The 57,671-nt window shown below is 47.2% G+C and carries 42 protein-coding genes and 2 tRNA genes (2 of these 44 cut by a window edge); 17 read left to right on the plus strand and 27 right to left on the minus strand.

The features are described 5' to 3' along the window. Positions 1-121: the 5' portion of a replicative DNA helicase gene (dnaB, locus tag MWL85_RS02015; RefSeq protein ID WP_018028605.1), read on the minus strand. The gene continues 1,430 nt to the left of window position 1, outside the view; the window shows 121 of its 1,551 coding nt (coding positions 1-121); it begins with the start codon at positions 119-121; the stop codon falls past the left edge of the window. Between the two features lie 11 nt (positions 122-132). Further along, positions 133-1,920: a translation elongation factor 4 gene (lepA, locus tag MWL85_RS02020; protein ID WP_244401224.1), complete on the minus strand. Its 1,788-nt coding sequence runs from the start codon at positions 1,918-1,920 to the stop codon at positions 133-135. A 493-nt stretch (positions 1,921-2,413) separates the two neighbouring features. Here lepA and MWL85_RS02025 point away from each other — a divergent pair, with 493 nt between their 5' ends. Continuing rightward, positions 2,414-3,784: an alpha/beta hydrolase gene (locus tag MWL85_RS02025; protein WP_244401225.1), complete on the plus strand. Its 1,371-nt coding sequence runs from the start codon at positions 2,414-2,416 to the stop codon at positions 3,782-3,784. Between the two features lie 242 nt (positions 3,785-4,026). On the opposite strand, the gene MWL85_RS02030 is transcribed toward MWL85_RS02025, so the two are convergent. The 13 genes from MWL85_RS02030 to MWL85_RS02090 all read right to left on the minus strand — a co-directional run bounded on the left by MWL85_RS02030 (position 4,027) and on the right by MWL85_RS02090 (position 19,501). Next, the gene (locus tag MWL85_RS02030; protein WP_244401226.1) at positions 4,027-6,780 is read right to left on the minus strand and encodes an AAA domain-containing protein; all 2,754 of its coding nucleotides are present in this window, start codon (positions 6,778-6,780) and stop codon (positions 4,027-4,029) included. 459 nt (positions 6,781-7,239) lie between these two features. After that, complete coding sequence (locus MWL85_RS02035) at positions 7,240-8,454, minus strand: ISL3 family transposase (protein ID WP_244400646.1); 1,215 nt, start codon at positions 8,452-8,454, stop codon at positions 7,240-7,242. Between the two features lie 840 nt (positions 8,455-9,294). Further along, positions 9,295-9,762, minus strand: coding sequence for a hypothetical protein (locus MWL85_RS02040; RefSeq protein WP_018028600.1), 468 nt, complete (start codon positions 9,760-9,762; stop codon positions 9,295-9,297). A gap of 212 nt (positions 9,763-9,974) precedes the next feature. Then, on the minus strand, positions 9,975-10,442 hold the full coding sequence (locus MWL85_RS02045) for an ExbD/TolR family protein (RefSeq protein WP_070707853.1): 468 nt from the start codon (positions 10,440-10,442) through the stop codon (positions 9,975-9,977). A gap of 12 nt (positions 10,443-10,454) precedes the next feature. After that, positions 10,455-11,048 (minus strand): ExbD/TolR family protein, encoded by a 594-nt coding sequence (locus MWL85_RS02050; protein WP_021902948.1) that lies wholly within the window; start codon positions 11,046-11,048, stop codon positions 10,455-10,457. A gap of 29 nt (positions 11,049-11,077) precedes the next feature. Further along, positions 11,078-11,560 (minus strand): hypothetical protein, encoded by a 483-nt coding sequence (locus tag MWL85_RS02055; RefSeq protein WP_070707854.1) that lies wholly within the window; start codon positions 11,558-11,560, stop codon positions 11,078-11,080. Positions 11,561-11,581: 21 nt separating this feature from the next. After that, on the minus strand, positions 11,582-12,415 hold the full coding sequence (locus MWL85_RS02060) for a MotA/TolQ/ExbB proton channel family protein (protein ID WP_244401227.1): 834 nt from the start codon (positions 12,413-12,415) through the stop codon (positions 11,582-11,584). A gap of 59 nt (positions 12,416-12,474) precedes the next feature. Further along, positions 12,475-12,562, minus strand: a tRNA-Ser gene (locus MWL85_RS02065). A 173-nt stretch (positions 12,563-12,735) separates the two neighbouring features. Continuing rightward, a complete protein-coding gene (locus tag MWL85_RS02070) occupies positions 12,736-13,542 on the minus strand; it encodes a TatD family hydrolase (RefSeq protein ID WP_244401228.1) in 807 nt (268 codons plus the stop codon). Further along, positions 13,542-14,510 carry a polyprenyl synthetase family protein gene (locus MWL85_RS02075; protein ID WP_244401229.1) on the minus strand — a complete coding sequence of 323 codons (969 nt, stop codon included), beginning with the start codon at positions 14,508-14,510 and terminating at the stop codon, positions 13,542-13,544. The genes MWL85_RS02070 and MWL85_RS02075 overlap by 1 nt, the downstream gene beginning before the upstream one ends. 12 nt (positions 14,511-14,522) lie before the next feature. Further along, a complete protein-coding gene (locus tag MWL85_RS02080; RefSeq protein WP_244401230.1) occupies positions 14,523-16,526 on the minus strand; it encodes an OPT family oligopeptide transporter in 2,004 nt (667 codons plus the stop codon). Positions 16,527-16,547: 21 nt separating this feature from the next. Then, positions 16,548-17,741 (minus strand): nicotinate phosphoribosyltransferase, encoded by a 1,194-nt coding sequence (pncB, locus tag MWL85_RS02085; protein WP_021902943.1) that lies wholly within the window; start codon positions 17,739-17,741, stop codon positions 16,548-16,550. 710 nt (positions 17,742-18,451) lie between these two features. Continuing rightward, complete coding sequence (locus MWL85_RS02090; protein ID WP_244400173.1) at positions 18,452-19,501, minus strand: IS110 family RNA-guided transposase; 1,050 nt, start codon at positions 19,499-19,501, stop codon at positions 18,452-18,454. Between the two features lie 493 nt (positions 19,502-19,994). On the opposite strand from MWL85_RS02090, the gene MWL85_RS02095 reads away from it, so the two are divergent. After that, entirely contained in the window at positions 19,995-21,143 is a 1,149-nt protein-coding gene (locus MWL85_RS02095) for an IS256 family transposase (RefSeq protein WP_244400406.1), read from the plus strand. Positions 21,144-21,361: 218 nt separating this feature from the next. Here the strand turns inward: MWL85_RS02095 and rfbC are convergent, their stop codons facing one another. The 8 genes from rfbC to MWL85_RS02135 all read right to left on the minus strand — a co-directional run bounded on the left by rfbC (position 21,362) and on the right by MWL85_RS02135 (position 32,079). Beyond that, positions 21,362-21,904, minus strand: a complete 543-nt coding sequence (gene rfbC / locus MWL85_RS02100) for a dTDP-4-dehydrorhamnose 3,5-epimerase (protein ID WP_244401231.1) — start codon at positions 21,902-21,904, stop codon at positions 21,362-21,364. Positions 21,905-21,925: 21 nt separating this feature from the next. Continuing rightward, entirely contained in the window at positions 21,926-23,566 is a 1,641-nt protein-coding gene (gene ispG / locus MWL85_RS02105; protein ID WP_244401232.1) for a (E)-4-hydroxy-3-methylbut-2-enyl-diphosphate synthase, read from the minus strand. Further along, entirely contained in the window at positions 23,553-24,200 is a 648-nt protein-coding gene (locus tag MWL85_RS02110) for a DUF4230 domain-containing protein (protein WP_244401233.1), read from the minus strand. Before MWL85_RS02110 ends, ispG begins: the two co-directional genes overlap by 14 nt. Beyond that, positions 24,184-24,819, minus strand: a complete 636-nt coding sequence (locus MWL85_RS02115) for a DUF4230 domain-containing protein (RefSeq protein WP_244401234.1) — start codon at positions 24,817-24,819, stop codon at positions 24,184-24,186. Before MWL85_RS02115 ends, MWL85_RS02110 begins: the two co-directional genes overlap by 17 nt. A 104-nt stretch (positions 24,820-24,923) precedes the next feature. Further along, complete coding sequence (gene mfd, locus MWL85_RS02120; RefSeq protein WP_244401235.1) at positions 24,924-28,262, minus strand: transcription-repair coupling factor; 3,339 nt, start codon at positions 28,260-28,262, stop codon at positions 24,924-24,926. Between the two features lie 58 nt (positions 28,263-28,320). After that, positions 28,321-29,040, minus strand: coding sequence for a YebC/PmpR family DNA-binding transcriptional regulator (locus MWL85_RS02125; RefSeq protein WP_018028803.1), 720 nt, complete (start codon positions 29,038-29,040; stop codon positions 28,321-28,323). An 18-nt stretch (positions 29,041-29,058) separates the two neighbouring features. After that, entirely contained in the window at positions 29,059-31,512 is a 2,454-nt protein-coding gene (gene pheT / locus MWL85_RS02130; protein WP_244401236.1) for a phenylalanine--tRNA ligase subunit beta, read from the minus strand. Positions 31,513-31,665: 153 nt separating this feature from the next. Further along, the gene (locus tag MWL85_RS02135) at positions 31,666-32,079 is read right to left on the minus strand and encodes a hypothetical protein (protein WP_021902498.1); all 414 of its coding nucleotides are present in this window, start codon (positions 32,077-32,079) and stop codon (positions 31,666-31,668) included. A 106-nt stretch (positions 32,080-32,185) separates the two neighbouring features. Between MWL85_RS02135 and miaB the strand changes: the two genes are divergently transcribed. The 13 genes from miaB to MWL85_RS02200 all read left to right on the plus strand — a co-directional run bounded on the left by miaB (position 32,186) and on the right by MWL85_RS02200 (position 47,813). Further along, entirely contained in the window at positions 32,186-33,562 is a 1,377-nt protein-coding gene (miaB, locus tag MWL85_RS02140; protein WP_244401237.1) for a tRNA (N6-isopentenyl adenosine(37)-C2)-methylthiotransferase MiaB, read from the plus strand. Between the two features lie 28 nt (positions 33,563-33,590). After that, positions 33,591-34,664, plus strand: coding sequence for a dTDP-glucose 4,6-dehydratase (rfbB, locus tag MWL85_RS02145; protein ID WP_244401238.1), 1,074 nt, complete (start codon positions 33,591-33,593; stop codon positions 34,662-34,664). An 872-nt stretch (positions 34,665-35,536) separates the two neighbouring features. Further along, positions 35,537-38,149, plus strand: coding sequence for a beta-mannosidase (locus MWL85_RS02150; protein WP_262914448.1), 2,613 nt, complete (start codon positions 35,537-35,539; stop codon positions 38,147-38,149). Between the two features lie 78 nt (positions 38,150-38,227). Beyond that, positions 38,228-40,327, plus strand: a complete 2,100-nt coding sequence (locus MWL85_RS02155) for an LptF/LptG family permease (protein ID WP_244401239.1) — start codon at positions 38,228-38,230, stop codon at positions 40,325-40,327. A 19-nt stretch (positions 40,328-40,346) separates the two neighbouring features. After that, entirely contained in the window at positions 40,347-41,558 is a 1,212-nt protein-coding gene (locus tag MWL85_RS02160; RefSeq protein WP_070707532.1) for a bifunctional 3,4-dihydroxy-2-butanone-4-phosphate synthase/GTP cyclohydrolase II, read from the plus strand. Positions 41,559-41,571: 13 nt separating this feature from the next. Continuing rightward, on the plus strand, positions 41,572-42,294 hold the full coding sequence (locus tag MWL85_RS02165) for a pyridoxine 5'-phosphate synthase (RefSeq protein ID WP_244401240.1): 723 nt from the start codon (positions 41,572-41,574) through the stop codon (positions 42,292-42,294). A 17-nt stretch (positions 42,295-42,311) separates the two neighbouring features. Next, the gene (locus MWL85_RS02170) at positions 42,312-43,034 is read left to right on the plus strand and encodes a MotA/TolQ/ExbB proton channel family protein (RefSeq protein WP_394802108.1); all 723 of its coding nucleotides are present in this window, start codon (positions 42,312-42,314) and stop codon (positions 43,032-43,034) included. Next, positions 43,031-43,441: an ExbD/TolR family protein gene (locus MWL85_RS02175; protein WP_244401241.1), complete on the plus strand. Its 411-nt coding sequence runs from the start codon at positions 43,031-43,033 to the stop codon at positions 43,439-43,441. Before MWL85_RS02170 ends, MWL85_RS02175 begins: the two co-directional genes overlap by 4 nt. 3 nt (positions 43,442-43,444) lie before the next feature. Continuing rightward, positions 43,445-44,260, plus strand: coding sequence for a cell envelope integrity protein TolA (locus MWL85_RS02180; protein WP_244401242.1), 816 nt, complete (start codon positions 43,445-43,447; stop codon positions 44,258-44,260). Between the two features lie 24 nt (positions 44,261-44,284). Continuing rightward, positions 44,285-44,851 carry a DJ-1 family glyoxalase III gene (locus MWL85_RS02185; RefSeq protein ID WP_244401243.1) on the plus strand — a complete coding sequence of 189 codons (567 nt, stop codon included), beginning with the start codon at positions 44,285-44,287 and terminating at the stop codon, positions 44,849-44,851. A gap of 105 nt (positions 44,852-44,956) precedes the next feature. Then, a tRNA-Tyr gene (locus MWL85_RS02190) sits at positions 44,957-45,039 on the plus strand. A 125-nt stretch (positions 45,040-45,164) separates the two neighbouring features. Next, positions 45,165-47,126: a transcription termination factor Rho gene (rho, locus tag MWL85_RS02195; RefSeq protein WP_244401244.1), complete on the plus strand. Its 1,962-nt coding sequence runs from the start codon at positions 45,165-45,167 to the stop codon at positions 47,124-47,126. A 3-nt stretch (positions 47,127-47,129) separates the two neighbouring features. Next, a complete protein-coding gene (locus MWL85_RS02200; RefSeq protein WP_244401245.1) occupies positions 47,130-47,813 on the plus strand; it encodes a M15 family metallopeptidase in 684 nt (227 codons plus the stop codon). On the opposite strand, the gene MWL85_RS02205 is transcribed toward MWL85_RS02200, so the two are convergent. After that, the gene (locus MWL85_RS02205) at positions 47,803-48,840 is read right to left on the minus strand and encodes a hypothetical protein (protein ID WP_244401246.1); all 1,038 of its coding nucleotides are present in this window, start codon (positions 48,838-48,840) and stop codon (positions 47,803-47,805) included. The two genes, MWL85_RS02200 and MWL85_RS02205, sit on opposite strands and share 11 nt — an antisense overlap. 431 nt (positions 48,841-49,271) lie before the next feature. Between MWL85_RS02205 and MWL85_RS02210 the strand changes: the two genes are divergently transcribed. After that, a complete protein-coding gene (locus MWL85_RS02210) occupies positions 49,272-50,486 on the plus strand; it encodes an ISL3 family transposase (protein ID WP_244400646.1) in 1,215 nt (404 codons plus the stop codon). Between the two features lie 657 nt (positions 50,487-51,143). Here MWL85_RS02210 and MWL85_RS02215 read toward each other — a convergent pair. After that, positions 51,144-53,492 carry an outer membrane beta-barrel family protein gene (locus tag MWL85_RS02215; RefSeq protein WP_244401247.1) on the minus strand — a complete coding sequence of 783 codons (2,349 nt, stop codon included), beginning with the start codon at positions 53,490-53,492 and terminating at the stop codon, positions 51,144-51,146. A gap of 60 nt (positions 53,493-53,552) precedes the next feature. Further along, positions 53,553-55,907, minus strand: a complete 2,355-nt coding sequence (locus tag MWL85_RS02220; protein ID WP_244401248.1) for an outer membrane beta-barrel family protein — start codon at positions 55,905-55,907, stop codon at positions 53,553-53,555. A 384-nt stretch (positions 55,908-56,291) separates the two neighbouring features. Between MWL85_RS02220 and MWL85_RS02225 the strand changes: the two genes are divergently transcribed. Further along, positions 56,292-57,065, plus strand: a complete 774-nt coding sequence (locus MWL85_RS02225; RefSeq protein WP_244401249.1) for a response regulator transcription factor — start codon at positions 56,292-56,294, stop codon at positions 57,063-57,065. On the opposite strand, the gene MWL85_RS02230 is transcribed toward MWL85_RS02225, so the two are convergent. Continuing rightward, positions 57,057-57,671, minus strand: partial view of a HesA/MoeB/ThiF family protein gene (locus MWL85_RS02230; RefSeq protein WP_018029250.1) — the 3' portion only. The gene runs 150 nt beyond the window's last position; only the last 615 of its 765 coding nucleotides appear in the window; its start codon lies beyond the right edge, outside the window; it ends in the stop codon at positions 57,057-57,059. The genes MWL85_RS02225 and MWL85_RS02230 overlap by 9 nt on opposite strands.

Raw genomic sequence — 57,671 nt, forward strand, 5'->3', positions numbered from 1 at the left:
CAATATTATTGGGAGGGACCCCTTTCCCCAGCTCCTTAGCAATTCCTTTGGTCTTCAGGATCTTGCCCCCCTCCAGATCGCCGTAGTCATACGCGGCAGTTGTGTATTGCTCCACACTCATAGGCACCTCCTTTAGTCTAGTTTCAATACTGCCAAGAAGGCCTTTTGTGGCACCTCCACATTGCCTACCTGCTTCATTCGCTTCTTACCCTCCTTCTGCTTCTCCAGTAGCTTTCGCTTACGCGAAATATCACCACCGTAGCACTTCGCTGTCACATCCTTACGCACCGCCTTTATCGTCTCACGGGCAATGATCTTTGCCCCGATAGCTGCTTGCACAGCGATGTCAAACTGCTGCCGTGGTATCAGCTCCTTCAGCTTTTCACACATCCGCCTACCCATTCCTTGGGCATTATCCACGTGCGTGAGTATCGAGAGGGCATCCACCGACTCCCCATTGAGTAGGATATCCACCTTCACCAATTTAGATTGCTGAAATCCATTCACGTGGTAGTCAAAGGAGGCATACCCACGTGAGACACTCTTCAGACGGTCATAGAAGTCGATCACAATTTCGCCCAAAGGGAGGTCGTAGATCAGCTCCACCCGATTGCCAAAGAGATAATCCTGTCGCACCAGCGTGCCACGCTTGCCTAGGCAAAGGGTCATTATCGGACCAATATAGTCGGTCGTGGTGATCACCGAAGCACGTATCACAGGCTCCTCAATATAGTCAATCTCAGCAATATCTGGCAGACCCGAAGGGTTGTGCACCTCAATATTCTGCCCCTTCTTGGTATGTACGTGATAAGAGACATTGGGCACCGTCGTGATCACACTCATATCATACTCCCTCTCCAGTCGCTCCTGCACAATCTCCATGTGCAACAGCCCTAGGAAACCACAGCGAAAGCCAAAGCCAAGGGCGGCAGAGCTCTCTGGCTGAAAGGTGAGCGAAGCATCATTCAGCTGCAACTTCTCCAGCGATGTGCGGAGGTTTTCAAATTCATCTGTCTCAATCGGATAAACTCCTGCAAAGACCATCGGTTTCACCTCCTCAAAGCCCGCAATCCCCTCCTTAGCTCCTCCCTCCACATGGGTAATGGTATCTCCCACCTTCACCTCGCGAGAGGTCTTAATCCCCGAGATGATATAGCCTACATCGCCCGTCTTGATCTCCTTTCTAGGCACCATATCCAGTCGGAGGATCCCCACCTCATCGGCATCGTACTCCTTGCCGGTAGCTACAAACTTCACATGGTCGCCCGTCTTGATCGAGCCATTCACCACCTTGTAATAGGCAATGATGCCACGGTAAGGGTTAAAGACAGAGTCAAAGATCAAGCATTGCAGAGGCGCCTTTGGATCACCCTTAGGTGGGTCAATACGTTCGATAATCGCTGCCAAAATCTCCTCCACCCCTTCACCCGTCTTGCCACTCGCACGGATAATCTCCTCCTCGTCACACCCCAGTAGATTGACCAGCTCCTCCGTCATCTCCTCAGGCATAGCACTCGGGAGGTCTATCTTATTCAGCACCGGGATAATCGTCAGGTCGTGCTCCATAGCCATATAGAGGTTGGAGATCGTCTGCGCCTGTACCCCTTGCGAAGCATCCACGATCAGCAGAGCCCCCTCGCAGGCAGCAATCGAACGGCTCACCTCATACGAGAAGTCCACGTGCCCCGGAGTATCAATAAGGTTCAGTGTATATTGTTCCCCTTTATAATTATAGTCCATCTGTATCGCATGGCTCTTGATTGTAATACCACGCTCCCGCTCCAAGTCCATGCTGTCCAGCAATTGATCTTGTGCATCCTTGGCCCCCACTGTATTGGTATACTCCAGAAGACGGTCCGCCAAAGTGCTCTTGCCGTGGTCAATATGCGCTATGATACAGAAATTTCGAATATGATTCATATAAATTCTCTTACTAGTATTTACCTACAAAGATAATAAAAAAGAGACGAATCACACTCCACTGTCCCACTGCTACCTAACCATTCCATGGCATTTCACGAGTGACGTATCGTTTCAATCCGTCGCAATGGAAGTAGCAACTCATGCTGACGGACAGACCGATGGACTCGAGTACTCACCATCGCACTAGGAGGCGCTCTATGAATCTCTATGCGAGAGGGAAAAAATCGAGATGCAACTAAGCATTTGCTTTGTTGCATCTCAGCAATTGCTTAGTTGCAACTCGCCGATTGCTTAGTTGCATCTCGGCAAACGATTTTGTATGGCTTTGAATTTCAGTCGGTTGTAAAGGGTCCTTTCTGACCCTATTGTAGCTGGTTTTTTCACTCGTCTTCTTCTAACGCGTAACCTCTGGATATGGTGGTACTACGATGATGGATATCGATTATTCTGTTTATATTTGTTGATAGTTAACTAGTTACATTGTACTATTATGAGATGGACATTATTTTTTACTTTGACGCTTTGGGCTATGACGTGTCATGCCCAAGTGGTCGGTAGTTGGCATGGTGATTTGCGGGTGTCGCCCACTTATGCATTGCCTTTGGTGCTACATGTCTCCGAAACAGCTGAGGGGTATCGGGCGTCATTGGATAGTCCCGACCAAAATGCCGAGGGGATAGTGGTGGATGAGTTTGTTTTTCAGCCCGATTCTCTAATGGTGCGATGGCAGAGTGAGTCGATAGGGGCTAGGTTTCAAGGAACTTTGCAAGGGGATACGATCAATGGACTTTTTGCCCAAAGAGGACTATTCGCTCCGCTTACTCTTGTAAGAGGGGAGTATATAAAGGAGGATGAGAAGCTTCCTTACCATGCGAGTGAGGTGGCGATCCCTTCGGACGAAGTGGTGCTTTCGGGTACGCTTACAGAGCCGATGGAGGGCAGTGCCACCACGGCGATCCTATTGGTGGCTGGTAGTGGACCGAATGACAGAGATAGTAAGATCGGACCTCATAAACCGCTCTTTGACATAGCCGATTACCTTACTCGTGAGGGATATGCCGTACTGAGGTACGATAAGCGAGGGGTGGGGCGCTCTACGGGTGTATTTAATGCCTCGATGCTCTCCGATTTTGAGGTGGATGTGGAGGCCGCTCTCACCTATCTTCATTCGCAAGGGAAGTATCAAAAGGTGGGGGTGATAGGGCATAGCGAAGGAGGCTTACTAGCACAGATGGTGGCTGCTGATTCACCTGAGCTTACTGACTTTATAGTGCTTTTGGCGGCTCCTGGGGTGAATGGTATAGAGACGATTGTCTTTCAGAATCAGGTGATGATGGCGGATCTGATTGAGCCTGATAAATGGGACGCTTTTGGGGAGGTGACGGAGGAGCTATTTGGTAAGATAGCTTACCACTCTACTAGCAGAGCGAGTGATTCACTGCTGATTGCTGAGTACTTTGATAGGGTATTACCACTAGTGAAGGAGGAGCGACGAATAGAGACTGAGCGACTGGTCCAAAGTGAGGAGTACCAACGAAATATGATCGGAGCTATCTCGTCACCATTCTATAAAGGCTTTTTAAGGACTGATCCCTCAATCTATCTCCCGAGAATTACCTGTCCAATCCTAGCCCTCAATGGTAGCAAGGATATGCAGGTGGAGGCGAAACGCAACTTGGCACAGATAAAGAGCCTTGCAACCTCCTCCCCAAGTGTCACCGTAAAAGAGCTTGAGGGACTCAATCACCTCTTTATACCCGCCAATAGTGGGCACCCCAGCGAGTACCTTTTCCTGCCCCCAGGCTTCTCCTCAGAAGCCCTCTCCACCCTCCTCAATTGGCTCCACCAGCAGCACCTCTAACCTCAGTGATAGCTCATTGACGATGGGAGCTGACTGCCCCTCCACCCACCTTCGCAAAATCATTGGAACGGGTCGATCGTTGATAAGCAAGTACCTCTAATATGCGTTATCGTTACACATCTGGTGACTGTTGCATATTTGGAGAATGGCTCTTCGTGCAATATTCTTCAATAATACCCGACTAAAGCAATAAAAACTCAGCCTGCGGAATTGAGGTGAAATCTGATCTTTTAGCTTGTTTGTTACATTCCAGTACTTTGTTGCGATATAGCCTTATTTACCAGATTTTCTTCTAGTTGTTTTTTAATGCTATTTATTGTTATAGTATCTGTTGTAGAAATACGATATAAAGGAAGATCGTACTTGTAGAGAATACTATCTTTAAGTTTGTCTCGCACTTCTTGAACAGAACTTTCCTTGTGAAAGTGCCACCCATCTACCTCAATCACCATCTGTGGCCGCTTGGTGATATTATTATAGATTAGAAAGTCGACATGAGCAAAGGGGCTTTTTGCAAAGGTTTGTTCTTCTTCATTTAGAACTGACCAACTTGAGATTAGTTTTGAAAGAGGATAGTGACATACAACAGATAAATTATGTAAATCTAGCTCTTTCAAGGCTTGTGTTAAAATATTGTACACGAGGTTCTCTGAAAGATATTCTGACACTTTCGGATGGTCTGCCTCATAGGCTAGTCTCTCAGCTGTATATTGTTGGTAGAGAATGTCAAACACCGAATGTAGTTTGCTATCAACTACCTCAAAGTTATTGTACTGAATGTAATCAATAAGTTGATGCAAATTAGTGTCCTCTGGAAAATCGTTACCTGTGCAAACAATACAGAGATGTGTCTTAGCTCGTGAGATGGCCACATTGAGCAAATTAGAGTCATCGGAGAATGCTGATGGGACATTATCTACCATGCTCATAATAATGGTATCGCATTCACGTCCTTGATACTTATGCACTGTGCTTGCAATATCCTGCCCTAGTCTCAGATTGATAGCATCTGCTTGATCACGATATGGAGTGATAATCCCCACACTCCCCTTGTCAGAGTACTTTGGCAACACCTCTTGCACTATGACATCAACTTCTCTTTGATTGAATCGTCCACGTGCATGATTACCTTTTACAGTCCGAACCACCTTTAATACTTCACTTTCGTTAGAATCATTAGTCATAGTAATAAGCTCACCATCGTAGAAACGCTGGTTGCAGAACTCAATAATCTTCGGATGACAACGATAATGCTCTCGTAGCAATGTAGTCGGTGCATCCTTGAATATTTCTGTGCAAGATTGTAAGAAGCTATGTGTCACTTCATTGTAGCAATCAGGCACATTATAACAACTTTGTATTAGATTAAAAGCAATTGCCTCTACTTGACTCACAACATTGGGTAGCTGCTTGTCATCGCCAACGATTACCGCATTTGTTGCACTAGATAAGGCTAAAGCTCCAGTCTTAATATCCACCTGAGAATCTTCGTCCATTATTACATAGTCAAACACATAGTCTGGGCTAATGTTGGAGTTTGACTTATATGTACTGCTCAGTACAATAGGGTACTCTTTTAAGAATGCTTCTGTCCTGCACTTGAAATCTTTATAGGAAAACAACTGTCGATCACCCCCTTTGTAGCGTTGAGCTATTTCATTTTTGAGCAACTGTAGTGATGAGTTAGTCAGTGTTTTCACGCTATTGTGGAGATCTATAGAAGCCAACCTATTGGAGATTTGACTAAGTTCATTTTGGATCTCCGCTTTTCGACTGCTGTAATATACCTTTTGCAAGCTTTCAGTCACTTGAGACATCTCGTTCTTTAAGAAAGAGAACATCTGCACACCAAAGGCAAATGACCATTTCATTCTAAACCAAAGGTTAGGTTTCCTTGATTGCTCTTCCATTAACTGGATAAGCGTGAGTAATTTCATCAGCTTTTTAGAAGGCTTACGATATAACCACTCCGTATTCAATGAGTGAATACCATTTTGCGAATCACTATAGTATTTCTCTGTCATCAAAGCTTGATACTCCGCCTTGAGTTTTGCCTGATTTGTCTGGTCATCAAAGCCCTGTGATACTGTCTTAAGAGACTCCTTAGCTACCTTCTTCATCGTGGATAAATCATTTATCAGCCATCCCTCCATATTAGGATAAAATGGAACTTGTTGGTCAATAAAGGATTTTTTATTTTCTGCATTACCCAACTGGGCAACGATAAAGCCTAGCCCTTCTTTTTCCAGTTTCTCTGCTACATTAGCAACTGCGGAGTTGTTGTTGGAAACGACCAATACACTCTTATCCGCTAAAAGCAAATTAGCAATGATATTAAGAATTGTCTGTGTTTTCCCTGTTCCCGGAGGTCCTTGGATAATACTGACTTGATTAGTCAAAGCAGCCTCTACCGCACTCTTTTGGCTTGCATTACATCCGAAAGGGTAATAGACTTGCTTTGGTAATGAATAAGTTGACAACTTTTTTTTATTCCCTAGGTATTGAGCAAGAGGGACATTGTCTCGCTTTAAGTCTATCAAACTATACCCTTTTGATAGGACATTATTCCCTTCCTCATCACAAAGACCAGTCTCTTCTGCAAGCTTATTGAGATAATCCCATGTCGATCCACCACACTCATTTATAGGTGTACGGGTAATATATACATTCTTACCCTCAAGGCTTTCAGCATAACCATTGGTATAGGTTATACGATAAAAGCTGAGATTATGATCTGAGAATCGAAGTAATTCAGCGATACCAGTAATACGCTTATTATTTATATACAGTCCTTTATTATCTATGTCTACTACCTCTGGTTGTGTTAAGCAGAGTAAGCGAGCTGGATTGTATTGAAAAACACGTGGAGAAGTTATAAATCTAACTGCCCAATAACCATTTTCATTCCTCTTTATAGATGCAACTTGTTCGGTGATAAACTTTTGCCTATCACCCTTTCTTTCCAAATCTACAATCATACACTGCCTTGCATCCATAATAGAAGAATATTGGTCAAATTAAAGAACAAAAAAACTATTGACAACAAAACAATCAATATTAGGTATTCGCTTAAAACTTGGTCAGTTGTACCTAATAATTTTGTTTCTAACTATAGATTATCTTACTTATCTCAGGTTGAACTATAGTGTTCCCCATTTTTAGACAATGGGGTGGCGTTATTACTTCCGCTGTTACAAACGTACTCATTTTCTTTTTCTTTACATAGCCCTAGTTTGACCTCTGAAGTATATTTGGGGTGGTTCTTGGACTTTATGAGGAGTGAAATACTGATTTCATCAGGGTAATTGTTTTTTCAAATTGAAACGATCTCACCAACTTCTATTTTGAGGAAAGTAAGCCGAGTGGTTAAATGGCTAAGTTCGGACGAACCGAAGAGAAAAGAAAAGGAGCGATTGCGAGCTCTTTGTGTTAATACAGATGGATTTATTCGTGGTTCATCCGACATTTCGTGTGATACGGCAGTCATGTAGTGCAAAAAGTCTAAGTTTGAAATAGTCATCATCTCTATATCCGTAAGCATTTCTCTTCATCACTTTAATTTTATTGTTTATACCCTCCACTTTGGCCGTTGATAGCCGTCCATAATACCATGCGAGTATTTCCTTTTTAGCTGTATTGATTGTATTTGCTAATGAGATTAGAGGTTTTGAATCTGTATCTAATGCCATTGAGACCCAGCTGTTTAATCTTTCCTCTGCTTCATTAATGGTTCGTTGATTATATATTTCTCTCAGGTCCTCCTTGAGGTAATAGGCTTGAGAGAGGGGTTCGTTCATTGCGAGTGCTTTCTGGAGCTTCGTTCTCCCTTTCTCATCAATCATCTTTTCCCCGTTGGCAAGTAGGAGGTATCTTGTTCCTTTGATTAGTTTTTTCTTTCCCTCGTCCACCTCTTTTGCCACTAACTCTCTTCGCACTTTATCAAGGGTATCATTCATTAGCTTGATGACATGAAAGTGGTCAAATACGTGTATGGCATCAGGGGTATTCTCACGTACTGATTTAGAGAAGGCTGATGACATATCTGTCGCCACATACTTTATCTGAACGTTCTTCTTCCTTACCCTTTTCCAAAACGTTGTAAGAGCATCCGCCCCCTTTCCATCGCCAACATGAAGGATTCTTCCTGAGATTAGGTCCACTACGATTGTCTTATAAACATGTCCTTTTCGGACAGCGAACTCATCAATACCTATGCACTGCACCCCTTGTAAGGAGGGCTTGCTGTAGTGTCTCTTAAGATAGGTTGTGTGAATATCCTTTACTACATCCCAACTAACACCTAGCCTTTTTGAAACCTCCTGAATAGTCATTGCCCTTAGCAAATCAACCACGTACTTGGCAAAGCGATTAGAGTACGACCTATTGCCTTTAACAAAGCTGACCCTCTCGTAATCATCGTTTCCGCATTCTTTGCATTTGTATCTTTGTACTTTCATGTGCAATATGGTTTTGGTAGAACCAATTGGTAGCGCATGGATATTACGATACCGGTAGCCATTCTTCACGAGAGTGTATTCCCCGCAGCACGGGCACCTCTTTTTTGTTTTAGAATACTCTATATCTAAAACTATTTTGTTAGTTTTGTAGTGTGTAGCAGTACATTTGACTCCAACAAGACCATATACATGTCGTAGAAAACTGGTATCCATTGTGTAATTAAGCGTTTAGTGGATGATTCGCTCAATTATAATGGATTTCCAGTTTTCTTTCAAATTATCAAAGAGAAAAAAGACTCCGTCGCCCATATCTTGCGGATTTCATCCCGCAAGATGATTGGTGTATACAGGCTGACGCAGTAGTCTCAAGGTGATACAGTCACCCCATCACGCAGAATATCGGATGAGGCTTATTCGTTACTACTTGTCTATTGGGTGGTCAATAACATACGAGTACAACTGAAAGCTAAAGGAATCCCATCTACCCATTTAGAAAAATCAAAATTTGTTGTACACAGTAACCCTTGAAAAAATGACAACCATACTAATATCAATTACTTGCACTCAAATAGGGGTCAAACTTAGGTTAAGAGAGGGAATAATAGATAATTCGTTACTGGACGAACAGAATCCTAATGCTAAGGCGTATCAAGCGGACAAGCAGTCAAACGGCAGTGAAGGATACTGACCCTAAAAAGTGTGTAAGCCCCAATAATGCTATCTTTGTAAAATAAGAATTAATAAGTTAGCGTTTCTAGGAAAAGGCGGAGATGTTTCTTAGAGTTGAAGTTCACATAGGCCGTTACATCATTAGAGAATGTTGCATGAAGTGCCATTCTCGTACATTTGAAGCAATTGTGCTGAGACTTTGCACGAAGGATGAGATGCCAGACGCTGAGGGCAAGGTGCACGTAGGGCACCAGGCACACACAAAAAGATGAGACCAAAGGGAGCGTACTCACATACGTGGCCTAGGCCGATTTCCGAAAGCAACGCCGCAGATCGCCTTCGTGCAACAGTCTCCATTAGTAAATTGACTCTTGATATTCAAGATTATTTCTTTGTCTCTTCCTCATCCGTGACTTGGTTACGGTGGAGCTCTGTGAGGAGGTATGAATTGAAGTAGTAGAAGAAGGCTACTTTCATCGTATTGGATAATCCTCGTTTGCCACTCAGGATAAGCGATAGACTGGATTTGTCAATCGCTAGCTGACGGATGATATCATACCTCTTAATACCCAATTCTTTCATCTGCTCTTTTATCCACTCTACGGTTATCTGTTCTAGATCTAATTGATATACCTCCGCACGTATTTTGAATTTTCTCTCGGGGTATACGGTTCGTCCAAAGACCTTTAACTCCTCTTGATTAAGTAGCCAACCATTGAGAAGTCGCTTGTCCGTCACCGTTACTACATTGTTTTCATCTGGTGTTGATACATCAACGCCTAAGAACATTCCGATACTCTTGCGTATCTGGAAACGCTGCTCTTCTGTTCTTGTTTTAGTCGTATTCTCCATCTTTATTAGTTCATTTACTGAATCTATAATTTTAGTTCTCTCTGTATACTTTGGTATTGCAAATATACATAAATGTTTGTTTTAAGCAAACGAAATAGATGCTTAGCTTGAAGACGATGAGGAGGTGGAGCTTAATAATAAAAAACATCGCCCCTACGTGGTGTAGGGGCGATGTCGCCTATCATGTGTTGGCAGGATAAAGTGGGTAACTATTATTCGTTACTCTTTATCGCACTGTAGAATATCTTCAGTGCATCTGCCTCTCTTAGTCTCTGCTTAACGTCAGTTACAAGACCCATCTTAGTGTCTTTGTCAATCTTAAGGATGGTAGTCATGTATGGGGCATCTGCCTCTGACATAGACGACTTCTCCTGTGCGATATAGTCAAAGATCTCTGCTGTAGTCGCGAACTTATCGTTTAGTTGAATTGTAGCCTCAGTACCGTACTTATTTTGGTACATCTGAAGTGGCTGACCCATATAGATGTAAGTAGCGAGTGACTTCTTCTCCATCTTCGTTAGTTCCGTAGCATGGGGAAGTGAAACCTGTACCATCATAGTCACTTCACGCATTGAGGTTACCATCATAATGAAGAATAGGAAAGCGAAAATCAAGTCGGGAAGCGACATGGTATTCAGCTCTGGTACTTCACGGGTGCCACCTTTCGTAAATCTGCTCATAATGTGTACTCGTTACTTATTTTTCTTACCGTACTCTTTTGGGTTAGCCTCAGATATCTTCTGAGGGTACATATCTACCATTACCTCTTGTTGTGCTGTTGAAGCATCCTCCAGTGATACACCAAAGAACTTCTTACACATCATATCTCTCACTTCCATATAAGCTTTGGTAAGCTCATTTTGTACTAAGATATAGTCACTATACTTAGTGTCCACATCGTTAGTCAGTGAGATAACGTGGTTCTTAGTTACTTTCTGTGCACCAACCAAGGCAAATGTCTCCACTGTACGCTCTGCAAGGTCGGCACGATCATTCTCATTGAGAACGAACTCCTTAACCTTCTCGCGTAGTCCGTCAAGATCCACCACCTCGCCATTGGCAAGGATTTGTCCGCGAGTATTAACCAATACTCGGAGCATATTTCGGCGGTTAACGTCAATGGCCACATCTTGTTGATCTGGTGGTACAGATGGTGGTAATTGTCTTGCCAAACCACTATCCGATCCCATAGATGTAGTTAGTAGGAAGAAGAGTAGCATGATAAAAGAGATATCGGCGGTTGAAGACCCATTGATACCGGGTACTTTTTTCTTTCCACGTGCCATTTTAAATCCTTTCTTTTAAGTGTTACTTCTTACTTCTTTGAGCGTAGAGCCCCTTTAATAGCAAATACTATAAGTGCAAGGATATTGATGCCAAGCACCACGTAGATGCTGTATAGCCACATATCTGCAAACTTAAGATAAAAGTCTGTATTGTATTTTTGGAAATCTAAACTCAGTGATACTGGATCCGTAGAGCCAATGGCGTACGTGATCACGAGTAGCACAATAATTGCTATGAATGATACAAGACCAGTGAGTGACGCACGGCGTCTCTTGGGGTCTTTGAGGTTGCTAGCAAATCCCACAATGGCAAATCCTATCATCGCTAGGAGCGTAACGCCCAGTGCGCAGTACATTAGATAGAATATTGCATCAGTAAACTTTGGCTCTGGCTTTGCAGCATTAGGGTCTATGTACCCTCCTGCGAAGAAAGCGATAGTTACTATTATAGTAAGGATGGCTAGAGCAAGTAGTGAATAGCTTGAAATCTTTCTGATTTTACTTACTGCCATAATATTTCCTTTCTTTTGTGATTATTTGCGAGCAAACTTCTCCTGGTGAGCTACGATAGTGTCTACAAGTGTGATAGAGCTATCCTCCATCTTATTGAGTACACCCTCGTACTTAGATAGGATATAGTTGTAGAAGATCTGAAGGATCATAGCTACGATCAGACCGAAGATAGTAGTGATAAGAGCTACCTTCATACCTCCTGCTACTACTGTAGGAGAGATGTCACCTACTTGCTCGATCTTATCAAAAGCGGTCACCATACCGATCACGGTACCCAAGAACCCTAGTGATGGAGCAGTAGCGATAAATAGAGTGATCCAAGACATGTTCTTCTCAAGTAGACCAGCCTGTACACCACCATAAGCAGTGATAGAACGCTCTACTGCCTCGATGCCTTGATCGATACGGCTGATAGCCTGGAAGGTTACAGAAGCTACAGGACCTCTAGTGTCGCGTGCTAGCTCTAGTGCACCGTTGATATCATTAGCTTGAAGCCTTGCATCAATTTCGTCTAGGAACTTCTCGTTGTTTACATCTGCTAGGTTGAGGTAGATAATTCTCTCAAGGCAGAATGCTAGACCTAGGATAAGTACGATAGCGATAGCAGCCATAAACTCTGCACCACCCTCGATAAACTTAGTCTTAAGTGCTTGGTGGAAACCACCCTCATTTGCTACAGTGATATCCTCAGCAGCCATTTCCTCAACAGGAGCTGCTTCCTCAGCAGGTGCTGCTACCTCTTCAGTAGTCACCTCAGAGTCGGGAGCTTGTGCCTCGTCTTGTGCAAAGACTGCGTTTGCTGTGCCTAGTGACAGCAATCCAAACAGTGCGATACTTGCTAGAAATTTTTTCATTGTAAGTTCTCTTTTTAAGTTTAGTGATAAATTACTTTCTTATTCATATTATATTAATGCGGAGAGAGAGGGATTCGAACCCTCGATACGCTTTAGGCGTATACACGCTTTCCAGGCGTGCCTCTTCAACCACTCGAGCATCTCTCCAGTTGATTCTTGGACGGTTCATTGTCCAATTACTCTACAAATCTAATCTATTTCTTTGTATCTACCCACTTTTGGGGCGGTTTTTTGTTGTTTATTTGTTTTTATTCTCTCTTAATGTCTTGTTTCTTATGCCGTAACTCATTGATTGTATTTGAATTATTGAGCTATAGCACTTATATGTGCAGGTTATATATTTTTTTTGAATTGTCAAATAAATGTTGCCTTACCGCCACCTCCGGGAGTGCGTATACCTCTTGTAGCTTTTCGACTACCTTCGTGAGGTAGGCGGGTTCATTTCGCTTGCCTCTGTAGGGTACTGGTGCTAAAAAGGGGGCATCGGTCTCTACCACCACCCGTTCAATGGGGTAGCAAGAGAGATAGGAGGCGAGTGGGTTATTCTTAAAGGTGAGTGTCCCATTAACGCCGACCATAAAGTTGGGTAGCTCATCTCTTACCCGCTCTAGTTGCCGCTTGTCCCCACCAAAGGAGTGGACGATGCCTTGCAGGCCTCGCGCCTGATAGGTAGCTAGTAGGTCAATGGTTTCCTCTTCGGCATCTCGGCTGTGAATACTCACCGGTAAATGGTATTGTACTGCCCAATCCAATTGGCGTCTAAAGACCTCTTGCATCTCCTTTTGATACTCCATGCTCCAATGGTAGTCGAGCCCTATCTCTCCAATAGCAATAAAAGACTCACTTGATGAGGCCAACTTCTCTTCCACAAAACGTAGCTCACTCTCCCACCGAGCATCCACATTGGTGGGGTGTAGCCCAATCATCGGACGGCAATAGTCGGGGTATCGCTCAGCGAGTGCCATCATCAGTGGATAGCTCTCGCTGTCGATGTTGGGCAGAAGTGCATAGGTGACTCCTGCCGCTTTACTCCGTGCTATCACCTCGTCCAAATCCTTGGAAAAGTCAAGCCGAGGCGACTCATCCTGATAGTAAAGGTGGCAATGTGTATCGATGATAGGGATCATCACACCTCTCTTCTTACTAGGGTAAGGAATAGTTGGCGAAGTGGCTCAATATTCTCCTCAGCTACTGATAGCTGATCCAGTATCTTTGTTGCCTCCTTGCTTTGTCGCTCCACCTCCTCAAGGGCTGCATCGCGAATGCCTAGGTCGCTGTATAGCTGAGTCATTCTAGCAATCTTTTGATCATCCTCCTTCAGGTCAAGGGCTGCAAGTACCTCCTTGCTATCCTTAGCATAAGCAGATAGGAGCAACCAAGTCCGCTTCCCTTCAAGGATATCCCCACCTTGCACCTTCCCAAAGCCTGGCTTGCTATAGATGTCTAGGTAGTCATCCTTGATCTGGAAGGCTAGCCCCATCTTTTCAATTGCCTCCCAAAGCAACTTCCGGTCTGTTTCAGGGGCATCTGCCAAGTAAGCACCTAGCGAGGCCGCACCGCAAAATAGGTAAGAGGTCTTGAGCCGTATCATTCCGAGGTAGTCGCTCATACTCATCTGACTGAGTGGCAGCTGCTCAAAGTCCATATCATACTGCTGCCCTTCGCAAACTGCACTCCCCATATCATTGAATATCTCAAGGGCATGCGGTAGCTTCTCTGGTGAAAGCTGTGCTAGATGCTTGTAGGCCTCTATCAGCATCCCATCACCAGAGAGGATGGCAGTATTAAGTCCCCATTTCTTATAGACCGATGGCTTGCCCCGTCGCATTGGAGCATCGTCCATCACATCATCGTGGAGGAGCGTGAAGTTGTGAAACAATTCAATCGCCCGCATCGCGGGTGCCACAGCCTCTACTGCTCCGTTTGGCTTATAGGCTTGGTAAGAAAGCAGTAGTACCAATGGTCTCAGCCGCTTACCTCCCAAGTCCATAATATAGGCCATCGGATCATAAAGGTTTTTCAGCTCCTTATTCTCTAGTCCCAAGTGGCTCATTACCTCTTGGACTGTCTCTAGACCTTTTATCTCTTTACTCATATATAATATGTGTTATGCCTCAGGCTTAGCTTTTTTGCTTGAGCGAATCAAATAGGTGAATATAGCTAGGTACATCACCACGGTGAGTACATGGCTCCATGGGTTGGCTTGCCATGCAGTGAGAGTTAGCTCAGCCCCAGCTAGCTTCAGGATCGCACTCACCACACCCATCAACGCACCTCCAGCGATAAAGCCCGATGCAAGTAGGGTACCCTTATCCTGGCGAGCCTTATTGAGCTTCTCATCCTTAGACCTTGTGCTGAGATACCAGCTGATAAACCCACCTGCCAATAGAGGGAGGTTAAGGTGTAGAGGGATAAACATACCGAGTGCGAATGGTAGGGCAGGCACCTTTACAAAGGTGAGCAGTAGTGCTAAAGCAGCACCAATGCCGTAGAGAAGCCATTTAGCTCCTGAGCCAGTCATGAGTGGCTCAATAAGAGCCGCCATCGCATTGGCCTGTGGGGCTTGTAGCGCATTATCGCCTGTAAACCCGTACGCCTTCTCCAATAGAATCACCACGCCACAAACTGTAGCTGCAGAGACTAGAGTACCAAGGAACTTCCAGCTCTCCTGTACCTTTGGAGTTGTTCCCAGCCAATATCCGATCTTAAGGTCAGTGATAAAGCCGCCCGCCATAGAAAGAGCAGTACAAACCACCACTCCGATTACGAGTGCCGAAACCATACCACTTGGTCCCTCCATGCCTACCGCTACCAGCACCACGCTTGCTACGATAAGGGTCATAAGTGTCATTCCCGATACCGGATTGGAGCCAACAATGGCAATGGCGTTCGCTGCAACGGTGGTGAAAAGGAAGGCAATCAGAGCCACAAGTATCAGTGCTATCACCGCCCACATAAGGTTACGCTGTACCACCCCGAAGTAGAAAAAGATGCTGATGCAAACAAGTGCCAAAAGGATACCCCAAACCACCATCTTCATAGTGATGTCTCGGTCGGTACGAGGTTGGTTGCCCTCCTCATTATTGCCCTTTTGCTTGAGCTCTCTATTTGCGAGGCTCACCGCACCAGTGATGATCTTTCGGTTATTATAGATGCTGATAAGTCCAGCCATGGCAATACCTCCGATACCGATGTTACGACCATAGTGGAAGAAGATATCCGTTGCACTCATCTCTCCAATGGTCTGAGTGATGCTAGGATCTCCAAAGGTAATAATATCGCCACCCCAAACGAGGTTCATTACAGGTACAATCACCCACCATACAAGTGCCGATCCAGCGCATATAATAGTAGCATACTTCAAGCCGATGATGTAGCCAAGACCCATCACCGCTGCTCCGGTATTGATGTTGAATTCTAGCTTTGCCTTTTCAGCAATGGATTGTCCCCAAGGCAATACCTTTGAGCTAAACACCTCGTGCCATGCCCCAAAGGTGGAGACGGCAAAGTCGTAAAGACCACCAATCAATCCCGAGATAAGCAGAGGCTTTGCTTGGGCACCTCCCTTTTCGCTACTTAGTAGTACCTGAGTGGTAGCTGTAGCTTCAGGGAAGGGGTATTGACCATGCATATCCTTCACAAAATACTTACGGAATGGGATAAGCATCATTATTCCCAATACACCGCCAAGGAGCGAGCTGACAAATATCTGTAGGAAGTTGACAGTCATCTCAGGGTACTTCGCCTTTAGGATATAGATAGCAGGAATGGTAAAGATAGCACCAGCTACCACCACACCACTCGAGGCTCCTATACTCTGAATCATCACATTCTCTAGAAGAGCTCCCTTTCGCTTCGTAGCTGTAGTAAGTCCTGCAGCAATAATGGCAATTGGGATCGCCGCTTCAAATACCTGCCCTACCTTAAGTCCCAGATAGGCTGTAGCGGCACTAAAGATCACCGCCATAATCAATCCCCAACCGACACTGTAGGCGGTTGCTTGCTTCGGATTTTGCTCTGGCCCCACTACAGGGTGGTAGCTCTCTCCGGGCTTCAGTGGGCGATACGCGTTTTCCGGCAACTCGCCTCTTCTAGTCTGTTTGTTTTCCATGATTTATTATTTTGCTCTAGTTCATTGCTTAATTCCGAGAGTCCTCTGTGCCAATTCTATCTCCTCGGGGTCGCCAATGTGCTTGCCCTCTACATCCGATAGCTTAATACAGTGGTGCCACTTCTGTCGGGGAGAGATTTGGCAACCGATCAGCTTCATCACAATGTTTCTTGGCACCGTATCATTGCCCACATCATTGGTGAGATTGGTGCCCACACCAAAGGTGGCTGGGATACGAGAGGCACAATACTCCTTGATCTCCACTGCCTTGGGGATAGTGAGGCTATCACTAAATACAATGTACTTCAGCATCGGATTGATCTTCAGTTCCTCGTACCTCTTAATCGCCTTCTCTACAAACGCATAAGGGTCGCCACTATCGTGTCGCATCGAGGTGAAGAGCATCGCATGCTTTTTACTAAAGTTTTGCATAAAGACATCGGTGGTATAGGTATCGGTGAGCACCGTTCCGAGGTCGCCGTCATAGACATTGATCCAATCCTCCATCGCCATATAGTTGGCCATCTTGTAGCCATAGATCGCAGCGTGAAACTGAACCCACTCATGTGGGTGTGTACCAGTCACTCTCAAGTGGTGCTTCATGGCGTAGTAGACGTTACTAGTGCCATAAAGGCTTTCGCCAGCATGCTCTTTCAGAAGTTGCGTTACCGTATCCTCCACCTCGGCACTAAATCGACGTCTCATGCCGAATAGAGATACCTGTAGCTTGTGCTCCTTCATGATCTGAGCCTTCTCTATCGTCACCTTACGCACATGCTCCAAGTCGGGCTCCTGCCCAGTCACAAGATAATAGAGCTCCGAGACAATGGCTAGGATAGGGGTCTCCCAAAGAGTAATCCTATAGAGCAGCCCTTCTGCTGTGATATGGAGGTGCCCCTCCTCATCTTGGCAAACCTCTACCTCCCGTGGGTCAAATTGATAGCCCCGCAGGTAGTCAATATAAAATGGCGGAATGTAAGGGCATTCACGACTGAGAAAATCTGCCTCCTCATCCGTTAGCCGTAGAGAAGTCATCTTGTGGAGCTGCTCCTCCACCTTGCTCGCAAACCCTTTTGGGTAAATAGTATTTGCCCTATCTACAAAGGCAAATCTACCCCTTGCCCTTGGAAAAAGCTTAGCATAGGCATAGCTCGTGCTAAACTTATATAGGTCTGTATCTAGGATACTTCGGATAATACCTGCTTGGTCTTCCATATTAATATGCCCCTTTTCCCCCTTCTATTTTAGTTTTGATTATGGACAAATTTAGCATTTTATGCGGAGCTATCCAAACATGAGCCCATTCCAAGATAATTATTGTGTGAGGAATAGTGTTGCTACACCCCTTTCCTACTAAGCCCTTATTCCGTAGCCCTGCGGAACGTATTCCGCACGCATACGGAATCTATTCCGCACGCGTGCGGAATATGGGGTTGTTGTAGGACCCCTTTTAATCGCCAACCTAATGTGGGGATTCCTGATATAGTGTACACCAATTATTCGCTATTCCTGAAAATGTAGACACTATGGACCTTACTTTCCTGAATGTGTATACAAAACGCCCTTACGACCCCAAGGGTTACGCATTAGAGGCATCAACTTAAGCTGCTTTCCTTATATTATTACTTGTACTAGACAAAGGGATAAGGACCTCGGAGAGGTCCGATTTGTTGTAGCCCCCGTGTCGGAGGGCGTAGCCCGAACGACCGGGGGAAAGAATGTATAATACACAATATCGACCCCTTGTGGGTCGGACTTTAGGGTCTAGGACATCACAAGTAATCCTAGAGTGGGTTGTCCGACCCACAAGGGGTCGTGATTTTTGCTCCGCCTTATTTACCCCCCTTCATCGGCTCTACGAGCCTCGAATGGGGGCAATCTATGATCACCACCAAATTTATATGGTTAAAAAGTGTTATTTCGACCTATGCTCGTTTTGCGTCATAATCAGAATAGAATTTGGTCCTTCTCGTGGCGATTGTAAAGGCAACCGTAAGTAGCTTGTTTTTGATGTTGTTCATAATGAGCAAATGTGGCTTGCCTTTGCTCTTCAGCTTTTTCTTGTAGTCTATGAACTTCGAGTTGAATCTGCTCGCAGAGAGTGCCGCCATATGTAAAAGACTTGCAAAATAAGGGTCGGCAAACCAACTCCTATGATTGCCATTTTGGACGGATGTACCTGACTGATTCGGGTGTGGAGAGACCCCTAAAAAGCAGGCAAGTTGCTTGGGGTTATCGAACCTTGTAAACCCTCGAGTAACAACGATCAAAAGAAGGCTTGTGATCTTCCCGATACCTGGTATGCTCAGTAGGCATTTATGGATCTCATTAAGCTCCTCATTGGCTTTGATGATTTCCACCATTTTAGCCTCAATAGCTTTGATTTCTTTCTTCAGAAACCTCTCCTGCTTCTCTAAGCGTTGGATCATGAACTTTAGCGTCTCATCATTGGGTTCTGACTTAAGAATATGCTTATACTCTTTTATCTGACACTTCAATCGCGCTCTTTCTCTCACCTGTCCATATCGGTATGAATAAAGTCTCTCTAAGCTCTCCATATCCTTAGATAGGGGCTTATAGAGCCTAATCTGATCGCGAAAGCGATAGAAGTAGTAAGCGATCTTTTCTGCGTCTATCTTATCGGTCTTGTCGCGAACAATCTTGCCACTACCACATTTGATCGAATAAGCATTTTGTAAGGAGCAATCAATCCCCAGCACATAAAGCTGTTTAGGCAGCGTGATGCTATAGTTACCTGTATCTTCTCCACCTACGAGAACAGAGGAATAGTCGCCAGACAATGCACAAGTCTTATTCAGCCATTTTACAAATCGCTTACAACCCGGCACATCGTTTTTGAACTGCTCATTACCAATGATCTTTGGATCAATAGAGCTCTCTTCAGATACCTTGAGGATAGCTGCGTCAAATGTTTCTTTTGAGAAATCAATTCCCACAAATAATTTTTTATTCATAACTTTGTACATGTAGTGATTAGATAGCCATTAGTCGAACGATAGCTGTTTGTACTCAAGCTGTAAATAGGAGTGAAATCCTAACAATCTATATAGTATCCAACAGCGTGATTAGGTGTCCTTACTGCCCCCAATAGGTTCTATGACCTCGCTACGGTATTAAGGTTTCTCACCTAATCGACTAATGGCTATCTTTCTACAACAAAGATACGACATTAGTCTCGCTATTAGACTATTTTTACTGGCTATTTCATCTTTGATATACCCTTTATCTACGCATTTGAATTTAACTTTTTTTGTTTGATTTTGGCGGGCTCGATAAACTCGCCCGGGCTACCTGCAAACTTACAGCTACGACAAATCGGACCTCCAAGGAGGTCCTTCTTAAATCCGACTGTTGGTGGCTACGATACTGTCCCTAAAAAGTGTGTAAGCCCCAATAATGCTATCTTTGTAAAGTTGTGAATTAATAACAAAATTGATAGACATTAGTATGAGACTTACACGAGTGCAAGTTAAGGAAATTCTTTCAAACTTTATAATTGAAGGGCAAGGGGTCAAGGGATTGATGGAGCTAGTTGTGGAGATCGTGATGGAAGGGGAGCGCGAACTTTACAAGGAAGATACCGGAGATGTCAGTAATGGCTACCGAGGTCGTCGTATTTTTGCGAGTGGCAATATGCTTGAGTTGCGAGTTCCCCGGACACGTCAGCGTGGTTTTATGCCCGTTATTTTAGGGGTATTAAAAGAGCAAGAGAAAGAGATGGGAGAGGTTGCGAGCTACCTCTATAGCTGTGGTAATACGATGAAGGACATCTCAGGTGTTTTTGAGCGTTTGTATGGCAAAAGTTATAGCACGAGCCAAGTAAATCGTCTTGCTCTCTCCACGCAGAAGGCTGTCCTAGAATGGCGTAAAAGAGCACTTCCAAGTGAGCTGGAAGCACTTATGATTGACGCAACATACCTCCCAGTAAGGCGAGGAGATAGCGTTAGCAAGGAGGCGTTCTTTGTTGTAATGAGCTTGGATGCAGACGGTCGTAGAGATATCGTTGGAGTGTACAACAACCCCACGGAAGGAAGTGGTATTTGGAATGCTTTCTTTGATGACCTAAAGTCACGTGGACTAGAGAAGGTTGGTCTTATTGTCTCCGACGGGTTAAACAATATTGAAGAGGTGGCTGAGCGTCATTTCTCTGGAGTGGAGGTGCAGCTCTGTAGTGTTCACCTTCAGAGGGAGATCTGTAATAGAGTTCGCCCTAAAGACAAGAGAGCCATCAGTTCCAAGCTGAGCGAAGTGTTTCGTAAAAACGACCCCAAACGTACTGTTGAAGACGGAGTTGAGGATTTTTCGAAGTTTGCCAAAGAGTGGCAAGAGCACTATCCATTCCTCTCAAAAATAGCTGATGGAGAAAGGATACATTATTACTTTACCTACCTGAAATATGACGTAGTCGTGAGACGGTATATCCATAGCACCAACTGGATCGAACGTTTTAATCGGCAAATAAAGAAGGGAGCAACCTATAAATGTGCCTTTCCAAGTGTTGATTCTGCACTTCATTTGGTAGGAAGTATCGCCCTTAACTCCTCATATTTAGGGAGACGAATAGGCGATCTGATAGGTGGTCTGAAAAAGCGATAACATTCAGAAAGATAACGAGATGCGCTTTACTTCCCAACACAAAGCTATCAACCAAAAAGAATACGGCAAGGCGGTGTCTCCGCTGCGCTACGACAGCCTTGCCTTAATTCTTTCTTGGTCTATCTTTGTTGTTTATGGGAAGCAAAGCGAAAAAAATAAGTACATTTGCAGTTCAAAGAGGCATTTTGCCTTACACACTTTTTGGGATACTACCGTGGCTACTTGTGGAGGGTGGGAGCGGCTTTGTCTTTGTCGGAGATGATGAGTTGGTCGAGAGGGAGGTACTTTTGGAGCTCAGATATGAGCTGTGGGTGTTGGTAGTTGAATGCCCGCTCGTGGCTAGGGGAGTAGGGGGCATCGACCTTGTAAAGTACTCTGCTATTATCCTCTAGTGCCAAAAAACCGTGTGCATATATCTTGGGGATATAGAGGGCTAGGCCACTCTCAGGGGTGAGTTCTACGCCATAGACCTCTCCAAATGTGGGAGAAGTGGGGTCTATATCCATAGCAAAGTCGATGATGCGACCCGATACACAGCGTACCAACTTAGCTTGAGCCATTGGTGCTGCTTGGGTGTGCATACCACGGAATACACCACGGTGTGAGCAGCTCATATTATCTTGGATAAAGTGGGGGTGGTCGGTGAGTTGTTCCGCGAGCTCGGCCTCTTTGAAGACCTCCATAAAGTATCCCCGCTCGTCGTCGTATCTTTTGGTGCTTACTAATTGTAGTCCTGGCAGTGGTAGTTGTTTTATTTCCATTGTCTCATTATGATATAAAGGTTATTCTGGGTCCTTCCAGTCTCCGTGTGCTTTGATCAGTTCGATCAATTCCTTCACCGCTTCCTCCTGTGGGATGTTCCTTTTGAGGCGCTCCTTGGCCTTGTAGAGGTCCACCTTTCCTGGTGCACTTCCTACATAGCCATAGTCGGCATCGGCCATCTCACCAGGTCCATTGACGATGCAGCCCATCACCCCGATCTTTAGTCCCCGCAGGTGCTTGGTTGCCTCCTTTATCTTGGCAACAGTGCTTTGGAGGTCAAATAGAGTGCGTCCGCAGCTGGGGCAAGAGATGTAGTCGGTGCGTGAGATGCGACGGCGTGAAGCCTGTAGTAAGCCAAATGCGATACTGCAGAGGGCGAGAGCATCTTCCTCGTGTCTACGTAGATATAGACCACTTAACTGCCCTCGCATCAGTGCCCCACCGAGTTGGAAGCCCAACCATGTGGGTAGCTCCTCAAGGGAGTGCTGGGTGCAATCGATTTCTAATATATAAGGTAGGGAAAGGGTATGATCGAGTGCTTCGAGCATCAGGGTGGGGGCAGTTGCACCAGTAAGTCGTACCACTAATTGCTTGCCCTCTGGTAACTCTGGCACCTCACCCGAGAGGGCTTCTTGGTCGGTGATTTGGATGAAGGGTGTTGTTTCGGTCACCTCTATATCGGGTCGGTCTGCTGGATGTAATTGGGCGAAGTAGGGGTGAGCATCCATCATCACGAGTGGCTTCTCCTCGCTTCGGAAGGGTTGACAACGGGGTGAGAAATCAAGGGGTGTTGCTTTTGCCAACTCCTCTACACAGTGGAGAAGTACCTTGGCAACTGGTATCTCCGCCTCGGGCTCTTCCGAAAGGCTGACACGGATGGTATCGCCAATCCCTTCTGCTAGGAGGGCACCAATGCCAATAGCACTCTTGATGCGCCCATCTTCGCCATTACCAGCTTCGGTAACTCCTAGGTGCAGTGGGTAGTGCATGCCAGCTTGGTCCATTCTCTCGATAAGTGCTCGTACCGTCTCGGTCATCACGAGAGGATTGGAACTCTTGATGGAGATGACCACATCGTGGAAGTGGATGCGATGGCATACCTCTAGGTACTCCATACAGCTTTCGACCATACCGCTGGGGGTATCGCCATACCGACTCATGATCCTATCGGAGAGGGAGCCGTGATTAACACCTATTCGGAGTGCGGTGTGGTGGGCTTGGCAGTGGCGGAGGAAGGTTTCGAAATTGGATTGAAGGGCCTCTACCTCTGCTTGGTACTCTTCGTCGGTGAAGTTGATCTTCTGAAACTTTCGGGCGGGATCGTAGAAGTTGCCTGGGTTGATGCGTACCTTCTCTACATGGAGAGCCGCCTCGTATGCCGCTCTTGGGTTGAAGTGAATATCGGCCGAAAGGGGTACCTTGGCTCCCTTAGCTCGGATCTCTGCCTCAATGGTGCCGAGTGCCTTGGCCTCTTTGGTGCCTTGGGCGGTAAGGCGTACTAGCTCTGCACCTGCTTGCTCTAGTCGGAGAATCTGTGCTACCGACGCCTCTATATCATTGGTATCTACATTGGTCATTGACTGAATCACAATGGGGGCATCGCCTCCTATGGTAATATTGCCAATGTGGGCGGGAGTAGTCTTGCGTCTATTGTATTTCATCTTGTTTCTGAATGTTAAGTGTTGGTTGGTCTAATGGAATTGGTTGGGCTGTGGGTGGAAGGGCTGCTGGAGTGTCGAGCACAATAACGGTGCCTGGCACTATGCCAAACATTTTATGGAGTAGCTCTCTTGCCTCTGCCTTTGCCCTTTCTGTAGTGCCATCTTGACGGAGGTCGCTCTGGAGCTGTCGCATGGCTCTTCTTTTCATCTCATTTTCATCTGCGACGCTTAGCTTGGCACCGAAGATGCGGGTGGCGATATTATTGCCCCATACGTCGTAGACGGTGAAGCCATTCTCCTCGTGCTCTAGTATCTGCACCTGTGGCTCAGGGAGTACCAGATAGATGGTATCTCCTTGAATAGCTTGCTGTATATTTTCCACATCAAAGGAGATGCGTGCACGGTAGTGGCCGATGCCGAATGCCGAGACCCCTTTGCCTTTGTAGGTGATGGGGACGATTCGCTCGCCCTCTATGGTGGTGAGCCGAACCATCACGCGTAGGTCGCTCGCTACGGAGAGGAATATCTCGGGCTGCTTCTCGCTCTTTGCTCTTTTGGGAAGAAAAAGGAAGAGCAATAGGGCTATGACCCCTATGATGATGAGGGCTAGAAGCCACTTAGTTCGCTTTTTCATAGGACTGTGTAAATCTAATCTCTATCTCTTCGTACCCTCGTGCCTTTAGGATGCTGGTGAAGTAAGCTTGGGCCTTGCTTTGTGCCTTGGTCACTAATTCTTGATATTTGGGTGTGCCGGGGCGAATGTTTTGCTTGGCGAGTACCACCGCTTGTCGCTGCATATTTTGTCGCTCCTCACTGGTGATGGACTTTTTATTGCCATTGACCCGCTCGTGGAGCAATTTGAGGGTGCCACCTCGCCCGATGGGCTCTACCTCGATTGGGGGGAGGGTGAGCTGGATGGACTTGTTCTCCTGATCGTATTGGAGGTCGCTATCTTGGAGATTGTAGAGGTTGATGTAGGCGATGGTGTAGAAGTCGAAGGAGTAGATGCCTATGCGGTCGCCTATCTCAAATAGGCTGCTGAGGTAATTGGCTGCCTCCTCAAATGAGCGGATACTCTCTAGGCTCTTTTGGTCGGAGGAGATGACGAATATCTCTTCGCTACGATACTCCACCAACTCAAGTTTGCCCACCTCTCGTAGCTCATTTGGCTGTATGACCTTCCTCTCCTCCTCGGGCTTGCAGCTGAGGAGTAGGGTTAGTAGCAGTAGTATCTGTAGGGGTATATATCTCATATTACTTCTCATTATTCTCCTACAAAGATAATAAATATAGCTGAGCTACTTATTTTGGAGGGTGAGCTAGCATGTTGGGGTGGTGTGGTGTACGGCGATGGGAGTTATTTGGTGGTTAGCTTTGTGAGGGCTGCGTATGCTTTGCCTATGGTATCAATGCCTTTTTTGATAGAGATGGTTCGCTTTCCGCTTTCCTCCTTAAATTGGAGGTCTCTTCCCCATGCTGTGGCATTGGAGAGGATGGTGGAGAAGATAGGGCTTCGGTAGTAGGAGCTATTGTTGTCCGATACCAAGTAAAGCTTTAGGAAGCCTTGTCTATGGGTTACTCTTTCGATGCCACTCTCTTTGCACAGCATGCGGAGCTCTACCACCTTTAGGAGTTCCTCGGCTTCCTTTGGGAGTGGTCCGAATCGATCCTCTAGGCGCTGGCGATAGTGTAGAATGTCTTGGGGATTTTGGAGGGACTCAAGCTCTCGGTAGAGGTTGATTCGCTCGTTGTCGCCTGGGACATAAGTCTGCGGGAAGTAGGCCTCGGCGTCGGTCTCTATGGTAGTTTCGTAGACGTAGCTTCGCTTTTGGATCGGTTCTCCTTGAAGGGTTAATACTTCATCAAACTCACTATCCTTGAGCTCCATAACCGCCTCTTCGAGTATTCGTTTGTAGGTTTCGAAGCCAAGGTCGGCGATAAAACCACTCTGCTCCGACCCGAGTAGGTTGCCCGCCCCTCGGATGTCAAGGTCTTGCATGGCGATATGTATACCGCTCCCTAGTTCTGAAAAGGAGGTGATGCTCTGCATCCTTCGCTTGGCATTAGGGGTAAGGTCTTCAATGGGTGGCGTGAGGAGTAGGCAGTAGGCCTTTTTATCTCCTCGCCCTACACGGCCACGGAGCTGGTGTAGGTCACTCAAGCCAAAGCGGTGTGCGTCGTTGATGATGATGGTATTGGCATTCGGCACGTCGATGCCATTCTCTACGATGGTGGTAGCTAGGAGGAGGTCGGACTCGTGGTGAATGAATCCCAAAAGCGTCTGCTCTAGCTCCTTCGGAGACATCTGCCCATGAGCTATGGAGATCCGAATGCCGGGGACAGCACGCTCTATTTCCCGAGCAATATCTCCTATGTTGTGTATGCGATTGTGGATAAAAAATACCTGCCCATCGCGAGCTAGCTCAGCATTGATCGCCTCTGCCAATACCTCTATATCGTAGAGCATATGCTCTGTACGTATGGGGTAGCGATTGGGTGGTGGGGTAGCGATATTGGAGAGGTCTCTGGCACCCATAAGGGAGAATTGGAGGGTACGTGGAATAGGGGTGGCGGTCATGGTGAGGGTATCGATGTGTGCCCTCATCTCTCGAAGGCGCTCTTTGATGGAGACGCCAAACTTCTGCTCTTCATCAATGATAAGTAGCCCTAAATCCTTATAAACTACATTCTTACCTGTAATGGTATGGGTGCCTATAATAATATCTATCTTACCCTCTTCTAACCGTTCTAGTATCTCCCGACGATCTTTTGCCGAGCGGGCTTGGCTCAGATACTCTATGGTGACGGGGAAGTCTTTTAACCTTTTGGAGAAGGTCATATAGTGCTGGTACGCCAATACTGTGGTGGGGACTAGGACGGCGACTTGCTTGCCATCGGTAACTGCTTTGAAAGCAGCCCGGATAGCGACCTCTGTTTTGCCAAACCCTACATCTCCGCAGATGAGGCGATCCATAGGAATGGGTCGCTCCATATCGGCTTTGACATCGTTGGTCGCCTGCTCTTGGTCGGGGGTATCTTCGTACATAAACGAAGCCTCTAGCTCTTTTTGCAGATAGCTATCTTTGGAGAAGGCAAAGCCCTTTACCTTTAGTCGCTCGGCATAGAGTTTGATGAGATTTCGGGCAATATCCTTGACCTTTTTCTTGGTTCGCTCCTTGAGATTATCCCATGCTGACCCTCCCAGCTTGCTTAACCGTGGGGGCTCCTCATTGTCCTTGCTCTTGTATTTAGAGATATGGTGGAGCGAGTGAATAGAGACATAAACACTATCTCCGCCTTGAAAGTTGAGCCTTACGGTCTCTTTTTGCTTGCCATTTTGCTCAATAGTAAATAGTCCGCCAAAGGTGGCGATACCGTAGTTTTGATGTACCACATAATCTCCAAACTCAAAGCTTTGGATATCTTTGAGCGTCATGACCGCTCGGTTTTTCCGAATCTTATCGCTCTTGAGCTTGAAATTGTGATAACGCTCAAAGATGGTGTGGTCGGTGAATAGTGCCAACTTCTGCTGATCATCGATAAAACCGGTATGAAGGGTAGGCACAATCGACTCAAAGGTCACTCCCTTTGCTTGGTCTTGAAAGATGGATTGTAGCCGCTCGAGTTGCCCTACCTGATCGCTCATGATAATGGTGTCGTACCCATTGGCCTGATACTTTAGAAGGGCATCAGAGAGGAGCTCGAAGTTTTTGTGGAAAAGCGGCTCTGGTAGCTGTCCGAATCGTACGTAGAAGGGGTTAGTCACCTCTTTAGCCGGATTAGTCATCACACACTGGTGAGCGTAGATTTCGTCTAATAATTGGCGAGGTGCCAGAAGTCTTTTCTGAAGTGCCTCAATGGTGGCAAATTCATTGTCCTCTGGGTGGATTGGTGGGGTGGTGTAGGTCTGGTCAAGGCTGCTCTCTAAGAAGGCAGCTTGGTCGATGTAGATGACCAGGTCACTTGGGAGTATAGAGATAATAGACTGTACCGCTACATCGTTTTGCTCAAATGAGGTGAGGATAGTCACCTGCTCTATGGTGCTTTGAGACAATTGGGATTCGGGATCAAATAGACGGATACTCTCTACTTCATTATCGAAGAAGTCGAGGCGGGCTGGGTATTCGGAGGAGAATGAGTAGATATCGATAATTCCTCCTCTCACCGCAAAGTCGCCAGGGAGATAGACGTAATCCTTCTCCTCAAATCCCATCGACCAGAGCTTTTCTCTCAGAGCAGTTCTATCGATTTGATCGCCTACCTTGAGCTCTAGTCTTCCGGTATCGTAGGTCTTTTCATCGACCACCCCTTCGATTACGGCCTCAGGGTAGGTGACGATGATTTTGGGTTGCTCGCCAGCCCTGAGGAGCTCCATCAATTCGCTCCGAATGACCTCATTAGCGAGGTCTTTATGCCCATATCGGATGGCTCGCTTGTAGGCGGAGGGGAAGAAGGAGACCGTTTCGGTGCCCGACAGCTTCTCTAAGTCGTTGAGTAAATAGGCCGCTTCATCACTATCACGAGCAATCACTAAAAGTGGCTTTTGGTGATGAGACAAAAGATATAATACAATAGCTATTGATGAACCTTGTAGGCCATCAATAGCTATACTCTTTTCTCCCTGAGATAGCTGCTTCAAGAGCGTTCTCAAAGCACTGCTATCTTCAAATCTCTGGACGAGGGTCTCTAAAGTCATATTACCGCCATGATATCGTGAATAGACCACTTACTAGCCCATTCACTCTATCCGTTGACTACTCTTCCTCTGCCATATTGTGGAAGACATTTTGTACGTCTTCGTCTTCCTCTAGCTTTTCAAGTAGCTTCTCCACATCCTCTCTCTCCTCAGGAGATAATTGCTTGTAGTCCATAGGGACACGCACAAACTCGGAGCTGGTGATTTCGTATCCCAATTCCTCAAGATGTGACTGTATCGCAGCATTGGAGGCAAAGTCGCCAGAGATCACTAGCTCTCCTTCGTCTTCATCAATATCCTCTACACCGTAATCAATTAGCTCCAAAAGCAGCTCCTCGATATCGGCATCTGCCTTTTTAGTGACGTGGAAAACAGCTTGGTGGTCAAACATAAACTCCACGCTACCACTGGTGCCTAGAGAGCCACCGACCTTATTGAAATAGCTACGGACGTTGGCTACAGTACGAGTGTTATTATCGGTAGCAGTCTCTACAAACACAGCTATACCGTGAGGGGCATATCCCTCAAAGTTGACCTCCTTATAGTCGGTAAAGTCTTTGTCGGTAGCTTTTTTGATGGCACGCTCCACATTGTCTTTGGGCATATTCTCCTTCTTAGAAGTCTGAATAAGAAGCCTTAGGCGAGGGTTGGTATCTGGGTCAGGACCACCTGCTTTCACAGCAATGGTGATTTCCTTTGATAGCTTGGTAAATACCCTAGCCATATTTCCCCAGCGTGCTAGCTTGCGAGCCTTACGATATTCAAATGCTCTTCCCATATTTTCTCTTGTACAATATTATCTTAATGTGGCACCGAGTTGTTTATTAAGTGCCTGGTATATTTTATCCATTGTTTTCTCAATCACCTTCTCCGAAAGCGTCTGCTCCGCATCTTGCAGACCAAAAGTCACGGCGTAAGACTTCTTTCCCTCCTCTAGGTGCTTAGGGTCGTCGTACACATCAAAGAGCGACACCTCCTTAAGGAGCTTTCCGCCCGCCTTCTTCGCTACACTCTCCACATCGGCAAAGCTGACATTCTTATCTATCAGAAGTGCAAAGTCGCGCTTTACCATTGGGAAGCGAGCGATCTGCTTTGCTTTCACCTCCTTACGGAGCACCCTACTCAGTATCTCATTCCATTGAAGCTCTGCATAATAGACAGGCACCTCTACGTCATGGAGTTCAAGCACTTTCTGGCTCACAACTCCCCATTGGGCAACTACTCCACCGCCACGGAGTGAGATCTTCTCTGCAACGTCGTAGAGAGAGCAATCGGTAAGTGGCTCTATTAGTAGCTCGTTATCATTAAGACCAAGACGCCTCATCACATTCAGCATCATCGCCTTCAGTTCGAAAGGACTTTGCTGATACTCCTTTCGGCACCAGTGCATAGGTAGTTCATCGCCGGTCATCCAAATGCCCAGCCTGTAATCCTCTTGGTAGCCAGGTAGATCGCTCTTCTCGCCAGCTTTTGTTCTTCTATAGCAATTGCCAAATTCGTAGAATCTTAATCCATGAGCCTGCCTATGGAGATTATGCTCTATCACCTCCAAGCCTCCATGCATCATCGTCATACGCATGGTAGAAAGGTCGTTGGAGAGAGGATTGAGCACCTGCACTGCATCACCCTTTGAGATCGCCTCAGGGTAATAGGAAGTCTTAGAGAGGGAGTTATTCAGAATCTCATTAAAGCCAGCACCCGTCAGCTGTTCACTGATTCGTCGTTGTAAGTCCACACTCATATCGGTAGGACTCTTCACGCTAATTGTGCTCACTAGGCTAATCTTTTCGGGGTACTCATTGTAGCCATATATCCTAAGGATATCCTCTATCACATCAATATCGCGAGTGACATCAAAGCGATAACAAGGTACACTTAGCTCCAGTACTCCATCTTTATTCGATACCACCTTAATCTCAAGAGCCTCTAGTATCTCTAGCACTTTGCTCTCAGGGATATCAAGACCGGTGAGAGATTGCACCTTCTCCATCGTAAGAGTGATGGCATAAGGCTTGTGCTCTACAGGGTAGACGTCATACACCTTGCTCGTCACTCGACCACCCGTCTCAGCGATAATCAGCGATACCGCCCTCTGAAGGGCCTTAGGCAACTGGTTAGGATCCAGCCCCCTTTCATATCTAAAAGAGGCATCGGTATTGAGACCAAATCTCCTAGCACTCTTACGGATAAAGGTTGGGTGGAACGTAGCTGCTTCCAAGAACATAGAGGTTGAGTCCATTGTCACACCCGATTCTTTTCCTCCCATCACCCCTGCCAAGCAAAGGGCTTCATTATTATCAGCGATCACCAAGTCTTTAGTGGTGAGTGTCAAAGAAGTGCCATCCAGTAGCTCCAGCTTCTCGCCCTCCTTAGCTAGTCGCACCCGTACCTCATTGCCCTTAATCTTAGCAAGGTCAAAGGTGTGCAGAGGTTGCCCCAGCTCAAAAAGCACGTAGTTGGCGATGTCCACCACATTATTAATAGAGCGCTGACCAATAGTCTCCAGTGCCACCTTAAGCCACTTCGGACTCTCTTTCACCTGCATATCCTCAATCACCACTCCCATATATCTCTGGCAAGCTTCCAAAGACTCTACCTGGAGGGCAATCGGCTCCTTGTCGCACGAGTTGATCGTAGGAATATCTGGAAAATGAAGGGCTGTCTTGTAGCCATGCGTCTTAAGATAAGCATAGAGATCGCGAGCCACACCGTAGTGCGAAGTTGCATCTACCCTATTTGGCGTAATCTCTATCTCGATCACATGATCCGAAGAGACCTCGAAGTAGTCCGAGGCAAGTGTCCCAGGCTTCACACCATCCTCCAGTACCATAATCCCAGAGTGGTCACTGCCCACAACGATCTCCTCGGCCGAGCAAATCATACCTTCCGAGACTTCTCCACGGATCTTTCCCTTCTTGATTGTAAAGCTCTCGTCACCATTATATAAAGTAGTCCCGATTGTGGCTACCACCACGGTTTGTCCTGCCGCTATATTAGGAGCACCACAAACAATGTGCAAAGGCAATTCCCCGCCAATATCCACTGTCGTAACGTGTAGGTGATCCGAATTTTGATGCTCAGCACAAGTCAACACCTTGCCGATAACTAGCCCCTTCAGACCACCCCTAATCGACTCTCTCTCCTCTACCGCTGCCACTTCTAGGCCTATAGAAGTGAGTATTTCAGCCGTTTCCTCAGGAGTGAGGTCAAAGTCTACATACTTCTTAAGCCAAGAGAATGATATATTCATATACTTTATATAACAATTAATTACTTCATCGCTAGGGTGTAGCGACGTCGTCAGCTTCACCCCACAAAAACTTTTGCAAAGGTAACAAAATAAGGTGTGATGATAAAACCCCGCTTGCGGAATCTAGGGCGAGAGGTTCTTCACGCAAAGAGATTAGAAGTGCTTACGATCAAGGATCTCCTTCATCACGATTCCCTCACGGATATGCTCACGGATATGGCTAGCCCTATAGCGAGTGGCACTCTCCTCTGCATCAGTCTCTATATCCTCAGTAGTCTCGAGCACTTTTTGCATTGGATGCCCACCTTCCACCGTTGGTAGCTTGATAGACTGATACTTCAAAGGGGGAGGAACAACAGCATTACTAGGACTATCAAAAGGGCTCTCAAAAATAGGCTCTTCTTGAGGAGAATACTCCTCCACGTATTCTTGTTCCTCCTCCCCGAGCTCAAGTTCAGCATGTCTTTCCATTTGCTCTTGATGCTCTTGAGCAACTTCATGAAGCACACTGCTTAATTTCTTTAAGACAAAGTAGCCGATGGCTAGCCATAAAAATAAAGAACCCATATCTATTTATTATCGTCGCACTTTGAGGTGTAATTGTTTTAGTATCTTTGCCATATATATAGCTTTTCAAAGTTAGTCATTTTACGGCTACTTACCAAAGACTAGAATGAATAAAATGATATACAATAATAATGACCAAGCCAAGCTCCTCTACTTAGAGACTTATGGGTGCCAGATGAATGTAGCTGACTCCGAAGTAGTCTACGCCATAATGGAGACCATCGGGTATGCTATGACAGAGGTACTTGAGGAAGCCGATGTAGTGCTCATCAATACCTGCTCCGTGCGTGATAATGCCGAGCAAAGAGTGCTCAACCGCCTCTCACAGATTGATGGCATACGCAAGAAACACAAGCCCAATATGATAATTGGTGTACTTGGTTGTATGGCAGAACGAGTAAAGGAACAGCTTATCGAGGAGCATCATGCCGACCTAGTGGTAGGACCAGATGCCTACCTAGAGCTCCCCAACCTAATCGGTGCAGTAGAATCCGGGGAAAAGGCAATAAATGTAGAGCTCTCTACCGATGAGACCTACAAAGACGTCATTCCCCTCAAGCTAGATGGCGTACATATCTCGGGCTTTATCTCAATCATGCGAGGCTGCAATAAATTCTGTAGTTACTGCATCGTTCCCTACACTCGTGGAAGAGAAAGAAGCAGAGAGGTAGAGAGTATCCTCAATGAACTAGAGGAGATGAAGCGATTGGGGTATCGAGAGGTAACTCTGCTCGGTCAGACCGTCAACTCCTACCGATACACAGCACCCGATGGTGAAGTTTATGACTTCCCTAGACTGCTTGAGATACTCGCCACCACAGCCCCCAATATCCGTATCCGCTTCACCTCACCACACCCCAAGGATATGACTGATGAGACCATACAAATGATGGCTAAGTACCCCAACATCTGCAAGCACATACATCTACCACTTCAAAGTGGCAGCAATAAAGTGCTCAAGCATATGCGACGTGGATATACTCGTGAGTGGTATCTTGATCGTGTGGCAAAAATACGAGATCTGATTCCAGACTGTGGCATCTCTACAGATATTTTCTGTGGTTTTCACGGCGAGGGTGAGGATGAGTTTGAGGAGACTCTGAGCATTATGAGAGAAGTGCGGTTTGACTCTGCCTTCCTTTTTAAGTACTCCGAGCGTCCTGGCACCTACGCAGCGAAAAAGCTAGAGGATGAGGTACCAGAGGAGGTAAAGTTGAAGAGACTACAAACGATGATCGACCTCCAGCAAGAGATTCAAGCCGAGAGTAATACAAAGGATATTGGAAAGGAGTTTGTAGTGCTGATCGAGGGCTTTTCAAAGAAGAGCCGAGACCAGTATTACGGGCGTACCCAGCAGAATAAGGTAGTGGTATTTGATAAAGAGAATAGCCACATTGGCGACTTTGTACGAGTCGCCGTTGATGAGGTCTCCAGTGCCACTCTCTTGGGTCATATAGTTGAAGATCAAAGTGCGTTAATTTAGAGTCATTACACCTATATACTATTGATTTATGAACACCATTAAGTACAAAAAAGTGATCCTCGTCACAGGAGGTGCCGGCTTTATCGGCTCCAATTTCCTCCTCACTCTTGTCCCAGAGTATCCCGAGCACCTATTCGTCAATGTAGATGCCCTCACCTACGCAGGCAATCTTGCCAATCTCAAAGAGGTAGAGCAGTGCCCCAACTACCGATTCGAGAAGGCCGACATCTCCGACCTCCAGCAGGTCCAAGCGCTTTTCAAGAAGTACCCCGTCACCCATGTCGTCAATTTCGCCGCCGAGAGCCACGTCGATCGCAGTATCAGCGGACCGCTCCCCTTTGTACATACCAACGTACTCGGCACTGTCCATCTACTGCAGTGCGCTCTCGAAGCGTGGAAGGATGACTTCTCAGGCAAGCTCTTTTACCAAGTTAGCACTGACGAGGTCTACGGCTCCCTCCACACCGAGGATCCTGCATTTACTGAGCTCCACAGCTATGACCCTCACTCCCCTTACTCCGCTAGCAAAGCGAGTGCCGACCACTTCGTCCGAGCTTACCACGATACCTTCGGACTGCCTACCGTGATCAGCAATTGTAGCAATAATTACGGCCCTTGGCAGTTCCCCGAAAAGCTCATCCCACTCGTCATCTCCAATATCCTACACCAACGACCCATCCCCATCTACGGCGATGGCAAGCAGGTACGTGATTGGCTATACGTCATAGACCACGTCCGCGCTATAGAGCAGATCATCAAGGCAAGAAAGGTGGGAGAGACCTACAATATCGGAGGGCATAACGAGCTGCAAAATATTGAGCTCGTGAAGCTACTTATCACCTCCGTAGACCGTCTCCTCGGCCACCCAGAGGGGCACTCCCTGCCACTTATACATTATGTCAAGGACCGACCAGGGCACGACACCCGCTACGCCATCGACGCTCGAAAAATTCATAGAGAGCTCGATTGGCATCCCACAGTCACTGTCCAAGAAGGCCTCCAAAAGACGGTCTGCTGGTACCTCAATAATCAGGAGTGGCTACAGTATACCACCTCGGGTGACTACCAAATGTACTACACTGAGCAGTACCAGAATAGGTAAGTCGCTGGCACCATACTACTCATCCCTAAGACCCTATCTTCGCAAGAGGCGGAGGTGGGGTCTTTGCATTTCTAAGCTCGGGTCTTTGCATTTCTAAGCTCGGGTCTTCGCCTTCGTGAACAGTCTCAAGAATGGTATTGTAGTAGACTAAAAGTTGGGATGCAACTAAGCAATCGGTTAGTTGCAACTAAGCATTTGCCGAGTTGCATCTCGCCGATTGCTTAGTTGCATCTCGGCAAACGCTTTTGTATGGTATTGAATTTCAGTTGGTTGCAAAAGGAGCATCGGTGCCCCTATTTTAGCTGTTTTTTTTACCTTATCTCGCCTTTTGAAATTCTGGAAAGTGGGTGCATCGTGGGTTAAAAACAGATTCGATGCTATTCGAATCCCTAGTCCTCAAAGTGGTGCAGAGGTTACGCATTAGAAAGTTCTTACCATGAATGACCTCCCCTCGTGGGAGGTCAGACGGATCCTAGCCCCGAATCGGAGGGGCGAATGCCCCGAACGACTCGGGGGTAATGAAGCCTCCCTCCCCTATCTTACGACCCCTTGCGGGTCGAACAACCGCATCAGGTTAATTCTGGAATGGTTTGTCCGACCTCCCACGAGGGGAGGTCGTAGGGGTGGGGTGGTTGCCACGTTTTCCCCCGGTCGTTCGGGGACTTTGCCCCTCCGACTCGGGGGCTAGGATCCGTCGGACCTCTGACGCGGTCCTTACTCATTGACACTCTGATGAATTCCACTCGGTAAGACCCTCCTAATGCGTAACCCCTATGGAGGTGTGGGAGGTGGAAGGGGCGGTGTTATTTTTATTTCTTATCTTTGTGTGAGGGGGCGGAGCATTTATTATTATTAGTGGTTCTATTATATATATGAGTGTGGTAGTGGAGCGATGCAAAGAGTTTGGTGTGTGTGGAGTAGTCGGTTTGGTGGTGCTGCTTCTCCTCAGTAGTTTGTGTGTGGAGGTGCGTGCCGATGGGTTGCAGGCGAGTGAGCGGTGGGTGCTTCAGGCCTTTGAGCTACAGGAGGAGGGGCGTAGCGAGTGGCACCGAGCCGAGCTCCCTGGTACAGTGCAGGGTACTTTGGTGGAGCTGGGGCTCCTTCCCGACCCTTTTGTGGGGGCAAATGAAGACTCTGTGCAGTGGGTGAGCGACCGCAATTGGCTCTACCGTACAACGCTAGAGCTGGAGGAGGGGGCACTGACTCGGCACGACCGCTTTTGGCTAGAGATGGGGAGTGTGGATACCTTTGCCGAAGTCTACCTTAATGGGGCTTTGGTGGGTCGGTGCGACAATCTCTTTCGCCACTACCGCTGGGAGGTGAAGGGGTATCTGAGGAGTGGGGTGAATCGGCTGGTGATTCGCCTCCTTTCGCCCATCGGCGTGGCGCATGCTCAGTACCTCTCCAATGGTTTTATGTATCCTGCCGATAACGACCGTGGAGCGGTGAAGTATAGCCCCTTTGTGCGGACAGCCCCCTATCAGTATGGTTGGGACTGGGGCCCTCGGCTGGTGGCGATGGGGGTGAAGGAGCCGGTGGTGCTTCGAGGTGTGGGCGTGGCTTCGCTGGGGGAGCTACAGCTGCGGAATGAGGTTGAGTGGAGTGAGGAGGGAGTGGCCCGCTCTGCCACGGTCTCTATCGCTTCGGAGCTGGAGGGCGATCCTGAGGGGAGCACCCTTCGGGTAGAGCTTTTGGATCCCGAGGGGCAACTGCTCTCTAGCGGAGAGGGAGCGCAACTCACTATGGGGGTAGAAAATCCCCGCCTCTGGATGCCAAGAGGGTGGGGGGAGCAACCGCTCTATCAAGTGGTGCGAACACTAGCGAAGGGTGGAGCTGAGGAGACCGTCTTGGAGCGTGATACCACCCTCTTTGGGATTCGCGAGATCCAATTGGACCGGAGTGAGGATGCCAAGGGGGAGCGTTTTCAGTTTGTGGTGAATGGGCGTCCGCTTTATGTGAAGGGGGCTAACTATCTGCCTCACGACCGCTGGATGGGGGGTGGTGGTCGTACGTTGGAGCTGGTGTTTCAAGAGGATATTTTGCCCCTGCACTTCAATATGCTACGTGTATGGGGCGGGGGTATCTACGAGTCCGAGGAGTTTTACCAGCTAGCAGATCGTTATGGCATCTTGGTGTGGCAGGATCTCCCCTTTGCCTGTACCGCCTACCCGAGAGATCCTACCTTTAGGGCATCGGTGGAGATGGAGCTAGAGGATCAGGTGAAGCGATTGCGGAAGCACCCTTCGCTCGCCCTCCTCTGTGGCAATAATGAGGTGCTAGAGGGGTTGAAGCATTGGGGCTGGCAACGGAGCTACGGCTATAGCGATGAAGAGTATCGGGAGATGCTGGAGGGATATGATGCACTCTTTAGGGAATGGATTCCTCAGAAGTTGAAGGTGTTGGTGCCCGATGTGGCCTATATTCACGGTTCGCCCGTGAGCTCTAATTGGGGAAGACCAGAGAGCTTTCTGAAGGGGGATTCGCACAATTGGCGGGTATGGTTTGGAGGTAAGGATTTTAAGGAATTCGACCAAAATCCAGGTCGCTTTGCCTCGGAGTATGGTTTTCAGGCATTTCCCGAGCGAAAGACGGTGGAGAGCTTTGCCCCTGGTGTGCAGGTGGAAAGGCTGACGATTGAGAGCCCGATCCTGAAGAATCGGCAGCGCTCCTTTGTGGGTAATCAGCGGATTACCGACTATCTATCGCGTGCCTATCCTGTGCCTGAGGACTTTGTAGACTATATCTATGTGGGGCAGTTGCTACAGGGTGATGGCATGGGTTATGCGATCCGTGCCCTGAGGCGTGCCTATCCGCTCAATATGGGGAGCCTCTACTGGCAACTCAATGATGTATGGCCTACGGTAAGCTGGTCGGGGGTGGACTATTGGGGCAATCATAAGGCACTACACTACCGTGTGCGGGAGGCGTATGCCCCTTATATTGTGGACTTGGTGGAGGGTGCGATTTGGGTCGCTTCGGACGAGGTATTGAAGCCTGAGCTTGGGCCTCTAGTGGTGGAATTGAAGGGGCAGGACTACTTTGGTCGGCAACTTTGGACGGAGCAATTTAGCTTTCGGAGCGAACGCTATCCATTTAGTCAAAAGGTGGGGGAGCTAGCAAAGGAAAAGCTAGAGCAGTGTGGGGGGCAACTCTTTGTGGAGCTGGAGCTAAAGGCGGGGCAGAAGCTATTGGCGCGGAACCTTTTCTTCCCTACCTTGCCGAAGGAGATGCAGCTGCCGAAGGCGGCCCCTTCCATCTCGCTTGAGGCGTCGCAGGGGCGACTGAGAGTGACCCTTTGCAGTCCAGTTTTGGTCAAGTCGCTCTTTGTGGAGACCCCTTGGCAAGGGGCTCAGTATAGCGACAACTTCTTTGACCTGCTTCCGAATAGGCCTTATACCATTGAGATCACCCACTCGGCAATAGATGAGGGGGTGGGTGTGGAGATGCTTCGGCTCACTTCACTCAATGATATACTAGCTAGGTGATGAAGCGGATTTTTGCTAAATTTGTAGCTGAATCCGAGGGGGTGAGGGGTGTGGTGAAGTAGATCTATCTGCTGAGTGATGAAGAGATGGCGGCCTAAGAGGCTCTATACATATATTGTCAAGACGTTTATCCCGCTATTGCTGGCGGGGTTTTCGGTGTCGCTCTTTGTGGTGGTGATCCAATTTCTCTGGCAGTCGGTCGGTACGCTGGTGGGGAAGGGGGTGGATGGCCTAGTACTTCTTCGCCTGCTTTTCTTTGCCTCTATGACGATGGTTCCGCTGGCACTGGTGCTAGGGGTGCTGGTGGCGTCGCTGATGACCTTTGGTAACCTCGGGGAGCGGATGGAGCTGCTGGCGATGAAGGCAGCGGGTATCCCGCTCTACAAGATTTTGAAGCCAGCCTTTTACTTTGTGGTGGTGCTGGCGATGGGGCTTTTCGTTTTTCAAAACGACTGGATGATTCAGAGCCAGGTGAAGTTTTGGCAATACTACTTCTCGATCAAAAATAAGTCGCCCGAGCTGGCGATCCCTGAGGGAGCTTTCTATAAGGGGGTGGATAACTACAGTATCTTCGTGGAGAAAAAGGATAATAAGCGGAAGATGCTCTATGGGCTGATGCTGTACGACTTTTCGCAGGGTTTTGATGAGGCGATGGTGGTAGTGGCAGATAGTGGTCGCCTCTACTCTACTCCCAAGGGACAGGAGCTGATCCTGGAGCTGTATCATGGGGAGTCGTTTCAAAACCTGAAGGGGCAAGGGAGCTACTATCAGACTTCGGAGGATCGCCCTTTTTTGCGTGAGCGCTTTGGGTACAAGGAGCTGCATATCCCCTTTAATACCGACCTGAGTATGGTGGATGAATCGATCCTCACCAGTCAGTTTGTGGGTAAGGATATGCGACAATTGAAGGCATATACCGATTCGCTACGGGTGGAAATCGACTCTTTGGCGCTCCTAGGTATGCAAAATAGTACTCAGAGGCTGGGGTATCAGATGGTGGGGCAGTCGAGTGAACTAGAGTCGCTTCAGGAGTCGCTTCGGGAGGAGAGTATGGAGCAGATGAAGAGGGCTGTGGAGTGGACTTCTTCGGAGAGTGGTGATGCTGAGGGAAGCTACTCGGAGCGGCTGGAGCAATTGGAGGATACCTATGCTGAGTCGTTATCGGAGGCGGAGGTGGTGCATAGTGAGGAGATGAAGGCGCCGACGCCAAAGAAGGCAAAGAAAACAAAGGTGGCTTACGCGTCCTTTGATGTGGGGAAGAAGCTGAGCGCCGTGGGAGCAAGTAGTGCGAGTAGCGTCTATGCTTCGGCCATATCTCAGGTGACGAGGGTGCAGAATGAGACCTTCTTTACGGTGGAGGAGATGCGGGAGGATGTGGACTTGCTTCGGAAAAATGAGTCGGAGTATTGGCGTAAGCTGACCTATCCGGTTGCCTGTATTGCTTTCTTCTTGATCGGTGCCCCTCTGGGTGCTTTGATCCGTAAGGGGGGAATGGGATTGCCGTTCTTGGTGGCGGTATTCCTCTTTATTTTCTTTTATATTCTGGAGACCTTTGGCATCAAAATGGCTCGTGAGGGGACGCTCCTCACGTGGGTGGGTATGTGGCTACCTAATATGGTCTTGGTGCCTGTGGGGGTGCTCCTCTGTGTGGTGGCGTCGAGGGATACCAATCGCTGGAATGTGGACTTCATCACCCAGCTACGCTCTTTGTGGGGCCCTCGTACCAAGCGAACGGTGGAGTACAAGGAGGTGACTATGGAGTCGGTGGATTATGAGCTGGCAAGGGAGCAGGTTTTGGCTTTGGATCAGCTGGCAAAGGAGCAATTGGAGGCGGGAAGACTAGGATATGGGCAATTCTTTAGGAATGAGGCCTATTTTGCCCAAAGGAGAGAGCTCTATCGGCAGGTGGAGCAATTGGTGGGGCACCTGAAGCATAGCCGGGACTATTCTCTGGTGGATCACTTGGAGGGGTATCCTTATCTGAGGTATTTGATAAGGGAGTGGCGGACGACTAAAAGAGGGGTCAATGGGCTACTGATGTGGCTTTTCCCTGTGGGTGGTCTCTGCTATCTGCTTTATATTCTGCGAAATAAAAGGTATATTAGGGGGGTGAAAGCCATTCGGCAGTATAATAAGGTGCTGCTGGTGGATATTGAGAGAGCAAAACTAAATAACTAATACAATATAGAGTGTAGAAATGGAATTTAAGCTAAGTACAATCGAGGAGGCTATCGAGGACTTTAAAGCCGGGAAGATAGTGATCGTGGTGGACGATGAGGATCGGGAGAATGAGGGGGACTTTATCATCGCTGCGGAAAAGGTGACTCCTGAGATTATTAACTTTATGATGAGCCACGGAAGGGGCGTGCTCTGTGCCCCTATGACGGAGGAGCGCTGTGCCGAACTGGAGCTCCCTCTGCAGGTGGCGGATAATACTTCGCAGTATGAAACCCCTTTTACCGTAACGGTAGACCTGAATGGTAAGGGGGTGACCACAGGGGTCTCTATGTATGACCGTGCTACGACGATCAATGCTCTTGCCGACCCTGAAGCCAAAGCTTCGGACTTTGGACGCCCTGGCCATATCAACCCACTTAGGGCAAGGAGCAAGGGAGTGCTGAGAAGAGCTGGGCATACGGAGGCTTCGGTGGACTTGTGTAAGTTGGCAGGGCTACAGCCCGTTGCGTGTCTGATTGAGATCATTAATGAGGATGGTACAATGGCGCGTATGCCTCAGTTGCAGGTGATTGCGGAGAAGTATGGCATGCGGATCATCACGATTGCCGACCTGATTAAGTACCGCCTTCGCACGGAGAGTATCGTGGAGAAGGGTGAGGAGGCACAATTGCCAACAGCTTATGGTGATTTTAGAGTAGTTCCTTTCAAGCAAAAGAGCAATGGAATGGAGCATGTGGCTCTAGTTAAAGGCAATGTATCTACTTCTGAGCCGGTCTTGGTGCGTATGCATAGCAGTTGTATCACTGGGGACATCTTTGGCTCTTACCGCTGTGATTGTGGCGACCAACTCCACGAGGCGATGCGTAAGGTGCAAGAGGAAGGCCGAGGGGTGATTGTCTACTTACAGCAAGAGGGACGTGGTATCGGTCTGATGAATAAGATCGCTGCCTACAAGCTTCAGGAGCAAGGCCTGGATACGGTGGAAGCCAATCTACACCTAGGATGTAGAGCCGATGAGCGTGACTATGGGGTAGGTGCCGAAATCCTCAGACAGCTAGGAGTGCAGAAGATGCGTTTGATGACCAATAACCCTGTGAAGCGGATCGGACTGGAGAGCTTCGGGCTGGAGGTGGCGGAGATTGTGCCGATTGAGATAAAGCCTAATGAGTACAATCACGACTATCTCCTGACTAAGAAGAATAAGATGGGGCATCACCTCTCTAAGCTTTAAGAAAGGAGTCGGTATGACAAGACTGAGTGTAAATGTCAATAAGATAGCCACTCTGCGAAATGCCAGGGGTGGTAATAATCCTGACCTGATACAGGTGACGAAGGATATTGAGCACTTTGGAGCGGAGGGGATCACGGTGCACCCTCGCCCCGATGAGCGGCATATTAGATATGCCGACGTGTACGACCTGAAGAAGGTGGTCACAACGGAATTCAATATCGAGGGCTACCCTTCGCCTGAATTTATGAAACTGGTACTCGATGTGCAGCCTGCTCAGGTGACGCTGGTACCAGACCCACCTGGGGTCTTGACAAGTAATGCGGGGTGGCAGGTGCGTGAGCACTTTGATTTCCTCAGTGAGATTATTGGGCAGTTGCACGAGAGGGGGATCCGAAGCTCTATTTTCGTGGATACGGATGCGGATAATATCCGTGCTGCTAAGGAAGTGGGCTCGGATAGGGTGGAGCTTTATACGGAGCCTTATGCTGCCAATTATCATATTGATAGAGAAGCTGCGGTGGCACCTTTTGTTCGTGCTGCTAAGGTGGCAGAGGAGGTGGGCTTGGAGCTCAATGCAGGTCATGACCTCGATTTACACAACCTTGCTTTCCTTGATAAGTGTCTCCCCAATCTAGCGGAGGTCTCTATCGGACACGCCTTGATTTGTGATGCTTTGTATCTAGGGCTCGAGGAGACGATAAGGCGGTATTTGGATTGTTTGAAACAAAGGAAATAATATATTTAATTGATTTTATGCTAAGTACAATACTTCAAGTGGCTGGTGATACCCTATATAATGCGATGCCCGACCTTTCGGCAAGTGGAACCGCCGCAGTGGCGAATGGTGTGGGTGAGATATCAATTTGGGAACTAGCAACGAAGGGAGGATGGTTGATGCTGGTGCTCTTGATCCTCTCACTGATCGCTCTCTATGTATTTGTGGAGCGGCTCCTTTTGCTCAAGAGTATGAATAAGAAGGACGACGACTTTACCAGTAAGATACGTGACTATATTCGTGAAGGGAAGATACAATCGGCTCTGGACCTTTGCCAAAGTAAGCAGACTCCGGGAGCAAAGATGGTGGAGAAGGGAATCCAAAGGCTCGGGCGCCCAATGGCCGATATCTCTGCTGCGATTGAGAATGTGGGGAATATCGAGGTGGCAAAGCTGGAGAAGCGACTTCCGGTACTGGCTACGGTGGCCTCTGGAGCTCCTATGATCGGGTTCTTGGGTACGGTGACTGGTATGATTAAGGCTTTCTTCAATATGGCGAATGCTGGTTCGGCTGTGGATATTAGCCTTCTTTCTGGTGGCATCTATGAGGCGTTGGTCAGTACCGTTGGTGGTCTTGTGGTCGGCATCTTGGCTCTTTTCGCTTACAATTATCTCACTACTAAGGTGGATGAGGTGATCACTAAGTCGGAGCAAGAGGCACTGGAGTTTATGGACCTTATTAATGAGCCATCAGGGAGATGAAACTGAAGCGTAAGAGCAAAGCAATGGAGTTCTTTAGTATGGCATCTATGACGGATACCATATTTCTACTCCTGATATTCTTTATGGTGAGCAGCACACTTGTGGTGCCGAGTGCCCTTAAGGTGACTTTGCCACGGTCGAGCCAGCAGACCACTCCTAGAGCGATTACACGCATTGTACTGACGTCTGACCTGCAGTACTTCGTGGGAATGGAAGGTGAGGAGGATCGGGCTGTGACCTTTGAGGAGATCGCTCCCTATCTGGAGATGACAAAGCAGGCCAATCCGGATATGTATGTGGCACTTTATGCCGATGAGGAAGTGCCTTATCGTGAGATTGTGAAGCTGCTCAATATAGCAGTCGAAAACCACTATCAGATGGTTTTGGTTACGAGAGCCTTGGAGTAAACTATGCCTAGTAAGAAAGAGAATAATAAGTATCGTGCGATAGCGTTGGTGACAACCATTGCTATCCATGCGGTGGCAATAGTCTTGCTTCTCTTTTTGTTCCTTAAGTCTGAGGTGCCTGAGGAGGGAGGTGGAATACTGGTCAATATCGGTGATACCCCCATAGCCTCGGGTATGTTTATGCCACATCAGTTGGAACCCGACTATGAACCTATGTCTCCCGAGCCTATGCCTGAGGTGGAGGAGAATGGGCTTTTGACACAAGAGACGCCCGAGGCTCCCGAGGTGAGGGCTCCTGAAAAACCTAAGAAGGATAATGCGGAGGAGCAGCGCCGACTGGAGCAGAAGAGGCGAGAGGAGCAGCGTAAGCGAGAGGAGCAAGAGGCGGCTCGTAGGCGTGAGGCGATCCGAAAGAATGTCTCTGGCGCCTTTGGAAATACAGGGAGTAGTGGCACGGGTAGCGACCCGATGGCACCCGCAGGTAGAGCTGGTTCGCCCGATGGTAACGTCACCTCGGGTGGTGCCAATGCTGGAGTGGGTGGATTTGGTAGCTTCTCTCTAGCCGGCCGTGGTTTGGCAGCAGGAACTGCTTTGCAAAGGCCTAACTACACCGTGCAGGAGGAGGGGGTAGTCGTGGTCACTATTTTTGTGGACTCCTCAGGCAAGGTGATAAATGCACTTATAGGACCAGGCACTACGACTGGTAATGAAACGTTGAGGGAGAGTGCCCGAAAGGCGGCTTATGCTACGAGATTTAATGCCGTGGAGGGACAGAATAGCCAAAAAGGTACCATTACCTACCGCTTCCAACTTAATTAATGAACCTTATAAGACGAGATGACTATGACAAAGAAAGTTTATATTTTTGTGGCCAATGGCACTGAGGAGACCGAGGCAGTCGGTACTTATGATACCCTAAAGCGAGGTGGCATAGATGCCTATTTCGTTTCTATTAATCCTACGAAGGAGTTCACCTCTTCGCACGGATTGCAGCTTACGGCTCACTATATTATTGAGGAGGTGAAGGATGAGGTGGTAGATGCTGTTGCTCTTCCTGGCGGTATGCCTGGAGCGACTAATCTTTATGAGTGTGAGCTGCTCAGAGAGATCATCACTCGTCACCTTGAGGCGGGAAAGCATATCGCTGCGATGTGTGCTTCACCACTAGTCTTTGGTCGTATGGGTCTTCTCGAGGGAAAGAAGGCAACTGCTTACCCCGGCTTTGAAGAGGAGCTGAAGGGGGCGAAGTACAAGGAGAAACCAGCCGTCGTTGATGGTCAGATCATCACTGGCCGTGGCCCAGGCTATGTCTTCAACTTCGGTGCTGCCATTGTGGGTGAGCTCGTTGGATACGATAAGGCCCTAGAGGTAGCCAATGGCCTTCTCATTACCGAGGATCTTGACGATTAATTGGCTAAATATTTTGGTATCTCGTGAGTTATTCGTAACTTTGCGTTAGATGAAGGGGTGCTACTCCTTATCAATACTAAGACTTTGCTAGCTTTTTAGCTAGATGGGCAGTTACCAGAGTGGCCAAATGGGGCTGACTGTAACTCAGCTGGCTTACGCCTTCGGTGGTTCGAATCCATCACTGCCCACTTTATATTCTTTTTAATATTTCCATATAATTAAAGCGTTAGCAACATACCCTTTAGCAGGCTCCTCAGTGAGGAGATGCATTTGGAGATATTCTAAGTAGGCTAACGCATATATTGTTTTTTTTATGGCACAAAGTTATACACTCTTTGAGCTCAATGCTCTAAGTGATGATGAACTCAATAAAGCCGCTGAGGAGCTAGGGACTAAGGGACGTTTACCTAAGATTTCTCGACAGGAACTAGTCTATCAAATCCTAGACGAACAGGCCAATCAGTCGGCACAGCAAATGGCTGGCGGGCGAAAGAAAGCAACCACAAAGGCAAAGGCTACCAAGTCAACCCCTAAGAAAGCTACTGCAAAAAAGGCAACTCCAGAAAAGAAGGAAGAGCCTGATAAGGCGGAGGCTATTGCAAAGGCCAAGGCAGCAACTGCCATTAATCGTCGTAGAACAGCCAACAAGGACGAGGAAGCTGATACCAAGGAGGGGGCTAAGGAAAATAAGCCTACTCGTCGCCGTGGTAGACCTACGAAGGCAGAGCAAGAGGCGGCTAAGAAGGAGGAGACTGCTAAGAAGTCTGAGGCGCAACCTAAGAAGACTGACAACTCTGATGACAAGGCAAAGGCTCCTAAGGAGGAGGCTAAGCCCGCTGCAAAGCATGAGCCTCAGGTGTTTGTCAATAAGAATGCCAGCAATTCGGTACTCACCGATATGATGGGGATGATTGCCCCTAATCAACCTAAAAAGGAGGAGAAGAAGGGTGCTCCAGCTAAGGAAGAGGAGACGACTCAGCCTAAGCAAGCATCACAGCAAAAAGCTACCCAGACAGATAATAATCAGCAACAGCCAAAGAAGCCACAGGGCAACCCAGCTCAGAATAATAATAATCATCAGGGCAATAACAACCAGAATCGTCAGCCACAGGCAGAGCCACAACCAGCGAAGCCTACCTACGACTTCAAGGATACCCTTCATAGCACTGGTGTACTAGAGGTATTGCCCGATGGCTACGGTTTTATTCGCTCCAGCGACTACAACTATCTATCCTCCCCCGATGATGTCTATGTGTCTCAGTCGCAAATCAAGTCGTATGGGCTTAAGACCGGCGATGTCATTGAGGCGATCATTACTCCGCCGAGGGATAAGGATAAGTATTTCCCAATGAAGAGCTTGGTGCGTCTTAATGGTTGCGACCCTAAGCAGGTGCGTGACCGAGTACCTTTTGACCATCTAACCCCTCTCTTCCCTACTGAGAAGTTCAAGTTGGAAGCACCTACTGCCTCCAAGGTTTATGATAAGGTTGGCGTGAGGATTGTAGATCTCTTCTCCCCTATTGGTAAGGGGCAGCGTGGTTTGATCGTAGCACAGCCTAAGACTGGTAAGACAATGCTCCTAAAGGACATTGCCAATGCGATTGCCCATAACCACCCCGAGGTCTATATGATTGTCCTATTGATTGATGAGCGACCTGAGGAGGTGACAGATATGGCACGCAACGTCGATGCCGAGGTGATTGCTTCGACCTTTGATGAGCCAGTAGAGCAGCATGTGAAGATTGCCGATATTGTCCTACAGAAGGCCAAGCGATTGGTAGAGTGCGGTCACGATGTGGTCATCTTGCTCGACTCTATTACCCGTCTTGCTCGTGCCTACAATACCGTTCAGCCAGCTTCCGGAAAGGTACTATCGGGTGGTGTTGATGCCAATGCGTTGCAGAAGCCTAAGCGTTTCTTCGGTGCAGCTCGTAATATCGAGGGAGGCGGAAGTCTCACCATTCTTGCTACCGCACTTACTGAGACTGGCTCCAAGATGGATGATGTGATCTTCGAGGAGTTCAAGGGAACAGGTAATATGGAGCTACAGCTCGATCGTAAGCTCTCCAATAAGCGTATTTTCCCAGCAGTGGATCTGCAGAGCTCTAGCACTCGTCGAGACGACCTACTTCAGGATCAAGAAACCCTCAATCGTATGTGGGTGCTTCGCCGTCATATCAATGATATGACCTCTCTCGAAGCCATGGAGCTCATCAAGTCACGTATAGAGAATACGGTAGATAATATCGAGTTCTTAGCCTCCATGAATAGCTAAGCAATGTCACGAATCAATATACTTAAAGAGGTATTGAAGTATTTAATCGTACTTCAATGCCTCTTTTCTTTTACCCCCTCCTCAGCGGGGGATAGCATCGTCGGGCTGGTAGATATCCAGCAGGTAGACCCCACTATTCAGGTAGAGCTGATGTACGCCTCTACCGATAACTTTGTAGGCGTAGATATGTATGGCGAGTGGACGACTGCCTACCTCCTCCCCCATATCGCTGAAAAGCTAAAGCAGGTGCAGGCTCGACTCAAGAAAGATTGGGGCGAGGAGTACTCCCTATTGATCTGCGATGCAGCTCGCCCTCTGAGTGTTCAAAAAAAGATGTACAATACCGTGCGAGGAACCAAATATCAAGGGTATGTAGCATCGCCAGCCAATGGTGGAGGAAGGCACAACTATGGTGCGGCAGTAGACCTTACCATCATCAATACCCAGACAGGAGAGCGTCTGGATATGGGTAGCCCAGTAGACCATTTCGGTATCCGTAGCCATACCGATAAGGAGCAGGAGTTGCTACGGAAGGGATTGATCTCTAAAGAGGCCTACAACAACCGCCGCTACCTCACCAAGCAGATGAATGCGGTAGGACTACGCAATATACGCAAAGAGTGGTGGCACTTTGAGGAGCGAATCTCTATCAAAGAGGTGCGAAGCCGCTACCGCCTTATTCAGTAACCATGTTTGAGTCCAGGACAGCATTCGCTCGGAGGAGCGTATTCTTGAGATACTTGTACTCCTCCACAAATTGGGGTTGAAAGTAATCTTTAGCAATGAGGTGGTCAATCTTCTCAGGGCTATAGAAGTGCCCTCTCATATTGAGTGTTGTCTCATAGTTATACCCCCTAAGGTTGAGCACAAATAGATAGACTACCCGCTCATTTTCTGGTGTGGGGTGGTAGCCGTACTTGAGCAGAAACCGAGGCGTCTCCTTCAACTTTAATCCGATAGAGCAGTACGCCCTATGGATCGCTTCCTCAGGTGTTTCCCCAGGATTAATGCAAGTGGTCAGCGGTTGATCTCTATAGGTTGCTGTGTGGCAAGGTGCCTCCTTATCCTCCACAAAGCAGCCAGTGTAGGGCCTTTTCGTTAACCATAATTCATTGCCTCGTACAATCGCCATCCGCACCAAGGGAGTGCCGATGGGACAGCAAAAGGATTGCTTCCAGCAGATCGATGCCTTGTGCACCCGAACTTGATGAAGTACCACTCCTATTATGATGAGTGGCATAGGTGCCCACTCCGACCAACCGAATCTATGAAGCCCCAAAAGGCAAATGAGCATATACCCAAGGCTCCCGATGCCAAATAGCCGGGCACTAAAGAGCCACTCCTCAATGCTGAGAGGATTCTCCCGTGATAAGGTCTCCTCAATCCTCCACAGCCATCCAGCCGAAAGTGCCATAGAGAGCAAGCTCCAATAGAGGTGCCACTGAGGGACTAGATAGAAACTCACCACCGTACTTAATAGCAGTGCCAAGACAGGTAGAAAGAGCGTTATTCGCCAAGAGTGCCGATGACGCTGAGTGCCACGTACAAAGAGCAGAAGCACTCCGATGCATAGGAGCACCCAGCCTGCCACTACCCCTTTGCCCCACGCACTGACTATCGGCAGACCAAAAGGAAGAAGATAGGCGAGCCAAAGAAGGGAAGGATTGTCCTCCCCCAGCCATTGTCGTATTTTATTCTCTACATACCGCTTCATACTCTTAAAACAGATAGAGCCCCCCAATGGTTGAGTGATACGGTACCTAGGATGTTCAAGCTTTGGCTGTTGAAAATGTCTAATACAGATCTGACCGTGGATATGCAACCCCTTCGGGGTAGCGTGCTTGTGCTGGCTCCAGTGCCCAAGCTTCACCTTCAGACTCGCTACCGCTCGCCTTCAGGGGGAAGCTCGGGTTATTAGGCCGTGCAACCCCTTCGGGGTATTCTTTCTGCCTCATCCGATATTCTGCGTGATGGGGTGACTGTATCACCTTGAGACTACTGCGTCAGCCTGTATACACCAATCATCTTGCGGGATGAAATCCGCAAGATATGGGCGACGGAGTCTTTTTTCTCTTTGATAATTTGAAAGAAAACTGGAAATCCATTATAATTGAGCGAATCATCCACTAAACGCTTAATTACACAATGGATACCAGTTTTCTACGACATGTATATGGTCTTGTTGGAGTCAAATGTACTGCTACACACTACAAAACTAACAAAATAGTTTTAGATATAGAGTATTCTAAAACAAAAAAGAGGTGCCCGTGCTGCGGGGAATACACTCTCGTGAAGAATGGCTACCGGTATCGTAATATCCATGCGCTACCAATTGGTTCTACCAAAACCATATTGCACATGAAAGTACAAAGATACAAATGCAAAGAATGCGGAAACGATGATTACGAGAGGGTCAGCTTTGTTAAAGGCAATAGGTCGTACTCTAATCGCTTTGCCAAGTACGTGGTTGATTTGCTAAGGGCAATGACTATTCAGGAGGTTTCAAAAAGGCTAGGTGTTAGTTGGGATGTAGTAAAGGATATTCACACAACCTATCTTAAGAGACACTACAGCAAGCCCTCCTTACAAGGGGTGCAGTGCATAGGTATTGATGAGTTCGCTGTCCGAAAAGGACATGTTTATAAGACAATCGTAGTGGACCTAATCTCAGGAAGAATCCTTCATGTTGGCGATGGAAAGGGGGCGGATGCTCTTACAACGTTTTGGAAAAGGGTAAGGAAGAAGAACGTTCAGATAAAGTATGTGGCGACAGATATGTCATCAGCCTTCTCTAAATCAGTACGTGAGAATACCCCTGATGCCATACACGTATTTGACCACTTTCATGTCATCAAGCTAATGAATGATACCCTTGATAAAGTGCGAAGAGAGTTAGTGGCAAAAGAGGTGGACGAGGGAAAGAAAAAACTAATCAAAGGAACAAGATACCTCCTACTTGCCAACGGGGAAAAGATGATTGATGAGAAAGGGAGAACGAAGCTCCAGAAAGCACTCGCAATGAACGAACCCCTCTCTCAAGCCTATTACCTCAAGGAGGACCTGAGAGAAATATATAATCAACGAACCATTAATGAAGCAGAGGAAAGATTAAACAGCTGGGTCTCAATGGCATTAGATACAGATTCAAAACCTCTAATCTCATTAGCAAATACAATCAATACAGCTAAAAAGGAAATACTCGCATGGTATTATGGACGGCTATCAACGGCCAAAGTGGAGGGTATAAACAATAAAATTAAAGTGATGAAGAGAAATGCTTACGGATATAGAGATGATGACTATTTCAAACTTAGACTTTTTGCACTACATGACTGCCGTATCACACGAAATGTCGGATGAACCTTCTTTCTTTTGGGTGCCTTATCAAGACGAGACGGACGTTTAGGTGATTGTAATGGACTTCTTCCAAGGTCCTTCCGATAAATTCCGAGCTTCTGATAGTCGCTTTTAGGAGATTTGTAACTATCTGATATACAATATACTATAAAAGCGAAAGTTTAGTTGCAACTAAGCGATCGCCGAGATGCAACTAAGCGATCGCCGAGATGCAACTAAGCAAACGGCGAGATGCAACTAAGCAATCGCTGAGATGCAACTAAACTTTTGCCCTGCTACAGTTAGGGTTGAACTTCCATACGTGAAAGTGTATATGCAGGGGTTATGCATTAGAAAAATCAACTTAAGTTATTTTCCGTACAGGTATTCCTTGTACTAGACAAGCAGGTAAGGACCTCGGAGAGGTCCGATTTGTCGTAGCCCCCTGTCGGAGGGGCGTTAGCCCCGAACGACTGGGGGTTTATAGGTGACACGTATATATTCGACCCCTTGCGGGTCGGACTACCGATTCTAGGATTAAAGAATGCTTCGTCCAACACGCAAGGGGTTGTGGAATGGGCGGTGGATGGTCGTTAATCCCCCAGTCTTTCGGGCTACGCCCTCCGACAGGGGGCTAGAATCCGCCGGACCTCTCCGAGGCCCTCTTTTATCGGACTATCACTACATTCTGTCGATGACGGAGCCGAGGGCACCCTTCCCTTGGTACTTTTGCTTCGTAGCATTGAAGCGGTAGGCGATGGTAAATGTTACCTGTGGCATTACCCTTTGCGTGGTGGTCAACTCTGTGTACTTAGTTACCAACCTTACTTTCATAGGTGTAAAGGTGAGGTTATTGAGTTCAAAAGTTGTGGTGAGTGCATTATCCTTTAGCCACCGCTTGGAGATTTCCGTATTGAGAAATGCTTGAGCACCAATTATATCAAGATTGTCTTGACTTCCACCAGCAGGTAGATAGTTTAGATTGGCAGTGATGGTCAGCTCCTTGGGCAGGGTGAATTGATTTTGCCAATTGAGGTATATGAAGGGTTTACGATTGGTGATGGTCTCCTCAAAGTGCTGGAGGTCGTATCCAATCAACTTCATACCACCCACTGTGAAGGTGGGTTGCCACCACTTCACTCGAGGACTAAGGACTAGGGCACCTCCCAATGTGCTGTAGGGTACAGCATTGATATGCTTCAGAACGGTCTTATGTGGTAGATACTTATTAGGGTCGGAGGGGTCTTTCATTGGTTGTGTCTCTTGCGTTAGAGAATTGACCTTGTACTCGTGCGTAAGCATCAGTGTCACCCAGCTCTTATTGAGCATCAGCTGAGTAGTATAGGAGAGTCCTGGCTTGAGGTTGGGGTCACCCACCTGATATTCATATTCGGATAAATACTGATAGCCTGGCTGTAGTCTCCAGAAGTTAGGCCGATTGATCTGGCTTCTAAAGGATAGCTGTGTATTGACTCCCCACAGTTGTCCACCAAAGGAGAGGGTAGGGAATAGGTTGGTCTTGATATAATCCTTGATCTCTATTGCCTGATTATCGTAGCGGTTGCGTACATGCTCCATACGTAGGCCTGCTGTGAGCATAAACTTTTGGGCGATGGCATGGCTATACTCTGCATAAAGCACATAGGTTTGCTCCTTGAGAGTGCTATTGAGGTCGGGGAGTTTGAGCTCTGGGTCACTGTAGTTGAAGAAACTATTATTGGCCCATGAGTATCCACCCCCTACATTCAGTGAACCGCCCCAGAGAGGTCCATCAATATCTAGTCTAGCGCCAGCAGATTGGTACTTATCTCCGCTCCTTCCTTTCAACGCCTTTAATTCGTATGCCTCGGTGTAGCCTCTCTTTGTCGTAGTTGCCTTTTCAGACTTCGTACTTTCGTAGTAGTCTATATCTATCTGCGTTTTCCATTGGCCTATCTTACGCAAATAGTAGAGGCTTGGGCGGTGTGCATAGATCCAAGGCTTTGATTCTTCCGTAAAGCTATACAAGGGTTTATTCTGCTGTAGCGAACTGATGAGTTTAGCTTCACCAGTTAAGAATTCGTTATTGGCACTCAATCGATATTGTACTCCAGCACTTTGTGTGTCGTCGGAATAATTGACTCCGAATGTAAGGTTGTGGTTGTCCCCTCCAAACTTTGAAACTATGCTTGAGGTATTTGTCCACTTGTTTTGCCCGACTTTACCAATAAATGTGGCATCGTCGGTGATATTGATTCCTCTCCAATTGCCATTCCAGCTGTTAATAAAGAAGTCCCAATTATCCTTGCGGTAGTTGAAAGAGAAGTAGGTGCCATAGCCCAATTTACACCCCTTGATTTTTGATAGTCTACCTTCAAGATTTCCGCTGAGTCCCGAGCCGGGTTCGCGGCGGGTGTATATTTTGATGACGGCACCCACCGATGAGCTGTACTTGGCGCCAGGGTTGGTAATCACTTGAATGTCCTTAATGAGGTAGGGCTTGAGCTCTCTCATTTGATTGGGGTCGGTCATTAGTCGGTCGTTGATGTAGATGACTGGGGTGCCCTTTCCGGTTACTTTCACCTTGTCATTCTCTATCTCTACTAGTGGAATGCCTCTGAGCACACTGTAGATATCGGTGAGCTTGGAGAGGGGCGAACCATCGATCTGGGTGCTAAGTCCGCCTGCGACCAATCGGTGCGAGACACGATTGGCGGTGATGGCTACCTCCTCTAGCATGGTGGTGCTCTCGGAGAGGGTGAGTGTGTGCTCCTTGAGGTCTTTGCAAAGCACTTGCTCGTTGCTGTAGCCGATCAGACTTGCTTTGAGTAGGATAGGGAGCTTGTGGTCGCCAATGGAGAGAGCAAAGGTGCCATCCTCCTTGGTGACGCCTCCTACGATGGTGGCGGAGTCGGGTAGGGCAATGGCTTTAATCGTGGCATAAGGGAGTGGTTTGCCCTCTTTATCCGATACCTTTCCCTTGATCTCTTGTGCCAATAAGTTGCCTGTAGCCAAGCAAAGTATCAGCAAACTGGTGATGAATTGTTTCATAACGTGTGTTATTGGTGTAAAATATGGTGTCACCTTGCCGTGACAAAGGTACTTATTATATTACATACGATTAATTACGGAGCCGAGGGCACCCTTGCCTTGGTACTTTTGCTTAGTTGCATTGAAGCGGTAGGCGATGGTAAATTGGGCTCTAGGCAATACTTGTTGCTTGACTGTCGACTCTGTATACCTTGTCACCACTCTTATCGACATTGGTGATGAGGTAAGTTTGAGGTTACTGACCGAAAATGAGGTGGTGAGTGCATTATTCTTCAGCCATCGCTTTGAAATCTCAAAGGAGCTATTGATCATAGAGTTTAATATTTCCATGTTATCTTGGTTGCCCCCACTAGGTAGGTAGTTAATATTGGCACTGATGGTAAGTTCCTTTGGTAGTGTAATTTGGTTTTGCCAATTAAGGAATATGAATGCCTGTCGATTGGTGATGGTCTCCTCAAAGTGCTGGAGATCGTATCCAAGTAGCTTCATAGCACCAAAGGTAAAAGTGGGGTGCCACCACTTGATCCGAGGACTAAGAATAATATTGGCCCCGAGTATACTGTAGGGATCGGCATTGATGTGCGTGATGAGGGTCATATAGGGTAGATACTTGGTCGCGTCATTAGGGTCACGCATCGGTTGGGTCGTTTGTGTAAGGGAGTTGACCTTGTACTCATGCGAGAGCATCAGTGTCACCCAGCTCTTATTGAGCATCAGCTGAGTAGTATAGGAGAGTCCTGGCTTGAGGTTGGGGTCACCCACCTGATATTCATATTCGGATAAATACTGATAGCCTGGCTGTAGTCTCCAGAAGTTAGGCCGATTGATCTGGCTTCTAAAGGATAGCTGTGTATTGACTCCCCATAGTTGTCCACCAAAGGAGAGGGTGGGGAATAGGTTGGTCTTGATATAATCCTTGATCTCTATTGCCTTATTATCGTAGCGGTTGCGTACATGCTCCATACGTAGGCCTGCTGTGAGCATAAACTTTTGGGCGATGGCATGGCTATACTCGGCATAAAGCACATAGGTTTGCTCCTTGAGAGTGCTATTGAGGTCGGGGAGTTTGAGCTCTGGGTCACTATAGTTGAAGAAACTATTATTGGCCCACGAGTATCCACCCCCTACATTCAGCGAACCGCCCCAGAGAGGTCCATCGATATCTAGTCTAGCGCCAGCAGATTGGTACTTATCTCCGCTCCTTCCTTTCAACGCCTTTAATTCGTATGCCTCGGTGTAGCCTCTCTTTGTTGTAGTTGCCTTTTCAGACTTTGTACTTTCGTAGTAGTCTATATCTATCTGCGTTTTCCATTGGCCTATTTTACGCAAATAGTAGAGGCTTGGGCGGTGTGCATAGATCCAAGGCTTTGATTCTTCTGTAAAGCTATACAAGGGTTTATTCTGCTGTAGCGAACTGATGAGTTTACCTTCACTAGTTGAAAAAACGTTATCAGCACTCAATCGATATTGTACTCCAGCACTTTGCAGGTCGTCGGAATAATTGACACCGAATGTAAAGTTGTGGTCGTTCCCCCAAAACTTTGAAACCATACTTGTGGTATTAGTCCACTTGTCTTGCCCGATTTTGCCAATAAATGTGGCATCGTCGGTGATATTGATTCCTCTCCAATTGCCATTCCAGCTGTTAACAAAGAAATCCCAATTATCCTTGCGGTAGTTGAAAGAGAAGTAGGTGCCATAGTCCATTTTACACCCCTTGACCTTTGATGGTCTAACTTCAAGGTATCCGCTGAGTCCCGAGCCGGGTTCGCGGCGGGTGTATATTTTGATGACGGCACCGACCGATGAGCTGTACTTGGCGCCAGGGTTGGTGATCACTTGAATGTCCTTAATGAGGTAGGGCTTGAGCTCTCTCATTTGATTGGGGTCGGTCATCAGTCGGTCGTTGATGTAGATGACAGGGGTGCCCTTTCCGGTTACTTTCACCTTGTCATTCTCCACCTCCACTAGTGGAATGCCTCTGAGCACACTGTAGATATCGGTGAGCTTGGAGAGGGGCGAACCCTCGATCTTGGTGCTAAGTCCGCCTGCGACCAATCGGTGCGAGACACGATTGGCGGTGATGGCTACCTCCTCTAGCAAGGTGGCGCTCTCGGAGAGGGTGAGTGTCTGCTCCTTGAGGTCTTCGCAAAGCACTTGCTCGGTGCTGTAGCCGATCAGACTTGCTTGGAGTAGGATAGGGAGCTTGTGGTCGCCAATAGAGAGAGCAAAGGTGCCATCCTCCTTGGTGACGCCACCCACGATGGTGGCGGAGTCGGGTAGGGCAATGGCTTTAATCGTGGCATAAGGAAGTGGTTTCCCCTCTTTATCCGATACCTTTCCTTTGATCTCTTGTGCCAATAAGTTGCCTGTAGCCAAGCAAAGTATCAGCAAACTGGTGATGAATTGTTTCATAATGTGTGTGTATAACTTAGTGGTTTTGGTTATGGCTCTTCTCTATCCTTCCCTCCTTTCTTCCGCAAAGGTAAGTATAAATTCGGTAGTTTGCAAAACAAACAACCGATTTTAAATTGGTTCGGATAGTTAGTTCCAACTTAATTACTTGCAAACAGGGAACACATCCTACTTTTTTGAGTCGCATCGTACTCTATATTATTTGATGTGCACACTGCTTGTCTTTACACATGCAAAATTCTATACATATTGAATTTCCTGCAATACCCGAAAGGGTAATTCTGGAATGGGCCGATGTAAATGGTGCGATTATCACCCTTTCGGGTAAGGGTTTTACTTCTAAATGAGTACATTTGCATTGAGTTTATTCCAGATTGACTGTCAATGAGTGTATTTCTTAATGAAAATAACCGTCTACGGTTACCGCAAGATGTTCGTCCTCAGATAGGAGACGAGCAATACTATGGCTTGCAGCCTTATATTGACTCTGCGAAGGCATTTGCCCGAGTTTCATACAAATCTCTCTACATCATCGATTATAATAGGATGAACTTTCTGTATGTATCGGATAACCCTCTATTCCTTTGTGGCGAGAATGTAGAAACGGTGCAACAAGAAGGATACGACTTTTATTATAATCATGTACCTGAAGAAGATCTTGAATTTCTTACACAGGTCAATAGAGCGGGTTTTGAGTTTTTTAAAGGAGTTGCTGTTTCAGAGCGCTCTCAGTATACAATATCTTATAACTTCCGAATTACTCAAAAAGAATCTCGAGAAAAGATCTTGATTAACCATCAGATAACACCACTCAAATTGGACTCAATGGGAAATGTTTGGTTGGCTCTTTGTTTAGTTTCATTAGCTCCAACTCAAGAAGTTGGTATTGCTTATATGACAGCGGTCAATTCGAATTCGATGTGGCAGTTTTCTCTAAAGAGTGGACGTTGGAAGCAGATTGATAGTATCGTGCTGAATGAATACGAGAAAGCGGTGGTTCGACTAGCTAACCAAGGCTTGTCTGTTGGTGATATTGCCAATGAAATCAACCGATCCGAAGATTCAGTCAAGGGCTATCGAAAAACTTTGTTCCAAAAACTTGGCGTGGGAAACATCTCTGAGGCTATTGCTGTCGCGACACATCGTAGACTAATTTAAGTCATCGTACTCTGAGTAATAATAGAATTTGGGAAATATCTTTACAAACTCCCCACGAACAATACGAATAAGAATTGAAGCGCATATCCCTCCAACCAACGAAGACGCAATGGATAATTGAGGGGGAGGCAGTAGCATTTTTTCTTTCTCATACGCTCGTATGACATCTTCGATCCATATTTTTGGACGAACCCAATAGTTGAAATAATCTGTAATATATTGGATGGCTCTTTTCTCAAACCCCAAATAACTCTCTCCCTCAGTGAGCAAGCTCTCTAAGTTTGCTCCATCTGGAGAAACAACCATAACAATACCTGCAAATCCAATATTATAAGGATGTAATACATAAATGCCCTGCTCCGCACACAAATGGTCAAAGACAAACGGAATGTCACTTTTGAAATCAAGAGTGTTGATTGCTATATCGTGTTCCACAATGATATCCCTCACGTTTTCATGATTGATAAATGTGTTTATCGTCGAAATTTGTGCATTAGGATTGATGCTAAGTAGTCGTTTTTTCAATGCCTCTACTTTGGGTTTTTCCACATCTTCCTCGGTATAGTTCTGCCTATTGAGATTGCTTTCCTCTACCACATCTCCATC

The sequence above is a fragment of the Porphyromonas somerae genome, assembly GCF_022845615.1.
GTDB lineage: Bacteria > Bacteroidota > Bacteroidia > Bacteroidales > Porphyromonadaceae > Porphyromonas_A > Porphyromonas_A somerae.

Bases quoted from the DNA above. Each gene is read 5' to 3' on its own strand.
- lepA (WP_244401224.1), bottom strand. From the start codon at position 1,920: ATGAATCATATTCGAAATTTCTGTATCATAGCGCATATTGACCACGGC.
- MWL85_RS02025 (WP_244401225.1), top strand. From the start codon at position 2,414: ATGAGATGGACATTATTTTTTACTTTGACGCTTTGGGCTATGACGTGT.
- MWL85_RS02030 (WP_244401226.1), bottom strand. From the start codon at position 6,780: ATGGATGCAAGGCAGTGTATGATTGTAGATTTGGAAAGAAAGGGTGAT.
- MWL85_RS02035 (WP_244400646.1), bottom strand. From the start codon at position 8,454: ATGGATACCAGTTTTCTACGACATGTATATGGTCTTGTTGGAGTCAAA.
- MWL85_RS02040 (WP_018028600.1), bottom strand. From the start codon at position 9,762: ATGGAGAATACGACTAAAACAAGAACAGAAGAGCAGCGTTTCCAGATA.
- MWL85_RS02045 (WP_070707853.1), bottom strand. From the start codon at position 10,442: ATGAGCAGATTTACGAAAGGTGGCACCCGTGAAGTACCAGAGCTGAAT.
- MWL85_RS02050 (WP_021902948.1), bottom strand. From the start codon at position 11,048: ATGGCACGTGGAAAGAAAAAAGTACCCGGTATCAATGGGTCTTCAACC.
- MWL85_RS02055 (WP_070707854.1), bottom strand. From the start codon at position 11,560: ATGGCAGTAAGTAAAATCAGAAAGATTTCAAGCTATTCACTACTTGCT.
- MWL85_RS02060 (WP_244401227.1), bottom strand. From the start codon at position 12,415: ATGAAAAAATTTCTAGCAAGTATCGCACTGTTTGGATTGCTGTCACTA.
- MWL85_RS02070 (WP_244401228.1), bottom strand. From the start codon at position 13,542: ATGATCCCTATCATCGATACACATTGCCACCTTTACTATCAGGATGAG.
- MWL85_RS02075 (WP_244401229.1), bottom strand. From the start codon at position 14,510: ATGAGTAAAGAGATAAAAGGTCTAGAGACAGTCCAAGAGGTAATGAGC.
- MWL85_RS02080 (WP_244401230.1), bottom strand. From the start codon at position 16,526: ATGGAAAACAAACAGACTAGAAGAGGCGAGTTGCCGGAAAACGCGTAT.
- pncB (WP_021902943.1), bottom strand. From the start codon at position 17,741: ATGGAAGACCAAGCAGGTATTATCCGAAGTATCCTAGATACAGACCTA.
- MWL85_RS02090 (WP_244400173.1), bottom strand. From the start codon at position 19,501: ATGAATAAAAAATTATTTGTGGGAATTGATTTCTCAAAAGAAACATTT.
- MWL85_RS02095 (WP_244400406.1), top strand. From the start codon at position 19,995: ATGAGACTTACACGAGTGCAAGTTAAGGAAATTCTTTCAAACTTTATA.
- rfbC (WP_244401231.1), bottom strand. From the start codon at position 21,904: ATGGAAATAAAACAACTACCACTGCCAGGACTACAATTAGTAAGCACC.
- ispG (WP_244401232.1), bottom strand. From the start codon at position 23,566: ATGAAATACAATAGACGCAAGACTACTCCCGCCCACATTGGCAATATT.
- MWL85_RS02110 (WP_244401233.1), bottom strand. From the start codon at position 24,200: ATGAAAAAGCGAACTAAGTGGCTTCTAGCCCTCATCATCATAGGGGTC.
- MWL85_RS02115 (WP_244401234.1), bottom strand. From the start codon at position 24,819: ATGAGATATATACCCCTACAGATACTACTGCTACTAACCCTACTCCTC.
- mfd (WP_244401235.1), bottom strand. From the start codon at position 28,262: ATGACTTTAGAGACCCTCGTCCAGAGATTTGAAGATAGCAGTGCTTTG.
- MWL85_RS02125 (WP_018028803.1), bottom strand. From the start codon at position 29,040: ATGGGAAGAGCATTTGAATATCGTAAGGCTCGCAAGCTAGCACGCTGG.
- pheT (WP_244401236.1), bottom strand. From the start codon at position 31,512: ATGAATATATCATTCTCTTGGCTTAAGAAGTATGTAGACTTTGACCTC.
- MWL85_RS02135 (WP_021902498.1), bottom strand. From the start codon at position 32,079: ATGGGTTCTTTATTTTTATGGCTAGCCATCGGCTACTTTGTCTTAAAG.
- miaB (WP_244401237.1), top strand. From the start codon at position 32,186: ATGAATAAAATGATATACAATAATAATGACCAAGCCAAGCTCCTCTAC.
- rfbB (WP_244401238.1), top strand. From the start codon at position 33,591: ATGAACACCATTAAGTACAAAAAAGTGATCCTCGTCACAGGAGGTGCC.
- MWL85_RS02150 (WP_262914448.1), top strand. From the start codon at position 35,537: ATGAGTGTGGTAGTGGAGCGATGCAAAGAGTTTGGTGTGTGTGGAGTA.
- MWL85_RS02155 (WP_244401239.1), top strand. From the start codon at position 38,228: ATGAAGAGATGGCGGCCTAAGAGGCTCTATACATATATTGTCAAGACG.
- MWL85_RS02160 (WP_070707532.1), top strand. From the start codon at position 40,347: ATGGAATTTAAGCTAAGTACAATCGAGGAGGCTATCGAGGACTTTAAA.
- MWL85_RS02165 (WP_244401240.1), top strand. From the start codon at position 41,572: ATGACAAGACTGAGTGTAAATGTCAATAAGATAGCCACTCTGCGAAAT.
- MWL85_RS02170 (WP_394802108.1), top strand. From the start codon at position 42,312: ATGCTAAGTACAATACTTCAAGTGGCTGGTGATACCCTATATAATGCG.
- MWL85_RS02175 (WP_244401241.1), top strand. From the start codon at position 43,031: ATGAAACTGAAGCGTAAGAGCAAAGCAATGGAGTTCTTTAGTATGGCA.
- MWL85_RS02180 (WP_244401242.1), top strand. From the start codon at position 43,445: ATGCCTAGTAAGAAAGAGAATAATAAGTATCGTGCGATAGCGTTGGTG.
- MWL85_RS02185 (WP_244401243.1), top strand. From the start codon at position 44,285: ATGACAAAGAAAGTTTATATTTTTGTGGCCAATGGCACTGAGGAGACC.
- rho (WP_244401244.1), top strand. From the start codon at position 45,165: ATGGCACAAAGTTATACACTCTTTGAGCTCAATGCTCTAAGTGATGAT.
- MWL85_RS02200 (WP_244401245.1), top strand. From the start codon at position 47,130: ATGTCACGAATCAATATACTTAAAGAGGTATTGAAGTATTTAATCGTA.
- MWL85_RS02205 (WP_244401246.1), bottom strand. From the start codon at position 48,840: ATGAAGCGGTATGTAGAGAATAAAATACGACAATGGCTGGGGGAGGAC.
- MWL85_RS02210 (WP_244400646.1), top strand. From the start codon at position 49,272: ATGGATACCAGTTTTCTACGACATGTATATGGTCTTGTTGGAGTCAAA.
- MWL85_RS02215 (WP_244401247.1), bottom strand. From the start codon at position 53,492: ATGAAACAATTCATCACCAGTTTGCTGATACTTTGCTTGGCTACAGGC.
- MWL85_RS02220 (WP_244401248.1), bottom strand. From the start codon at position 55,907: ATGAAACAATTCATCACCAGTTTGCTGATACTTTGCTTGGCTACAGGC.
- MWL85_RS02225 (WP_244401249.1), top strand. From the start codon at position 56,292: ATGAGTGTATTTCTTAATGAAAATAACCGTCTACGGTTACCGCAAGAT.